The following is a 56,684-nucleotide window of genomic DNA, read 5'->3' on the forward strand; positions in this document are numbered from 1 at the left end:
TAAGCTGGTGTTGATTAAGCTGGCCGACAACGCAAACGATAATGGTGAGTGTTGGCCGAGCCATCAGCATATTGCAGATCAGTGCGAGATTGGTCATAGCACTGTGAGAAAGCATATTGCGGCCTTGGTTGATATGGGTTTTGTGTCGATTAAAAATCGTAAGGGACCTAAGGGAAATTTAACCAATATTTACACGATTTCAATCTGCTACGAGGTAGCACCCCCTGTGCTAGCAGATAGCACCGAAGGGGTGCCACCAGATAGCATAGGTATGCCACCAGATAGCACACCCCCTGTGCCACCAGATAGCACCGGAATCTATCACTCTTTTGAACCTATCAATGAATCTTTAAAAGATAGTTGTCCAGCAACGAGTGCTAAGTCGGTTTTCAATGCGTTTTTTAAAGCCTATCCCGCCCATCGCAAAGGCGGGTCGGATTCGGCTGCGTGGAAAGCGTGGAAGGCCGAAAAGCTGACCGATGCCGATTGCGTGTTGGCGGTGACGTGGTTGAAGGAGGCTGCGGCGTTGGATGCGAGTTGGGGCTTTAGTGCGAACGGCCAGTTTGTGCTCGGCATTACCAAATTTATCCGCGAACGCCATTGGCTAACACCGTTGCCAAGACCGATGGCCGCCGCCGTTGGGCAAGTGGATTGGCGCCATGCGGTGTATGACCCTGAGGATCCTTTGATATGACTGCCAAGCAAAATACGAGCATGAAATCACTGCAGACCTTAATCCGCCAGCCGCTGGTTGGGCAGGGCGCGCGGGTGACGCAACCTGAGCCGACGGCAATGGATATGGCGATTGTGGACAGCGTGTTTAGCAAGTTGCGGGTGTTGTTCCCTGTGAGTGCGCCACGGCCTGAGGACGAAGCGACCCACAAAGGCGAGTGGCTTAAAACTTTGGCTGCGCAGGGAATTGCGAGCCGCGAGCAAGTGCAAGCGGGGCTGAATCGCGCTAGACGCGAGCAGGGCGATAGGCAGTTTTGGCCGACACCGCGCCAGTTTGCGCTTTGGTGCCAACCCACTGCCTGTGATTTGGGGCTGCCTAAGCTGGAAGCCGCGTTTAAGGAGGCTGCGCGCCATTACCATCACCCTGACAAGCATTCGTGGAGCCATGATGTGGTGCGCCTAGCAGTGCGTGAAACGGGCAGTTGGATGTTTGCGACTGGGCTCGAAAAGGATGTGTTGATGACCTTTGAGCGCAATTACAAAGTGTTATGTCGGCGCTTTAGCCGTGGCGAGTTGACCGATGTTGAGTTGCCAAAGGCATTACCTGAAACGGTGACGCGGCCGACTGAGGCGGCAAAGGCGAAATCGATTATTGCCAATTTACGGGCAAACCTAGGGCTTAAGGGGGCAAACGATGGCTGCTAGCGGGGTTGAGGTAGGTAAGTTGAACGATGCTGCGCTGCGCCGTTGGTTACGTGGCGGTTTGACGCGGGATTTTAGAGACCCGCAGTTTCCTGAGCTGCGTTTACGGGCGACGGCGGATAGGACGAAGGCGAGTGTGCATTTGGTGATCAATGAGGGGGATAAGACGGTTTGGAAGAAGCAAGGCGTGTGGCCGAGCATGTGTATTAAGACGTTTTTAGCGGATTTACCTGTGATGCTGGCTAAGCGTAGTGCGGGCGCGGATGTGTTGCGCGGTGAGTTTGCGACTGTGACTGATTTGCTGTTGTGGTATGGGGATTATTTGGATGGTAATACGACGTTAAGCCCGAGCTGGCGCGATAACTGTAGGTCGATTATGCGTAAGCAGTTGTTGCCTAAGTTGGGGGATGTGGCCTTGGCTGAGTTGTCGTTTTTGGTGGTGGATAGTGCGTTGGTGAAGCTGATGCTGAATGAGGGTTATGCGCCGCATTATATTCGTTTGAGTGTGAATGTGCTTAAGCGGGCGTTGAGTTTGGCGGCGGATTTTAGGTTGTTATTGCTTAATCCTCTGATGGGGTATCGAGTGACGATGAGTTTAACCTTATCACCTAAGCCTGATACGCGCTTGATGGAGTCGGACTTAGGCCCGTTGTTTGTGGCGTTGCGTGATGCATTTATGCCGGTGGCGATGTTGTTTATGTTGATGCTGATGTTTGGCACGCGCATTGGTGAAACCCGTTTGGCACGATGGGAGCATTTTGCGGGTGAGTTTTGGTTTATTCCTGCGGCGAATGCGAAGAACCGCCAAGAGCACCGGCTACCGTTAACCCCTACGGCTAAGGCGTTGATTCAGCATTATTTGCAGTGGCAGCTTAAAAATGTGGGTAAGCGGGCGTTTTTGTTTGCGGGTGATGTTGGCGCTATTAGCCAGCGTACTGCGCATTATTGGAGTGAGACGATTCGGTTTAAGGAGTTTACCTCGCATGATTTGCGCAAGCTTTGCCGGACGATTATCCAAGACATGGGTGTGGATACTATGGTGGGTGAGCGGTTGCTTAATCATGCCTTGCCTGTGCTTTTGCGTACCTATGTTCATTCGACTTTGGATAAGGGCATGTTGAGTGCGCTTGATGCGTATCACGCGCATTTAATTTCGCTCGGTTTTAGTGAGGTTGCGCCCGAGATAATCCCTAGATCGTCTGAGAATGTTGGGAGTGCTCAAACCCTTGGTGCGAGTGGGTGGCTGTGATGATCGTTGCATCAGCCTTACAAGAGTATGCAATGGCACAAATTAAGGTGGTTTTATGAGTCATCCAGCTGCAAAAATTCTAAAAACAGGCAGGGCGATCAAGGGGCTTTCTCAGGACGAAGTGGCGGCGTTTTACGGGATAAGCCGCCGAACGTATCAGCGTTGGGAGAATGGCAAGAGTAACGTGCCTTATAACCACCTTCGCTCAATTGTGGATGATGTATTTCATTTATCGATAGACCAGATCACGGAGGTGGCTAATGCGAGTATGTGATGCGCAAGAGCAGGTTATTAACATGAAAGCCCTTCGTGCTGGGCTCAATGCCTGGGGGCGTTATTGGGCGTTCCAAGAACTCGGTAAAGGTTTCACTAATCGCAGTGCTTGCGATAAGTTAGGTGAGGTGCAAGTTTATGGATGTGCGTTGGTTAGGGAGTTGAGCGTTCCTAAGCAGGTGGTCCAGTTCGATAGGATGATTGAGCGGTTATCGCCAAACTGTATTCGGGCGATTCGCACCTGTTACGTGTGCAAAGGCCAGTGGGCATTGATGGGGTTCGATAGCAAGAAGTCGTATGTGTATTGGTTGAGAAGAGCAGAGATTCAATTAGCAAAGTGAGGTGGGTGATGGAGCAATTCTTTTTGTTTGGTGATTTAGAAACGGGTGGGCTGAACGGCCGCTTAGACAATGGGATGCTGGGTATGGAGTATTACCCTATCTTTGAGCTGGCCTTTATCGTGACTGATAGTGAGTTAAACCAAGTGGGTGAAGCGCTGCACATTGTTGTGCATCAAGACGATGAACACATTGCAAGGTCACATGAGTGGGCGATAGATGTGCATACCAAGAGTGGGTTGTTAGCTGCTGTTCGTGCCTCATCAGTATCGTTAGCACAGGCTGAGCAGATGGTACTCGAACACCTGAAAGCACTGGGAATACCTAAGCATGACCGTAAAGCTAAGACTGGTGTGGTGTTTGCGGGTAACTCAATCATGTTTGATCGTTCGTTTATCATGTGCCAAATGCCTGAGCTTCATGAGTACATGCATTACAGGCAGCTAGACATATCAGCACTAGGGCTCGCAGCTAGAGCTTGGGCGCCTGAGGTTGAGCGTAATGCGATTAAGGCTAAGCAGTATCAGCATGAAGCCTTAGCCGATATTCGGGAGTCGATAGCGGAACTCAAGTACTATCGCGACGAGTTGTTTGGTTGTGAAATATCATCTTTGTCAATAGGTTAGGCGCGGCTTGAGCAAGTGAGAATGGTTATCATCAGGGCTAGATGCGACCTGTTATCATCACGGGTCCTTCTGGCTGCCTTCACTGCGGGGGCGGTGACGCGCAATGCTTCACTACATATGAGAATTTTGGGGAGGTTGGTTGTTGTTTTATGAGCCCCCTAAAATCTAAAGAAATTCAAGTAACAAAATGTTAACCTATCATTTTGATTTATCTTAATTTTATTAAGTGTGTGCCTAGTGATGTTTGATGGTCATTTTTGCCGCCGAATATAACAACTTTGTCAGATCGTTTTTTGATCCTTCGATCATCCTGTTTCCCCTTATCTGAATTTTTTACGTGATGACCATTTTCTTGGCGTTGGGAATATGGTTCTCATGGTTCGTGTTGCCTACCGCTGAAAATAGCTAAATCAGTTAAGTGATAAGTAAAATGTAAATTCAGCTAAATGCTTTTATCACTCAAATCACTTAAGTGATAAGTAAAACGATAAATCCTCTGTGATTAAGTTTTCACGTATCACATATTTACAAATTCCGAAACGACACTTTTGTCGCTTTTAGCGACACTTTTGGCGCTTTCAAGCCCCTTAAAATCGAGTACATTTGTATACGCTTGCTAAGGTTATGTTTATTCAGTCGCACGTTATTTCTCTGCCAAGGGCTCCTTTTAGGGGCCCTTTTTATTTGTCGCCATTTCTTGTTCGCAAACATCCAAATAGCTGTTCGTTAGCTAACCCCCGCTGAAAAAAAGCGGTCGCTGCAATGGTGGTCGTGGTGGGTATGTGTTGCCGTGGTGTTCGACATTGCCGCTACGGACGTTGAAAGACACTAAAAACATCAGCTGTTAGAGGCGGCTACCTCACCGTTGATCTAACCGTTGGCCGCGCTAAGGCTAACCTCATTTTAAAGGAGACTGACCTATGTCATTAAAGCAAAAGCTCATGGCACTGGGGCTTTCTTCTGCTGTCGCACTGGCGGGGGCTAATTTGATTGCCCCCGCTGAAGCGCCGAACGGCGAGCCCGTTCTGCACACCTATCTTGATCCGGTGGAAGTTATCACTGCTTGCTTTGGCCACACTGACCCCGAGCTTGAGCTAAACCAGTTTTTTAGCGAGCAGCAATGCATTGAAATGTTCGCCAAGGATTTAGGTAAAGCCGATCGGCAGCTGCGGCGGCTAACGTATCCGGTGCAACTTACCGAAGGTGAACACGCTGCTTATCTCAGTCTGATTTATAACTTTGGCGCGGGTAACTTTCAAACCTCCACCTTGCGCAAGCTGTTACTGCGCGGCGAACGGGTGGCCGCTTGTCACCAACTCACCGAAGCCTGCGGAAAAAAGGGCTGTAATGGGTTTGTCTATGCGCGTGATATCAAGTTACCTGGCTTAGTCGAACGCCGCGCAAAAGAGCAATCAATCTGCTTAAAGGATTTATATGTGGAATAAAATCATTAATGCTACTGGCACGCTGCACCTGTATTTCATTGCTGCGCTCATCATCGTGATAACGCTACTTGGCTTAAGCCTCACCGCCGTTAAAGCTGACCTCGCGTTAAAAAACTCGCAGCTTGAAACGGCCGCCGTTAACCAGCGCATGCTGCAAGATGATCTCACGGTTGTTACCGATGAACTGCAAGCGCAGGTAATTGAACGTGACAGGCTAGATAAGGATTACGCCTTTGCCTTAGCGCTCAATGAAAAAGCCGCTAAAGCCAAGGCCGAGATTGATCGCCAGCTTGCCGATCAGCGAGCCGCCATTAAAAAACTAAGGACCTCAGCCAATGAACAAACCCGAAGTTGGGCTAATACTGCTGTGCCTGATGATGTTAAGCGGCTGCTCAAACACGCCGCCTATTGCGCGCACCGTAGTCACCAAGCAGACCCAATATGTGTTACCGCCGCAATCATTAATGAGCCAGTGCCTGCCAGCCGAATGTAGCTCAGACGCTAATGCCGATCTGCCCGATTGCATCATTCAACTTTTAGCCGTGATCACCAAATGCGATACCGATTTGCATAACATCGAAACATGGCGAACGGAAAAACAGCATGAACAATCCATACATTAATGATGTTGCCACCCAAAAAGGGTTTACGTTGAGTGCCTATATATCGTCACTAATGAGCACATTGGGAGGTGCCTTTACTATGGATAAAGTGGCGATGTTAATTGGCGTATTACTCGCCTTCCTCACTTTTTTGGCCAACATTGCTTATCAAGAATTTCGCCGCCGCCGTGAGCAACGTCAAACAGATAAGGACGAACTACGCGCCCAAGAGTTACACCGAGCGGAGATGCAGCTGAAAGCAGCACTGTTAAAACAGGTAGATGAACACCATGGCACGCATTCAACCATCACCACCCGAGCCTGTTCTACTGAGTAAAACCGACCTATGCAAAAGCCTTGAGATCAGCACCCAAGCGTTTGATAAGTGGGACGTGCCAGTGCACAGCAAGCTCGGTCGCGTGTGTTTATACAAAATGGCCGATGTGGTGGGTAACAGACTTGCCAACGAGCGTAAAAAAACCATCACTAAACCCGATGAAGATGATCCCGATAAGCCAGATATGGACTACGAACGCTGGCGCTTAATCCGAGCCCAAGCAGTTGGGCAGGAGATTAAAAACGAAAAAGACCTCAAAGAAGTGGTCGAAGTTAATTTTGCTACCTTTGTGCTAAATCGCATTGCTGCGCAAATTGCCCCAGTGCTCGATCAAATACACATACGGGTAAAACGCAAATTCCCCGACATTCCAGAACGCACAATCGACGCTATCAAAGCGGAGGTGATTAAAAGCCAAAACACCGCCGCCGATCTTGCGGAGGGCATTGAGGGTTTATTAGATGAGTATATCGGCCGCGCAGATTAAAAATCTGAAAGCTGCCGTTGCTGCTGGGCTGCGTTCGTTCTATCGCCCACCGATGCTCACCTGTTCTGAATATGCCGACGAGCACTTTTACATGTCGTCGGAGTCCTCTTACACCGAGGGTAAGTGGGAAAGTTTACCGTTTCAAATTGGCATTCTTAATGCCATGGGTAATGACCAAATCAGCACGCTTAACTTAATGAAGTCAGCGCGTGTCGGTTACACCAAAATGCTGATGGCTAACGCTGCTTACAAGATTGAACACAAAAAGCGCAACGTGTTGATCTATCAGCCTCGTGATGGTCAAGCCAAAACCTTCATGAAAAAGCACGTTGAAACGGCGATTCGTGATATCCCTGTGTGGCGATCGCTTGCGCCTTGGATGGGGCGCAAGCATAAAGACAGCACGCTAGAAGATAAGATTTTCACCAACGGCAAAACGCTGATGGTGCGCGGTGGTACCGCTGCAGCTAACTATCGCGAAATCTCCACCGATGATGTGATCTACGATGAGCTAGCGGGTTTTGATGAATCCATCGAGCACGAAGGTAACGCCACATCGCTTGGTGATACTCGTATCGAACTGTCGATGTTTCCTAAGTCGATCCGCGGTTCAACGCCTAAAGTGCTCGGTACCTGCCAGATTGAAAAAGCCTGCAGCGAATCACCGCACTATTTTAGGTTCAACTTACCTTGCCCACACTGCGACGAACTGCAGGATTTAAAGTGGGGCGGCCCCGAAGAAGCCTTTGGGATTAAGTGGCATAAAAATGCCAAGGGTGAGCACGATCCAAGCACAGCCTATTATCTGTGTGAGCACTGTGGTTGCTGTATCGAAAACAATCAGCTCGATGATATGGAGCTGCACCCAAGTGCGATTTGGATATGCGAAAACACCGGCATCCGCACTAAAGACTTTTTAGACTTTTATGATGCCGACGGAAACGACATCACCACGCCGCCCAATATCTCGATTCATATCTGGTCGGCCTATAACTCGCTCAACAGCTGGGCAAAACTGGTTACTGAGTTCTTTAAAGCCAAAGGCGATAAAGAAAAGCTGCAGACTTTCGTCAACACTAAGCTAGGCCAACCGTGGGATAACGACAACGGCGAGCGCTTAGAGTGGGAAGATTTAGCAAAGCGCCGCGAAATGTACCCCAGTGGCAAAGTGCCTAACTGGGTGGTGTATTTAACGGCAGGTATAGATACCCAAGACGACCGTTACGAAGGCCGCATTTGGGGCTGGGGCGCGGGTAAAGAGGCGGCATTAATCGACCGCTTTATTTTATACGGCGAACCAGCAAGCCAAGTATTAACAGACAAAGTGGCTGAGCGTATCGCTAAAAGCTATAGCCGTGCCGATGGGGTAATACTTAATATCGGGACAACATGTTGGGACTCAGGCGGTAACTACACCGATGAAGTCTACAGTATGAGTAAAAAACTTGGGCTGATGCGGGTGATACCCATTAAAGGTGCCAACGTTTACGGCAAGCCGATCGCCAACTTCCCCCGTAAGCGAACCGCCAAAGGAGTTTACTTAACGGAGGTCGGTACCGACAACGCCAAAGAGCTGTTGATGTCGATGTTGCGAATTGCCCCTGATGTTGATGTGCGTAAGCCTGGTGCAATTCACTTCCCGTTAAACGAAGCGGTATGTGATGACGTTGAGCTGCAACAGCTCACCAGCGAACGCAAGGTGCCGGTGCGCCAAAACGGGCGGATCATCTATAAATGGGACAACCAAAAGCGCCGCAACGAGGCGTTAGATTGTTTCGTTTACGCCTTGGCCGCGTTGTATATCGCGATAGAAAAATTCGGCATCAATCTCGACAAGCTTTCACAAGTTACCCCGATCGCCATATCAAGCGACCAACCCAAAGAACCAAAACCCAAAGCCGCAAAACAGGCCAATGCAAATGCTGCGTACCTAAACGGTGGCGGTGGTGGCAGCTCTGGCGGCTGGCTGTAGTCAATGCCATAAAGCCAAGGATAACAGCATGACCCAAACCCAATGCCAACAGATGATCGATGCGTACTTTCAGGCCGAGCTTGATGTGTTAGCAGGCAAGCAAACCACGATCAACGGCAAAACAATGACCACCGAGGACCTAGGCGAAATCCGCAAAGGTCGGCTTGAGTGGGAGCGCCGTTTAAATGCCTTTAGCCGCCCACAGGGTGGCGTCAAGTTAGCCAGCTTTAACTAATCAAGCCGCATTAATAAGGCACTTCTAAAAATATAAGTCGGAGCAACACATGAGCATTATCAATGATGCGCTGGCGATATTTGCCCCGCGTTTAGCATTACAGCGTGAAGCGGCCGCAATGAGCTACCGCAACCTGAAAGGGTATGAAGCCGCCAGCCCAAGCCGCACGCATCGCGCTAAAAAGGAAAGTCGCGGCGCTAACCAAGCGGTATTTGCAGCAGGTAAAAGCCTGCGTGAGCAAGCGCGCTGGTTAGACGAAAATCATGATCTCAGTATCGGCATTCTCGACCGGATGGAAGAACGGGTGATCGGTGCCCAAGGGATTGTGGTTGAACCGCAGCCGCGCAGTATTAGCGGTGAAATCCTTGATGACTTAGCTAACGATATTCAACGCCGTTTCGGTGCTTGGTCGCTTAAGTGTGACGTTACGGGCCGCTTTAGTCGCCCTGAATTAGAGCGTTTAGTGTTACGTAGCGCCCTGCGTGATGGTGATGTGTTCGGCCAGCATGTGATGGGTAAAGTGGCTAAGTTCGGCCACCCCAACGAGCAAGGCACTCAATACAGTATTGAAGCGTTAGAGGCCGACTTTATCCCCTACGAGTTAAACGAACCAGCAAAGCGGGTACGGCAAGGGCTTGAGGTTAACGGCTGGGGTCAAGTGGTTAACTATCACGTATTGCTCGATCACCCTGCGGATCAAGTCGGCTTTCGCTACAAAACCAAAGTGATACCCGCATCGAGCATGATGCACTTAGGCTTATTTAAACGCTTGCACCAGCTGCGTGGCGCTTCGTTATTCCACGGCATTTTAACCCGCCTTGGCGATATCAAAGACTATGAAGAATCTGAGCGAGTAGCCGCTCGGATTGCGGCCGCGCTGGCGTTTTACATCAAGCGCGGCGATGCCGCCATGTTTGTTCCTGACTCAAGTGGTGAATCGTCAAGCCGCGAAATCCCCATTGCACCTGGCATGACCTTCGATGATCTCAAGCCCGGTGAAGATGTTGGCATGATTGAATCCAATCGGCCTAATGTGCACTTAGTTGATTTTCGTAACGGCCAATTAAAAGCCGCCGCAGCCGGTACCCGTGGCAGCTATTCCAGCATTGCCCGTGACTACAACGGCAGTTATTCAAGCCAGCGCCAAGAGCTAGTTGAGCAAGACGAATCCAACCGAATTATGCAGCAGTGGTTTTGTGCTGGCTGGTCGCGGCCTGTGTTCCGCAATTTTCTCAAAATGGAAATGCACAACAAGCAGGACCCATTAGTGCTACCGCCTGATCTCGACATGCGCACCTTATTTGATGCCGTGTACTACGGGCCCACCATGCCATGGATAGACCCACGCAAAGAGGCCGAAGGCTGGGAAATGATGATCGCTGCCAACGTCGCAACCGAGGCCGATTGGACTCGCGCCCGTGGCCGTAATCCTGCAGAAGTAAAACGCCAGCGTAAGCGTGAGGTGGATTACAACCGCGAAAACAACATGGTCACGGCCAATGACCCCGACCCCTCGCTAGGAGATCCTAACAGTGAAAAAGACCCTAATAGCATCAGCAATGCTAAGCGCAATGCTGCCAAGCGGAGCGCTGAGCGTGCCCGTCGCAACGCTGAACCAGAGTAATAAACCCGCCAATAGCTGGTATAGCCTCAAAGCCCAAAACGGTAATGCCGAGTTAATGATCTATGACGAGATTGGCGGCTGGGGCATTAGTGCGCAACAGTTCGCCCGTGATCTACAGGCCCTAGGCAAAGTGGGCACCATTACCGCCCGTATTCATTCGCCAGGCGGCGATGTATTCGAAGGCATGGCGATTTACAACATGATCAAAGGCCACCCAGCGCACAAAGTTTGCTACATCGATGGCCTTGCAGCTTCGATGGCCAGTGTGATTGCCATGGCTTTTGATGAAGTCATCATGCCTGAAAACGCCATGATGATGGTGCATAAGCCTTGGGGCGGAACTCTCGGTGATGCCGAAGATATGCGCAAATACGCCGACTTGCTCGATAAGGTTGAAGGCAATTTAGTGGGCGCCTACCAACACAAAACAGGCTTGTCAGAAGATGAACTCCACGCTCTGTTAGCCGCTGAAACTTGGCTAACTGGGCGCGAAGCAGTGGAAAAAGGTTTTGCCAACACCCTCACCGATCCGCTGCAAATGGCGGCATCACTTAATTCAAAACGTCTTAAGGATTTTACTAATATGCCTGAAGCTCTCAAAAACCTGTTTGCACCGCAGGGTAACAGTGCTCCCAACCCACTCGTGCCAGCACCAGCAGCACCTAATGCTCAGTTGCCTGCGCCTGCAGCAACACAACCTGATACCACTGCTATTCAAGCGGCTGCGATTGCGTTTAATACTGAGCGTATGAACGGTATCAATGCGGCATTTGCTTTCTTTCCTGAGTTAGCCGAGTTACGTAATCAGTGTATTGCCGATGCCAACATCAATGCTGATAAAGCCAAAGACATGATCTTGGCAAAGCTGGGTGAGAACACTACGCCGTGCGCCGTGCAGCCTAAAAGTGTCATTATTCATGCCAGCAACGGTAACATCGTGGGTGATTCAATTCGTGCTCAGTTAATGGCGCGTTCCGGCCATACAAAAGCTGAAGCTAGCAACAACTATTCGAGCTACTCCATGCTTGAGTTGGCACGCGCTTCACTGTTGGATCGCGGCATTGGTTGCGCTGGATTTAACAAAATGGAGATGGTCGGCTTAGCCTTTACCCACAGCTCAAGCGACTTTGGCAATATCCTGTTAGATGTAGCTAATAAATCAGTGTTAATGGGCTGGGAAACCGCCGAAGAAACCTTCGAGCGTTGGACCAAGAAAGGCCAGTTAGGCAACTTTAATATCGCCAAACGTATCGGCCTTGGTGACTTTAATAGCCTGCGCCAAGTACGTGAAGGTGCGGAATACAAGTACGTCACCGTCGGCGACCATGCACAACAAATCGCGCTGGCTACCTATGGCGAGTTGTTCAGCATTACTCGTCAGGCCATTATCAACGACGATATGAGTATGTTGACTGATATTCCAATGAAAATGGGCTTTGCCGCCAAAGGCACCATTGGCGATTTGGTATATGCGGTATTAACCAAAAACCCCGCAATGGCTGATGGCAAAACGCTGTTCCATAATGAACACGGCAACTTAGGTTCCGGTGCGCCAAGTGTGGCGGCTCTCGATGCCAATCGCATGTTAATGCGTAAGCAAAAATCGGGTAATCGCCACCTGAATATTCGCCCTGAGTTTGTACTGTGCCCTGTAGCGCTTGAAACCACGTTTAACCAGATCATTAAGTCCAGTTCTGTTAAAGGTGCCGATGTGAATTCAGGTATTGCTAACCCAATCCAAAACTTTGCCGAAGTGATTGCTGAGCCTCGTTTAGATGATAACAGCGCGGTTCAGTGGTTCCTTTCTGCGGGTCAAGGCCGCGACACCATTGAGGTGGCTTACCTTGATGGCATCGACACGCCTTACATTGAGCAGCAACAGGGCTTCACTATCGACGGCGTCGCCACCAAAGTGCGTATCGACGCGGGTGTTGCACCGCTCGATTACCGTGGCTTGGTGAAATCAACAGGCGTGTAAACAGCGCTAAACCGACATAAATGGGCTATCAAACGATAGCCCTTTTTTATTCAGTTTTGTTTTTAAGCAGGAACACTCTCATGAAAAATTATGTACAAGATGGCAAGACCATTAGCTTTACGCCTACCGCCGCAGTTGCCAGTGGTGAAGCGGTATTACTGGCCACATTGTTAGTTGTGGCGATTGGCGCCATTGCCGCAGATACCGAAGGTACAGGTGTAACTGAAGGCGTGTTTGAACTCCCTAAAAAATCCACAGATGTGCTAGCAGTTGGCGCCGCCGTGTATTGGGACGACACCGCTAATGAAATCACATCACTCGCCACGGGCAATACCTTAGCTGGCAAAGTATGGGCTGCTGCGGCAAATCCATCTACCAGCGTCTGGGTGAAGATCAATGCCTAACGTTGGCAAACACTTTGCCGAACGCGTGCGGGGTAAAATGGTGCGGCTGTTTCAGCGTTTGGCTGATCCGTGCCTTTTTACCCCAAGCGATGGCTCCGCGCCATTTACTCGTCTGGTGAGTTTGGATGATAACGGCGCTGAAATTGCGGCCTCGTCTAATGAATATGTCCCCGAGCTAATCAGTCGTGCCGAGTTTTTACAATCCGAAGGGGCGGTAAATTCAGGTGATGAGTTTGCGATAGGTGAGGGCATTAGCGCCCAGCAAGGACGCCTCACCCAACGGGTAAGCATGGATTCGGTCAGCGTGACCTTTATCTATATTCCGCTTGAGGCCTAGCCAATGGCACGCATAAAGATTGAAGGCATGGAGGCAGTAACAAAGGAACTTAACCGCATTCGTACCGCACAAGCGCCAGCAATTAATAGGGCAATTGAGGACGCAGTTAAGTTTGGTGAAAAGGCGACAGTCGATGCGATCTTCAACAAGTATGGTTTCAATTCAAAAAGCTATGTAGAAAACTTGATTAGCTACAGTGTAGACCCTCGAAATTTAAAGGGTTTCGTTACAGCCCGTTACCGCTCGAGTTCCTTAACCCGCTTTGCTTCAGGCAAAAAACGGATAGGTAAAAATGGGAGGTCAAGAGCTGATGGTCACATCATCCGTTCGTTGCGCAATGAACCACACTGGTTTAAAGGCACTTTTACCTTTATAGGTAGAAATGGCAATTTTGTAATGTACGAGCGTCATCGAGGCGAAAAGTGGCGCACCTTTAAACAAGCCAAAGATAAAGGGATTAAGGCTAAATATGGCCCTTCTGTCTTACAAGCTTTCAGAGGCGTGGAAGAAGATATTGAGCCACCAATTATTAAGCATCTACGCGAACGCTACGGCCACCACGCTAGCCGTTAACTAAGAGACAACCCCAATGATCCAAGCAATCTTAGACCGCCTCGGGCTGGTTGACGGCGCCACTGTACGTGAAGGTTTTTATGTGCAGTCCATTGCCAAAGAAAGCAAATTCATCTTTTTGCAGCCGTATACCGATGCCTTTGACGCTAAAAATGGCATCGATAAATATAAGGATGATCTGGTGCTGCAAGTGGTTGCTGGCGTAAAACTCGCTAAAAATCCGCAACCAACCAGTGAGCTAATCAACCTCGTGCGCGCTATCCGAAGTGCATTCTATAAAGATGAACGCTTCCCTGAAAAACCTAGCTGGTTGCCCTCGGTAATCAGCTTTAAAGAGACAGAACCCTGCAAGTACATCATGCCCGAAGCCCATGAAGAACACGGCCTAGCGGTGTTCACCCTATCCCTTGTTAATACCGTTAAATTTGGAGACTCACTATGAGTGAAATAGTAACCGAAAGTTACATCGGCTCAGCGATCGTCTATATCGATGGCCGTGACTGTGGCAACGTGAGCGGCGTAAAGCTCGCTATCGAACAAGAAACCAAATCCTTGCCCAACTACCGTGGTGGCGGAGGTTATGCCGATGAAGTCACTTTGATTAAATCCGTAAAATTAAGTGCGACCTTTTACGATTTTAACAACGAGAACTTAGCGCTAGCTATGCGCGGTAAGATTGATGTATTAACTGCAACACCCGTTGCAGATGAAAAAATTATCGTTGTGCTCGATGGCTTAGCGCAAACCGCAAAAATGATTGATACCAGTATCGCCCCTGTTGTTAAAAATGAAGCGGGTGATGTGACTTATGTACTTGATGAAGATTATGTTGTCAGTGCCGCAGGTATCCGCGCGTTATCGACTGGCGCCATTACAGCAGGCCAAACATTAACCATTGGCTACACCAGCCAAGCGGGTAATGCGTTGCAGGCATTAACGGAATCTGGCAAAACGGTCAGTGTGGTTGTTGATGGTATTAACGACTCAACCGGTAAACCGTGGATGCTGAAGTTTTATAAGTGGAAGCCCACACCCACATCAGGCTTAGACTTGATCGGTACCGATTACGGTAGCTTCGATATTGAAGGTGCTGTACTCGCTGACAGCTCAATCGTTGCCACGGGTAAGTCTAAGTTCTTCGTCCGTAGCGCAGCATAAGTAATGTAACAGCAAGCTCATGCAATTGAGCTTGCTTACCCTACTTGCACTGTTGCTTGCACAGAAAATAGCCCAGTGTTACCATTGAAAACATAGGACACAGTACTACACTTAGGAACAAGAGTGGGGCGCATATTTAAAACCGCAGAATTTACATCATGGGCAAATGATGAAGGCCTTGAAGATGCCGCTTTATTAGCTGCAGTGGACGAAATGGATCGTGGTTTAATTGATGCAAACTTGGGTGGCAGTGTCGTAAAAAAACGGGTACCCAGATTAAATCAAGGTAAGCGTAGTGGTTTTCGTACATTGATTGCGTTTCGCTCTGAAGATAAAGCTTTTTACATGTTTGGTTTTGCTAAAAATGAACGCGATAATATTACTAAAACCGAAAAAGCTGTGCTGTTAGAATTAGCTAAATTATTAATGAGTTACAACAACACTCAGTTAGCTAAAGCAATAAAAGATAAAGAGTTATACGAGGTAATAAGAAATGAGCCGCTTACTTAAGTCATTACATAATACCGCCCAAGGGTTACATGCATCTGGTCTCATGCCGCCAGAAACCATGCGCAAGTTTGACGCGCTTTGCTTACCTGAGCTAGCAGAGTTTTCTGCCGCTGACATAAAAGAGTTGCGTACGAGTAACAAGGTAAGCCAGCCTGTGTTTGCACAATATTTAAATGTATCGTTATCAAGCGTGCAAAAGTGGGAGCAAGGTAAACGTCATCCCGATGGCCCCGCATTAAAGTTGCTAAATATCGTCAAAAAACAGGGCGTAGAGATCTTAATGAGTTAGCAATACTGCTAAGTCAGACAACAGTGCAAACAAAAAATGGCTACCAAACGGTAGCCATTTTTTATGGGCGTTTAACTGTCACTTTACCCTAGTCGTGCTTGCTCGCGGCCAATACGCGCGATACAGGCGATTTGTTGGTTAGCGGCTTCGCTAATTTCGATTAACTGCTCAAGGGATAAAAAGCGTGGTTCGCGGATATAGTTGACCAGCTTATCGCGCCGAGTGACAAACTGATCATCATCGATGGGCTGCGAGCTGACAATCTTACCGCCTTCCCATGTAAATAACATGCGTTGACGTTCAAACGGGCTTTGGGTGCGGGAGAGGCGGGCTTGGGCTTCGTTAAAGGCATTAATGAAGTTGATCTTCAGTTCGGCGGCTTTGGCACCCGTAAATCCCATGACTAAAAACATAAAACCATCTTTGGTCATTTGGTAACACTTTAAATCGCGCTGACTGGTGCCAACCTGTTGATTTTGCACGTTAGCTCGAAAATGAGCTGACGTAAAATCACTGGGAGCCTCAACAAGGATTTCTTCAATTTTACGCAAAACATTTTTATGCATTTTGCCAAAATAATCGGCAACGATCAGCGAGCTAGTAATGGTTTGCTGGCCGTTAATGAATACCAGTTGTGTGGGGGTGTTTTTAGACTGTTGTAGGTTCATGGGTGTCACTCCTAGATATCGTGAGTAATCATCACCAAATGGTACGAATCATTGGGTGATGAGCTGAGCAAGGTTCGTACTACCGCATCTAGGAAGCGGCCAGCCAAATGGCTGCCTCACCCAGCTCACCATAGAAGTGGTGCGCCGAGTCACGCAATAAAAAACCAGCACGATAGGCTGGCGACAATTGCGCCTAGATACAGCGGGGTACGAATCCCGGCATTGGATTTTGCCAATGCCGAAACAGTATCGCCCCGCCTAGGCGCGTTTGTCAATTTTACTTATCAGTTAACTGATTTAAAGCGGTGGGCTGAACAAGGTTCGCACTACCGCCACAAGGAAACGGCCACCATTACGTGCCTTATCCAACCCACCTAATCCCTGAGTTTACAAACTAATTGGTTGTGGTCGAGACATTTCGATCACAGCCGTTTTCGTGCGCGGGTGTTTTATTTTTACGATATGAGGATAATAAATGAGCTTTAAAGACCAAGTGATTAATTTAATCATTCAAGGCAAAGATCTGTTTTCCTCAGAGGCGAAAAAGTCTGAGCAAGCCTTGCAGGAGTTGGGGCGCGAAAGCGAAAAGCTCAACGAGCAGCTTGATGAGCTCAAGCAGCAGCAAGAAGCGATAAAAGCCATTGATTCATTAAGTGCAGCCATTAAAAAAGGCGAGCGTAATTATGTTGATAATGCTCAAGCGCTGGATAAATTAAAGCAAGAGCAAAAGCAAGCCACCGCTGAGGCAAAAAAGCTCGAGCAGGCGCAAAAAGAGGCGGCAACCTCAACCAGTAAACTGGAAACTCAGTATAGCCAAACCGTTGCGGAGCTAAGTCAATACGATGCTCAGCTTGCTACCGCTCGCGCAGAGGTTGAGCGCTTAACCGCAACGCAAGATAAAGGCGCGCAGGCCAGTAAAGAACAAGCACAGGCGTTATCCAAAGCAAAGGATGATCTACAACTGCTTGAAACTGCACAAACCAATACTGCCAATAGTGCTAGTAAGCTAGCCACTGAACTCGATCAAGAGTGTATTGGACTGGATAAGCTCGGTGATGAAGTAGAAAAAGCGAGTCGTAGTAAGGCCGAATATGCGCTCAAGGTTAAAGGCGCGCGCACTGAGTTAAATCAACTCGGCTCTAGCCTTGGCCGCAATAAGGCGGAGTTAGACAAACAGCAAACCGTGCTGAATAAAGCCGGTATTGATATGAACAAGCTGGCTGATGCCAGCAAAGACTTAAAGACCCAGCAAGCCGCCGCTGAAATCGCGCTTAAGGGCGTAAACGATAAGCTTGCTCGCCACAATAAATTGCTCGATGAAAGCAAAAAATCATCAAGTGATTTTGGCGGTAGCATCAAAGCCGCTACGGGTTCGATCATTGCTATGGCTGGCGCGTATGTTGGTGTCGATAGGCTTTGGGAAAGTTTAAAATCTATCCTCACTGCAGGCGATAAAGCCAAAGCCTTTAGCGCCCAAATGACGGCCATGATGGGCAGCATTGCTGCAGGTGAGCAAGCAACGGCGTGGATTAAGGATTTTGCTAACCGCACAGGTACCGAGTTAGAAGGTGCCAAACTTGCCTTTGCTAAGTTAAAGACCTTTGGCATCGACCCCATGAATGGGGCCTTGCAATCGATGGTTGATTACAACGCTAAGCTTGGCGGTAGTCAGGAGGATTTAGAGGGCATTATTCTTGCGGTCGGCCAAGCGTGGGCTAAACAAAAATTTCAAGGTGAAGAAATCCTGCAGTTGGTAGAACGCGGCGTGCCCGTGTGGGATTTACTGCAAAAAGTCACAGGTAAAAATACGCTCGAGTTAAGCAAGTTGAGTGAGGCTGGAAAGCTTGGCCGTGATGTGATGCAGCAACTGTTTGACGAAATGGGCAAGCAAGCCAATGGTCAAGCTGCGCTGAGTCTTGAACGCCTTGGCGGTCAGATTAATTTAATTTCGAATAAATGGACTGAGTTTAAGCAGATCATTGCTGATTCTGGGGCTTATCAAGTTGCTGTTGATCTACTTAAAGACCTCAATACTAAGTTTGATGAATTAAATAAGAACGGAAAAATAAAACAAGCCGCGCAGGATATCAGCGATTTCTTTTCCAGCATTCTAAAGGATGGTGGCGAAAGCCTTAAAGGCATGTTGGAAAACATTACTGCCTTTGCTACTGGGCTTAATGTGGTGGCGGGCAGTATCAGGTTAGTATTCAATGGAATTACTGCTGGTTTTTCGCTTATTGGGGCGGCTTCTGCGGGTTTACTGTCATTATTCCCTCAGTTAATGGCTAAAATACTTAGTGTTTTTGGCGACAATAAGTTATCAAATTTCTTTCAGTCGGTTGCAGATGGGTTTCTTTCAATATCCAAAGGTTTAATTAACCAAGTCGAACAAGACTCAAAAGACGTTGCAGCATCTCTTAAGCAGATGGGGTTTGATATTCGGCAGGACTCAGATAAGACTGCAGAAACTCAAGTTAAAAATTCAAATATAATTCAGTCAGCTATTTTAGAGCAGATGAGTCTGCAAGCTACTGCTCGTGAAGTAGAAAAACAAGCGGCTGAATTGGAAAATGAGCGAGCCAAAAAAGAGATTGAGTTGTGGTTATCTCGCAAAACTGCTGCAGAAGATCATTTTAATGCAGTGCGTAATGCGGGTAAGTCTTCTGCTGAAGATGTAGCAACTGCGCAAAAATTACTGGTTGATACATTAAAAGGTTTGAGTGATGCGCAATCTGCGCAGGAAAAAACAACGACAGGCTTGGCTGATGCAAATACTAAACTTGGCTTTGCGACACAAGTTTTAAAAGAGGAACAAAATCAGTTAGCTCAAGAGGCATTAACAAAAGTACGTGAAGCATTTATCACGGGTAAAGCCTCTGCTGAACAATATAAAAATGCACAAGATGATGCGAGTAAAGCGACTCAAGAGCTTTCAAAAGCGCAGGCTGATGCATTATTAACCGCCGATGAACTTGCTAAAAAGCAAGCTGAAGATTCTGTAAAAGTTAAAGAGTCTATAAAGACAGAGCTGGATTTAAAAAGGGAGTTACAGCAACAAAACGTTAATGATGCTCAAGCAGATGTTGAACGTACTGCGGCTTTAGTGCTCACATGGGAAGAACGAACCAAAGCGGCTAAAAAGCATTATAGCGACTTGCAAAGTGTTGGCACTACGACTGTTGCCGAGCTTGATGCCGCCCAGATTGCGCTTGAAAACTCTACGCTTCGACTTGGGCAAGTACAGGACGAGTTAAAACAAAAGCAAGATGGACTTGCTACTTCTACCGAAAATCTTAAAAACATCACCATTAATGGTTTGATTGAACAGCGCGAAACGGCAGAGCGTGAGCTCGCGGGTGTTCGGGTTGCTTTTTCTCGTGGGCAAGCTTCAGTTGAGGACTATAAGTCTGCACAAGTAAAACTTGAAAAAGCTACCGATGCTGTAAAAGAAGCGCAAAAAGGACAAAAGGTCACCACTAAAGATTTAGAGTTGGCACATACTGCTGCGACAAGAAAAACGGTCGAAGGTTTAAAAGCACAAGAAAAGGCGGCTAAAGAAACCTTTGAAACTATGGTGCAAAAAGCAAAGGATGGTGAAGCTTCTACTGAAGATCTTAATAAAGCCTTCCTTGAATATGCCAAAGTTGCGATTCAAGCTGCGGCGGCAAGTGATGAGCAAGTTGATGCCAGTATTCGTCAACAAGCCGCAGCGTTAGGGTTAGGCAAAGATCTTGATACGCTTATTGAACAGTATAAGCGTTTAAAAGATGCGCAATCTGGCCTAGGTGATAACACTCAACAAACGGCTGATAATGTAAAAAAAGGTTCTACAGAAATCGGCACCACCATATCTAATACTATGGATACTGTTGTTAAGTCAGCAGAGCAAGCAGGAGTGGGCTTGCAGTCTATTGCCCAATATTTTGCCGATATTGGTACCGCCGTGTATGACAACGTTAAAGCTTTAAGTGATGGTGCTGCGCGTTACTTCAACACCATTGTTTATGGTGTGCAGAACGTGAAAAAGGAGTTTGGTGATCTTGGCCAAGTCGAAAACGAAATAGAGCGTTTAACGGGTGTTATCTATGAGCTTGATAACACGTTGGCTAAAACGGTTGATTTTGTCGGGCTTCGCACCTGGGCACTTGAAACCGAGAAAGCCGGCAAGGTTGCCGAACGCGCTTATTACCGCCAAAAGCTTGAACTGCTTAATCTAGTGGATGCACTCGATAATACTGATAAAGCAAATCTCAGTATTATCAACAGCGCAACACGGGCAACTAAAGCGCTTGATCTGGTGAATGATCAAGATATGTCTTTGCTCACTTCCGCACTGGACAGCGCCAAACAGCGCATGGACTCTCTGCGCGATAGTGCCGAGTCCACGCTTAAGTCGTTGCAGGATGAGCTTGATGGCTACCTTGGCCGTCAAGATGAAATAGAAAAACGCCGCTATCAAGAACAAGTTGCCGATCTTAAAGAACAACTCGCCGCTGCAGAACGCACAGGCGATAAGCAGCTTATTGCCGATTTGCACGAGGCAGAGCGAACGCTAAAGCAAGTTTATGAGTTCCGCACCGCTGAAATTAAAACCCAGCAAGCAGCCGATAAGCAAAGTGCCGCAGAGGCGAAGAAGCAAGCCGAAGCCAGTGCTGCAACGGCTAAGGCTGCGGCTCAAACTCAAGCAACCGCTACCGTTAACACGCAAGCCAATACCCAAACCAGCACGCAATCTGTGGCTAACACTTCAGATATGCAAGTGCTGCAACTGCAGGTTGGCAATAGCACCTTTAACGCTCAAATGAAGCGCAGCCTCGTCACTGAATTGATGAACGAGATCAAACGTCTGCAATCTGTTGGCGGTTAGCCAATCCTGTTATTCGCCCCATTTAATCAAAGGTCCCTATGACAACCATCGATAGCATCGATATCGCGGTGGATTTGCTGTGGCTAAACCGCGACAACACGCCCCGCGTGGCGGCCAGCATGAAGCGCGCCTTAAACGGCGCGCCATTGGTGCAGCAAACCATTATCCCTGCCGGTATTGCCATGGAGTTAGGCACCAAATCGGGATGGATGCTGCGCACTGAGTTTGAACAACTAAAAGCCCATGCCGCCACTACGTTAACCGCCTTCACGTTGGCCTATGAAGGCACCAGTTATAACGTGGTTTGGGATAACACTGCTGGCTCGCCCATAACGGGTGAGGATTTATTTGACGAAGTTGGTGGGTTTGAAAAGCTCACTAACGTGGTTCTTAAGTTTCTGACCTTATAGGCCATTTATGACTATTTCCCGTTTAGATTTAAAAGTATTTAAACCCGAGCAATTGGGCTCAAGCGATGATGCGGGTGGACAACGTACCAAGCTGGCGGTTGAGTCTGGCAAGCTAAACGAACTGTTTCGCGCCATTTCAGACATAGATCACGCGCAATCAGCGGTTGATATTGTGAAGTGTTACCCTGCACTCGATACCCATGACACATCAATTTTGCTCGACGGTCATGTGTTTATCAGCCAAAAGCCAACCGATGAGATGGTCAGTTTGTTGATCGCAGAGGCCGCTACATTAGATGACGCCGACCGCATGACAGATATGGTTGAGATTCTGGAATCATCCGTTCGTGCTGGCCAGTTGATCCGCAATCGACTGATTGGGCTACTTGCTGGTCAGGATACATTTCCTAGGCCATATTTGCAGAGCGTATATCAATTCAATGGTGTTGATTTTTATGAAAATATAACCCTTGTGCAAGGTCAAACTATTGTCATATCTGTTGAGTACCCAGGTGCCGAGAATGCGCTATATCCTCGATTCGAACATTTTTGCCAAATTCAAAAAACAGTTACTGGTGGCACTGGTGGACTGGTGCAATTTAAACCTGCAATACCGTTTGATACGCCTAACTACGATATAACAATCAACGGTGAATCAGGCTGCACTAAATTGCGCTATACCAGCAGTAATGATGGCATTAAATATCATGGTGTCACTCAATTAACAGCATTAGCAACTACTGAGGTTTTAGCTGTCGAGTCAACTAAAGTCGAGCTATTACCGAAGGTCAAAACGATTTCAGTGAGTGCAGGTAATGCACTTGATGGTGTATCGGATTCGCAGGGTGGCATAGTGGGCGGCATTAGCAGCCTGCCTTCAATGTATTATAAAACGGTATCGCTGCCATCCGTTTCAGGGCAAAGCACGTATATTTTTGAATTACCTGATTTATTGATATCAAACTGGTTCAACGATAATGGTATTCAAAATGTGAAATATACTGGCGCGTGGCCTCAAAATGCCAGTGTCACTGTTACAGGTATGACTGTCACCGTTATATTCACTGGGTATACCCCACCAGTTGGTTACAGTATCGGTATCAATTACATAAGTGATGATAAATACGATATTTACTACACCCCAGCATCATTCCCTGCGAATAGAGTCATGGTCGATAATCGACTGTATGGTGAAGTTACATTTTTAAATCCAACCTACGGTAAAAGCGCCATTAAAATGGGGCCAGGTAAATCTGGTGTTAACGCATCACTGGTCGAACCCAATGGCAATATCATTGCTCAGATTGACGCTACTACAGGTATGCTTACTAAAAACCCTGATTTCAGGGGAGATTTCACTTACACCTATAACTGTATGGTGGTTGAAACAGTACCAGGTGAAGTGACTCCACCAGGTGATTTAACTGTTGAGTTTATTCTCAAATCGAATGAGCCGATTCTCGATACATTTTATCTTACCGTGTCTACCACTTCAGATACGGTGCTCAGCGCCAGTGCTGATAGCAATGGTGTTGTATCGGGTTCAGGCGTTAGTGGAACAATCAACAATGGGGCCGTATCGCTCACTTTTACTCAGCGCGTGTATTTAAGCACGCTGCGCTATGACATTTCAGAAACCGTCACACTATCACCGCCACCAGAACTGTATGGCCTTAATCCATTGCGGATTAAGAACGGCGGTTTGGTGAATGCATTCACCGCATGGAACACGATTTCGGTGCAACATACTGAAATACAGGTATTGAGCAGCCCAGCGCCAGCCCAAACATACAACGCTCGCGCCAATGCGCGCTTTGTTGATATTACCGATGCTGATGGCAAATCACTTTGGACGCTGGCTAATGCCCATTACACATGGGTTAAAGCGACAGGTGCTGTCACTATCAATAGCGATTTTACGGGCTTCACTGCGCCATTCATTCTCACCGATACTATTGGCGAAATTGCGCTAGTAACAGACGTACAAGAGCGAGCCTTAATCCTAGCTGCCCCTCTAAGCCAAAGCTATCCCATTGGTGCCAATGTATCGAGTGTGCAAAATTTAGGTGACTTACAGGCCCGCATCGGCACGGTACGAGATATGACGGCATGGGCTAACAATTGGGACCTCGATGGTGCACCCGCCACTGGCAACATGAATACAGTTGATTTCCCCATCGAGGTACGCAACGACACTGCTGTGAATGAAGATTGGGTATTGATATTCACAACTACAACAGCATTTCGTTGTGTTGGTCGTCGCCTAGGTCAGATTGCGACAGGTGACCTATTAAACGATTTCGCACCTGTCAACCCGCTAACGCTACTACCATATTTTATAATCCGTTCAGGTGCATTCGGAGGTGGTTGGAACACGGGTGAAGCAATCCGTTTTGAAAGCTATGCCGCGAGTAAACCTGTAATGTTACTACGTACAGTGCGAAGCGGTCACAGTCAAATCACCACCGACCGCGCAGTGCTGGCGTTCCGTGGCAACGAATCTTAATAGAGGTATGAAATGGGATTACCAGTAACTGTTTATCGTTATACAGACGCAGGTGCACCGCAATTAACTAATGGCACACCATCGGAATGGATTAATATTTTAAAAAAAGTATTGGTTGAGGGTTATGGTTCAAAATCCCCACTTGGTTGGACATTAGAATTCGAAAATATAGGTGTTTATAGTGCTGCGTTTCGTAATTCAATTATCGATGGTGGTAGTGGTGGTTATGTAAAGTTTTATTCAATAGACGGTAATAATGTTGCATCTAAAACAATGATGATGAAATGTGCTCTGTCAATGACATCAATTGACACTTTCATTAAACCGTTATGGGCTAGAGCTTTAATATCTTCCTCAAGTACAAAGGGTTGGGAAATAATAGGGACTAGTAGGGGGTTTTATTTAATACTGCATTATACAACCAACTTGCTAAATGGTTTACAGGGGTATGGTTTTGACACTCAGGTTTATTTTATAGGTGACATTGAATCATCGGTTGTAAATGATGCTTGTAATTTTACGATTGCAAGTAGTAGCGGTACAAATGGTGATGTTACTGCAAACGATGGTATCACCAGTAACAATACTACATTGGCAACACAGTTATACAATAGTGACGGTAGTAATTCCAATGCCATGTATAGTTTTGAAAAATCAAATTTTTATAAAAACTCGGCGGCACCAAATGGTGATGCAGAGTTGTTAGGTATAAATCATGTAATGTCACCAACACCTATATATGGTGTAATTGCACAAAATACAAGTGTTGAATCACCGTTTTGTAGGGGGCATATTCCCGGTTTATACACATCATCATTTGCAGGTTATAGGGCTATAAACTGGCCTAAAGAACTTACACAATCAGGTGTGATATGGGTTCTATTGAGGTCGTATAACTCACCCCAACAATGGATTAAAACAGGTACATGGTATGATTAAGCAACTTGTAGATATTATTGTGAAAGCACCTATAAGTATGCAAGCACGGGTTACTGTAGACACTGACATAGATGCTGAAAGGGTGGTATTGATGCACCGAAATACAGGTGATTTATATTACATGTTTAAAGTTGTTAACCCTATTACATCATTTACTGTACCGTATAGCCATGCAGTGAACGATACGTTATTGATTGGTATTTTGGACGACAACCATGTATACAATTGCAAATTTGTTGATGGTATACGTGCTGAAAATATTAATGCGAACGCAATATGACAGCGATAACACTACGGTTTGATACACCTTGGTTAAATGCAGTCAGCCCGATAACAATCAGGTTTATTGACGCACAAATTGTTGTTGATAATTCATTTGGTATAGAGTGTGGATTCAGTTGGTTTACACTCGATGCAGTTGAACAAGCGTTATTGTTGGCTGAGTTTTCAAATAATATTGAATCTAAAATTGAATCACCGTGGGTGAATTACAACGCAGATGAAATTGTAATAGAAATACCATGGTTATCTAACATTGCAAACGATTCAGTATTATCAATCAATTGGTTATTAAATATAGAGACCCAAACAAATATCAGTATTAATTGGTCGCTGCCAATCGATCACCAAATCACATTAAGCGTTAACTGGGTTGTGCCCGATGAGCATCTAATACAATCCTCAATCAACTGGCTGGATATTGCCGCGTACCAGTTGCACACTGCAGTTGCATGGATAGATGGTCAAGAACAAGAAAGCTCGTTGATGATTCAGTACCGTGGCATTGTTGTCGATGATGAAAAGTCGATTAAATGGGGCTTCCACGAACCGCGCTGGGTTTGCTCTACCAAGTACCGCCCACCTGTTGGCAAGGTCACGCTTCGATTCAATGAGCCATTATCTACACAACCAAACCCGATTGTTTTACGGTTCACGGCCTCACCGAACTATTGCTACTGGGACGATGGCGGCGGCCTCATTGATGCTAATCCACCGTTACCTAATATCGATTTTAAAATCCCGATTGAACCACAAATCCGCAGGTACTACTTAATGCAGCCAACGATCACATGCGTGCGAGTATCAGACAGTTTACCGATTGTGATCACCAGCGTGAGCATTAGCCAAAGCCGTGGACAGTGGGCGAGGTCGGTTAGCCTTGAGTTCTCAAGTCGTATCGATGCGCAGCGCGCCCATAATGAGCTGTTGTTGATCACCATCAACGGTTATGAGTTTTATGCCATTGCCGAGCAGCCAAGCGCCAGTAAAGCCTTTGGTATTGAAACCCACAGCAGCACAGGTCGATCACGCGCTGCTGAGTTGTCATCGCCTTATCGTTTGCCTATCAGCTACACCAACACTGTCTTGCGCAGCCTTGGTGGTATTATCGGTGATCTGTTGCAAAACACAGGCTGGACTGCAGAGCTAAGCGGGATACCAGATTTTAGCGTACCAGCAGGCGCGTTCAGCGTGGGTAACAAGTCACCGATTGACGCGATTAACGAAGCAGCAAGCCAATTGGGCTGCATGATCTTAGCGGATGATGCCACCCGTAAATTGACGATCATTCCCCGCTGGCCAACCGTGCCATGGGAAATGGCAACTGCGGTACCGGACCTAACAGTGCACGATGCTGTGATCACCAATTACAGCGAATCAGTCTCCCGCAATCCGTTGTGTGATGTGGTGTGGTTGCGTGGTGAACAACAGGGGATTAGCGCTAAGGTTAAACGCACCGGCAGCGCGGGCAATATCCCCGCAGCTGACATTAGCGCTCAGCTGATCGTAGATAATCAAGCGGCGCGCATCGCTGGCACCAATGCACTAGCTGATACAGGCGACAAGCTCAACGTCACGCTATCCTTGCCCGTTATGGTTGATTTGCCACCCGCAACACCTGGCATGTTGATTGGTATCCGCGAAGGTGCCGAAGTCTTTAAAGGAACGTGTGACAGTTGGAGCATCCGCGCTAGCGTCAGTGATCGCGGTGATATCGATATCGAACAATCTATTACAGTGATCCGCTCAATCGCTTAGCTAGTATGTACTTTGTCTACTATTAGGCACTTTCAGTTTTAAATAAAAGTTAACATTATTCATTGAAATCAAAAAAAGTGTCCCAATATATTGTAACAAGTAATGGCACATTCATGAATAGGGCGATTGAGTATGGAACAGCTGGACCAAAATTCATTTTTAGAATTACAGAATCAATTTTTCAATGTTCAAACAACATTAATTGCTTCTGAGCATTCTTTTCAAGAGCGACTTGCTCTTTCCACACTATATCATAAGGATGTTTTGCCTGATTTCTCAGCATTTTATAGAGCTGGACATTTCTTTACAAATCCAGAGTCCTACTTGCCACTACACATGACTTCAGGTGTTGGGCTGCCATTAAGGCTGGTTGCCTATTACGGGAAGCAACCTATTGGCTACTTGTCAGGAGTCTTTGATGGTGATAAGTTTCTGATACACCACGCTGAAATTAGTGAAAAGGCAGATATAGGCTTAGTTGAAGCATGGCCGATAATTTTTCTAGAGTCTTTAAATAATTTTGCAATATTCCTTGAGGAATATGATAAGAGTATAGGGCCTATAAAATTAATCGCTTTTATGAATCCTGGTGATCGAGATTCTCCTATTTTAAAGGCGGCAGGGTTCACGTATACTGAAGATGTTTATAAAGGTATACCAGCTTTCTACATAGAAAGAGAAATCCTGTAATTTAATAAAATCAACCACTTAATAAAAAAGCTGCTGAAAGAATTGTTTTTTATTGGTTATTTATATAGCATCTGCTTCCAGACTGCTACACTAAGCATGTATAGAGAATTGTCACAACGTTCTCTAAAGTGCTGATTTATATAGATTTAGCGCTTATTTTTAAAGTGTTAAACTTGAAAGCCGACATATTTACAGCTAACACCTTTTAGAGGTGAGCTATCCGTAGAGCGGATACCTGCATGTAATAAGCAGCCACAATGAGGGCATAGATATGATTAATAAAGAAAAACTTACTCAAGCGATTAGTGAAGTTCTTCGTAGACACGCAAATAATACAGCCAAATCTGAAATTTTTAGTACAAAAATTGAAGCTCTTAAAGTTGCATTGAAGGATGACCCTCGTGCACTTAGCTGTTACGGCATAAGAGAAGAATGGCCTACAGCACATCGTTGCGTATCAAATAGTTAACTCTTAATCATATAAAAAACCAGCCAAATGGCTGGTTTTTTTGTTTAAAATTAATGAACTATATTTAAGTTGGTGGGGACGCTAATTTCACTGCTTTGCAGGTTAATTTCAAAAATGTTGAGAAGTGGTTTTAACTAAATCAATAGAAAGCAACATAATACTTTGGATAAATGATGCTTAAACAACTGCAAACGGCCTTGGTGCAACCTCGGCAGATCATGACCATTAATGCCGTAAACGCCGATGGCACTGTCACCGCCAGCAGTGCCAGCGGTCACACAATCCGCGCGATTGGCTCAGGAACGGTTGGCGATCACATCTACGTACAAGACGGCAGGGTGCTAGGAACAGCACCCGATTTGCCATTTGTGGAGATAGAGGTTTAAACATCCTTATCATGCAACCGCTTCGGAAATAGCTCGGTATACACTTGCCACAGAGTATTAATATTCCTATGCCCTGTCACTTGCGCCACTTCATCAATGCTATAACCCTTCTCAAACAACCGGCTTGCACCTTCACGCCTTAGGTCGTGATAGCGTAAATCTTCAATTCCTAATTCGTTACGCACCCGCTGAAACCCTGCGGTAACGCTGCGCTCGTTATAGGGGAAAACCCGCGCATCATTCCTAGGCTGCTTTTGCAGTATCTCCCACGCCCCACCCAACAGCGGTACCAACATGTGGTTGCCTGCTTTTTTGCGCGGGTCCTTACGGTCACGAACGATCACGGCTTTTTGTGCCTCATCTACATCGTCCCATGTTATCCGGCATACCTCACCAATACGCATGCAACTCAGTATCGAGAAATCCAGCAAATCAATATAAGGAATATGCGCAGCTCGTTGATCTGCTCTTGCAGCTAATCCAACTTTTAACCTCTCAATCTCATCCGTGGTTGGTCTGCGCGAACGCTTGCCCGATTTAGCGATCAAGTCTTGGCTATACAGTGCATCGTAAGCCTCAATAACCGAAATTTGTGAAACCTCATGCCCAAAGTTTGATTTAGCGATTCGTAGCAGCCATCGGATCACGCTTACATCAACTGCAATGGTAGATGGCCCTGTGCCTGCGCTGCGTCGCAATTTACAGTGATCGATGATGTGGTGCGGCTTAATATCAGTCAGATTCAATTTAGCAATATCGCAATCCGATAACAGCCGTAAACAAAAGCGCTTCGAACGACCAATGCTGCTGTCGATGTTTTCATCTGTCAGGGCTTTGCTGATGATGCTGCCCAATGTAATAGGAGCCGTATCCTCAGTAGCAAACCCGTTTGACTCAATATCAATCACCCGATCTTTACCCCATGCCTCGGCAGCGGCATATTTGGTAAAGGTACGTTGCTCCGTGTATAATATTTTGCCGTTTTTCTTTACACGAACTAGGCAGCGATGCCGCACAGTACCGTCGGCTTTTTCACGTTTTTGAATGCTATAAGATGCCATGTTTTTTGGTTCCCCGAACCCCTCAGTCCAATCCATTGTGGATCACTATAGGTTCCCCGAGCAATGCAAAACATGCAAAAACGTACAAAAATTAGCAAAAATATTAACTTTTCGGATTGTAATGAATTTAGATAAAACCCAGCAACACCAAGGTTTAGCGCCTAAAACCCTCGATAGAACCTTTTCCATTGCGCCCATGCTGGATTGGACTGATCGTCATTACCGTTATTTTGCGCGTTTGATGTCGGCTAATGCTTTGTTGTATACGGAAATGGTGACGACTGGGGCGATATTGCATGGTCGTGGTGACTACTTGGCGTATAACCAAGAAGAACATCCTTTGGCGTTGCAGTTAGGTGGCTCTAATCCTGTCGATTTGGCGCGTTGCGCTAAACTCGCGGCTGAGCGTGGCTACGATGAAGTGAACCTCAATGTGGGTTGTCCTTCCGATCGAGTGCAGAATGGTCGCTTTGGCGCGTGTTTGATGGCTGAACCTGAATTAGTGGCTGAGTGCGTTGATGCCATGAAGCAAGTGGTTGATATTCCTGTGACTGTTAAGACACGTATCGGGATTGATGAACAAGACAGTTATGCGTTTTTAACCCAGTTTATCGATGTGGTCAGTGCAAAAGGGTGTACGGATTTTACTATTCATGCCCGTAAGGCTTGGCTTCAAGGTTTGAGTCCGAAAGAGAATCGCGAGATCCCGCCGCTCGATTATGAGCGTGTATATCAACTCAAGCGCGATTATCCCACACTTAATATTGGCATTAATGGCGGCGTCACCACACTTGAGCAAGCGCAACTCCATTTAGCGCAGCTTGATGGCGTGATGATGGGGCGTGAGGCCTATCAGAATCCTTATATTCTGGCGCAGGTAGATCAAATTCTATGTGGCAGCCAAAAGGAGGTGATCAGCCGTGAGGATGTGATTGAGGCTATGTTGCCTTATATCGAAGCACATTTGCTGTCGGGTGGGCGACTTAATCATATTACTCGCCATATGATCGGGTTATTCCAAGGCTTACCGGGTGCCCGTGCGTGGCGTCGTTATTTGAGCGAAAATGCCCATAAAAACGGCGCTGGGATAGAAGTGGTAAAGCAGGCTTTTCAGAATATTCAGGCTGAAGTTGTAGAGTAATTCCACTCGACTTAAAAGATGGTGAAATTTACTAATTTGAGTAGTATTTTTCACCACTTGTTATTTTTCAATCCATCCCTATATCTCATCTTATCCACATAAAGTTTTTTTAAATGATTAAAATCATAATCTTAAGAATACTTTTATAAGTTGGCACGCAGTTTGTAATACTCCTTTCGTCAAGTTAATTAATCGAAAGGGATGCCATCATGTTTACGTTAACCATTAAAAAATCAGTACAAATGAGTGTGTTATTAGGTGCGTTAGTCGGTAGCGTTGCAGTACACGCAGAAGCCGCGCCAATATCGGATGTTGTCGGAACCATTGAGCAAACGCTAACTACCCAAACACAAGAAATGTTAGTCAGTGCTAAGCGTGAGTTTGTGATGTCATTGCAAACACAGCTCGCTGAAAGTATTTATGACTTCAACAGTCAACTTGGCTTAAGCGCTGAGAATGAAGGTGAGTCGGCAAGTGCCGATGAATATAGCGCTAAGTAGGGGATCTGCTTATGTGGTTTGTAGCACCTTTAATGACTTTGCTACTGTTACCTGTAATTAGTCTTGCGTTGTTTTCAGGCATTATTTGCTGGTTTCAGTGGCATAGTGATAAATAAATTACAATCAATTGAGTCGAGGTTTGAGATGAAACGAGTAAAAGCACGTATGGAGAGCCCAGAGCGATTAGTGTGTGGTGTTGCCGCTGGTATGGCATGGAAATTTGGTTGGTCTTGCTTTTGGACTCGAGTGGTGTGGGCTGGCGCGACGGTATTTATGCCTGGCGTGAGTTTGTTGATTTACTTTGTTTTAGCACTGTTAGTTGATCAATGGAAAAGACCCGTTTAAGCCCGCAGTGATACTTATATTTGAGGCTTGTCTTGATTGAAAAATTGAAAGAATTTTTAAAAAAAAATAGGGTGTTAACCCTATCAACAAGAGGGCACTTTGACCCTCATGCGACATGTATGTGCATACTGCTTGCAGACTACTTCTTCAAAAAAGCCTGAAATCTGCTCTTGGCTTCATCACTTTTTAGCCTAGCGCTAAATTGTTCTAATTCTTGATGCATTTGGTGTTGTACACGATTTTTATGCGGACGCATTAATTGACGTGTGATTTGTAGGGCTTGTGGCGGTTGATTTGCCAACTTTTTAGCCTGAGACAATGCATAACTGAGTAGATCTTCATGGGCCACAATTTCGTTGATCATATTGAGTCTGTGGGCCGTCTCGGCATTAAAACTTTCGCCGAGTAGCAATAGCTCTGCCGCTTTTTGATAACCCACGAGTTCAGGTAACAGTAGGCTAGCACCCGCTTCTGGCACTAGTGCCAAGTTGACGAAGGGCAGTTGAAACTTCGCCGTATTATCGGCATATACCAGATCGCAATGCAGTAGTACGGTAGTGCCAATGCCGACGGCGGCGCCAGAAACGGCGGCAACCAGCGGTTTTTTGAGTTCCAGCAGGCAAAATAGGAAACGTACAGCGGGGTGATTTGGCCCTAAGTCACTATTTTTCAAAAAGTCTGCAACATCATTGCCTGAGGTGAAGCAATTATCTTGGCCATGGAGCATAAAGGCACGAATGTCGTTGTCTGCTTCACCTTCGATCAGGTATTCTGTCAGTTGTTTATACATATTAAGATCAAGTGCATTGCGTTTATCGGGGCGATTAAAGCTGATAATACGTACGCCCTGATCATCCTGAACCTGTATATGACTCATGGGTTGTTTCCTTTACGACGACATTGGGTAGACATGGAGTTTAAGACATTGAAACCAATATTCAAACAGCTGTTTAATTGTCTAGTTTTATCTTGTGCATCATTTTCAGCGTTGGCGAGCGTGATAGTGACCGAAGGTCATGTACGCGCCATGCCTGAGACAGTACCAAATACTGCCGCTTACTTTACGCTTGAAAACCACACAGATAAAGCGGTTCGTCTTATCGGCGTCAGTACTACAGTGGCAAAGGATGCCCAATTACACACTATTATCGAAGACCAAGGCATGGTGAAGATGCGCCATGTTGAAGGTTTTGATATCCCATCCCATGGCGCATTAACGTTAACGCCGTCAGGGGATCACGTCATGTTGCTAGGTTTAAAAGCGCCATTGGTGTTAGAGCAGCAAGTTGAACTGCAATTAGAGTTTGACGATGGCGAGAAAATGGCGATTACGCTGCCTGTTAGTAAAGAAGCAGAAAACGCCGCAGAGCAAGAGCATCATCACCATCATTAAGGAGTCGCTTGATGCAAATTACATGGAAAAAAGTTACCGGTGTCGGTTTATTTTTAGTATTAATCGGTTATGGCCTGAGTGTGTGGTGGAGTATCGAGCCCGATCCTATCAATCCTCAACAATTGACGGCTACCGATAAAAATGTGGTCGGATACGCAACCACCACTTCGCTGATCCTCACGGTCGAAACATTACTGGATAAGCAAGGCGGTTGGTTATCAAACGATGTGATGCCACCTTCCATCTTTATGGATAACATGCCCGCATTTGAATACGGCGCATTAGAACAAGCCCGCGATTTAGCCTTAATTATGCGTAAAGAGTTTAGTCGCTCGCAGTCACAATCGGCAGCGGATAAAGATTTAGGCGAAGCCCAATCTAAGCTCAATATCGATCACACGAGCTGGTTAGTGCCAAGTGCTGAAAGCGAATACCGCGATGCCATTAAATTGCTGAAGCTGTACCGTGCTCGCATGATGGACCCTAACAATCAAGATGCACAGTTTTATGCCCGCGCCGACAACCTCAATGAATGGTTGAAAGAAGTGCAGAAGCGTCTGGGTAGCATGTCACAACGTTTATCGGCCAGTGTTGGCCAAGAGCGTTTAAATACCGATTTAGCCGGCGATAATGCGGCGCGTCAATCCACGCCTAACTTGGCAAGCCATCAGGTGAAAACCAGCTGGTGGAAAATTGATGATGTTTTCTATGAGAGTCGTGGTGCTTCATGGGCCTTGCTGAACTTTATGCGCGCCGTTGAAGTTGATTTTGCCGACGTCTTAAAGAAGAAAAATGCTGAAGTGAGCCTAAGACAGATCATTCGTGAACTGGAGGCGACTCAGCAAACTGTCTGGAGCCCTGTTGTGCTTAATGGCAGCGGTTTTGGCTTAGTCGCTAATCATTCATTGGTTATGGCTAACTATGTATCCCGTGCGAATGCCGCGGTGATTGATTTAACGAACTTGCTATCTCAAGGTTAATTATGAAAAAAACTCTCCTCGCCAGTGCGGTATTAGGATTATGCATGGCCACATCAGCCCAAGCGGCCACTGTGGTCGGTTTCACAATTGGCGGTGACTACTGGCGCGCCGATACTAGCGGTACTTTTGCCGATAAAGGCCAACCACAGCAAACATTTGATTACAGTTCATCGGCTCAAGGTAGCTACTGGATTGCGGTTGAGCATCCATTGCCATTTGTTCCTAATATTAAAATCCGTGAAAATAGCTTAGATCAGAAAGGCAGCATGTCAGGTGCTGATTTCAACTTCAATGGTCATGATTTTAAAGGTAATGTGACTGCTTATACCGATCTGAGCAACACAGATTTTGTGCTGTATTACGAAATATTAGATAACGACATAGTGTCATTAGATCTCGGTGCTGCTTACAAGTTAATGAATGGCTCACTGCGCGTGCAAGATCCTGGTCACCCTGAAGAGAAAGATGTCGATAGCGGCATTGTAATGGGTTATGCCAGTACGCATGTGGGCATGCCAGGCTTAGGTTTATACGGTTTTGCTGATTTGATGCAGGGCGTAAATGAATCAAGCGTTCACGACTATGCGATTGGTTTAGGTTGGCAGTTCGATGGTTTGGCTGTCGATACCCGTGTACGTGTAGGCTACCGTGAGTTTTTATTCGACGTGAGTAACTTCTCGGGTGTGAGTGCCGATACTAAATTTAAAGGTTACTTCGCAGGTGTTGAAATCAACTTCTAATCTGTTGATTTAGCGTTTGAGTATAAAAAAACCGCCTATCGGCGGTTTTTTTATCTGACAACTTTTATAGCTGAGAACCGAGAGTGAGATTACTCTGCAATTAAGCCATTGTTGATGGCAATCACGTCATCTTCATTCAATGTACCCGCTGCTTGCTTCAAGGCAATGACCGAGTTGATGTAGCTATAACGTGCATCTGATAGCTTACGTTTTGAATCGTACAAGTCACGAGTACGGTTCAATACGTCAACGATAGTACGCGTACCGACTTCGAAACCCGCTTGAGTGGCTTTCAGTGCACTTTCTGATGAAATAACCGATTGCTCATAGGCTTTGATTGAGCTGATAGATGCGCCTACGTTGTTGTAGTTATTACGGACGTTTTTCACTACACCGCGGTAAACTTGCTCAAGTTTTTCACTCGCTTCAACATATTGAAATTGCGCTTGATTAACCTGTGAGCTCACTTTAAAGCCTTCGAAAATCGGAATGCTTAAGTTGACACCGACACTGACGTTATCAAAGTCAGGCTCATTGATATTACCGGTTTTTTGCTCAAGACCTTTGTTGTAACCTGCATTCAAACTTAAAGAAGGCATGTGGCCTGCTTGATAAAGCTTAATGGTTTCTTGAGCGATATCTTTACCGATACGTTGAGTCATCAAATCGACGCTATTGGTTTCAGCAATCTTCAACCATTCGTTTGACGACGTTGGCGCTGGCGTAACGGCCGAGAAACGGTTGGTATCTAACACGTTGATTGTCTTGTGATCGATGCCAGTGATTTCACGTAAGGCTTCATAGCTATTAGCGAGTGTGTTTTCAGCTAAAATTTCAGTGGCTGAGGCTAAGTCATATTGAGCTTGGGCTTCATGCACATCGGTAATTGCGGTTAAACCCACAGCAAAACGTTGTTTAGTTTGTTCAAGTTGACGTTCGATCGCGCGTTTTTCTGCACCTTGGAACTCGTAGTTGTCTTTCGCCGTTAATACGTTGAAATAGGCTGTAGTGATACGAGTAATCAGGTTTTGTAATGCTGAAGCATAGGCAGAATCAGCTTGAGAAGCGGCTTTCTCAGCAAGGCTTAAACCGACCCAAGCACTATGATCATAGATAACTTGATTTAATTTCAGGCTACCTACTAGACCACTTGAATCATCCTTCGGATCATTCCAAGCTTTGTCGTAACCGACGTTTGCACTAATGGTTGGCAACAGCGGTGCACGGTTTTGTTCGATTTGTTCAAACAAACCATTACGCTGGGCTTGGGCTTGCAATACGAGCGGGTCGCTGGTCAGTGCTTGTTGATAAATTTGCAACAAATCATCTGCTTGCACCGCTGAAGCGGAAGCCGCAAGTGTTAATGCTGCGCATAAATTATGGATCTTAAATTTCATTTGCTGTCCTTATTAGACAAAATCCCCCCACGGAGGAATATTTTAACTTCGTTTAGACTAAGTAATGCCTTTACCAAGGCGGTTTGCGCTTCCCGACGCTTCCCGATACAGCTAAAACTTAATGACCTAGAGTCTAAGAACTCTGACACTTTCAAGTCAAATTCGAAGTGTAACAGATTTTATTTTAAAAATGTGCTCAAATTGCCTTGATTATAAGCGCAAATTCAACTTTTAAGGATAGAGTATGAAACCCCCTGTTTTTTCGCAAACGGATATTGAGATCTTAGAAAAAAAATCCCTGTACCAAGGATTTTTCTCAATGGACGAATACACTTTCAAACATAAATTATTCGCTGGCGGCTGGAGCAAACCTGTTACCCGCGAAGTGTTTGAACGGGGTCATGCCGTGGTCGTTCTGCCCTATGATGCCAGACAAGATAAAGTGGTACTCATCGAACAGGTACGTTTTCCTGCATTAGCAACCACTAAATCTCCTTGGCTTCTCGAGTTGGTCGCGGGTATGATTGCGCCCGAAGAAACGCCTCTGGACGTTGCGCACCGCGAATTAATGGAAGAAACAGGCTTAGTTGCTAAGCAAATGCACAGCGTGAATAGTTATCTTGCCAGCCCGGGTGGCAGCACAGAACGTTTCTATTTCTATTGGGCCGATGTTGATTCGAACGACGCCCGTGGATTGCATGGATTAGCTGAAGAGCACGAAGATATTCGATTGCATGTCATGAGCCGCGAGCAAGCTTATAATAGTGTGGTTGCGGGCGAGATCGATAATGCGTCGACCGTCATTGGATTACAATGGTTACAATTAAACTATCAACAACTGGTTTAAGTTGGGATGAATTTGGCTACTTCGAGTCTAAAACAGCGCTATAAACCTAACGTCAGTGATTTTCTAGCACTGTGCGGGCGAAATTATGGTTACATGTTGAAATGGTTACCGTTAGAGATAGCTATCGGTGAGTCATGGCGACTCGAAGGTGAGTTTGGTATATTAGTAGTACGAATTTTAGGAAATACCAAATATACTCAATTAGTTGAGATATCTCGTCCCATCGCAATCAAGGAGTTTGTCAATACTCCCAAGGTGTTAGTGAGAATTTATCACGATGCTAAATTAGCAGAAGTGTTAACTGGTCAACAGATTTACCAATTACGCCCAGTGTATGATTATCCCAATGTCCGTATGTATCAAAGTGATGAAAAGTACCAGGTGAATGCATTCCTGGAAGAGTTATTAAAGATTGGTTACCACCATAGTGTCGTTTGCCAGTCTTAGAATTGGGTATTCAATGTGCTGAAAGAGGCTGTCTCTTACTCCATAGCTGAAGGGGAAAGCGTGCGTATCGTGCAAGTCACAGATCCGCATCTTTTTGCTGATCCTGAAGCTCAGCTATTAGGAGTCAATACTGGCAAGAGTTTTGATGCCGTATTAAATACAATTAGAGCTGTGGACTATCCCGCTCATTTGATGCTTGCCACGGGTGACTTAAGTCAAGACTACTCGGCTGAGTCCTATCAGCAATTCGTGAAAGCAGTCACGCCTGTTGGTTTACCTTGCCATTATCTTCCAGGAAATCATGATGATCCGCGGATCATGTATCTGCACATGCAGGGTGAACAGATTTTTGGGCAGCAGCGTATTCTGGCGGGAAACTGGCAAATCCTCATGTTGGATTCAACCGTGCGGGGAAAGCCCGGCGGCAATATGGCCGAGACTCAGTTCGAATTAATTGACGAAGCCATTGCCGCACATCCCGAATGTCACACTTTATTGGTGATGCACCACAATCCCATCGTTGTGAATTGTACTTGGCTGGATCAGCACTGCATGGACAATGGCGCTGAGTTTATTGCGCGAGTGGCAAAGTATCCGCAGGTCAAAGGATTGCTCTGGGGCCATGTGCACCAATGTATCGACACCCACCACAACGGGCCCCATGGCAGCATGCAGCTGATGGCGACGCCTTCCACTTGTATTCAATTTAAGCCGTTATCGCCTTATTTTGCCTTGGATAGCGTCCAACCGGGTTATCGTTTGCTGGAGTTGAAAGCCGATGGTAGCATCAACACTAAAGTGTATCGCGTACCGGGTAACCATTTTTCCCCCGACAACAACTCTAGCGGTTATTAACGCGAATAACCGCAGCCTGAGGAAATATGCTGCTTTATATTCACGGATTTAATAGCTCACCATTTTCAGATAAAGCTGTGATAACGGCTAAGTACATGGCGCAGCATCACCCGAGTGTGACCTTTCATCAGCCTCAATTGCCCAATACACCCAAGGCTGCCATGGCGCTGTTAACCACTTATGTTGAGGCGGCTCTCGATGCCAAAGAGCCATTAGCTTACATAGGCTCATCGTTAGGCGGATATTTTGCCAGCTATTTAGCCGAAAATTATGGCGGCAAAGCTGTGTTAGTCAATCCAGCGGTAAAACCCTTTGAATTGTTTGATGAGTTTATGGGGCCGCAATTTAATCCCTATACCGAACAGCATTATCTTGTCGTGCCCGAGCATAAGCGGGAAGTTGCTGAATTTAATACGGCTGTTATCCGCAATCCGGATCGTTTTTTGGTATTATTGCAGACGGGTGATGAAGTGCTGGATTATCGCGAAGCGGTCAATAAGTACCATCACTGCCAATTGCGAATTGAAGCGGGAGGCGATCACAGTTTTGTTGGCTACGAATCGCATCTGCAAACTGTAAGCCAATTTTTACACTTACCTTGACAAACAGACATGCCGAGCCGCAACATGGCCGGATATAACAACCTATAGCGTGCCCTATGACGAATCAATACACCTCTGACGCCATTGAAGTTCTCAACGGACTCGATCCTGTTAAACGCCGTCCAGGTATGTATACCGACACCTCCAGACCGAACCATTTGGGCCAAGAGGTCATAGACAACAGTGTCGATGAAGCATTAGCGGGCCACGCGACCAAAATTGAAGTTGTTCTACATACAGATAACTCCCTCGAAGTCACCGATGATGGCCGTGGTATGCCGGTGGATATCCACCCTGAAGAAGGCATTCCTGGGGTCGAGTTAATCCTGACCAAATTACATGCTGGCGGTAAATTTTCGAATAAAAACTACCAGTTCTCTGGCGGTTTGCATGGCGTGGGGATTTCTGTCGTTAACGCGCTGTCGCGCCGTGTTGAAGTGACAGTTCGCCGTGATGGCCAAGTGTATGATATCGCATTTGAAAATGGCTTTAAGGTTGAAGAGTTACGCCCAACGGGAACTTGTGGTCGTCGCAATACTGGGACCCGAGTGCATTTTTGGCCCGACGCCAGCTATTTTGATTCGGCTAACTTCTCAAATTCAAAATTGATTTATCTGCTGCGGGCCAAAGCGGTACTGTGCCCAGGCTTACGGATTAAATTCACCAACAAACAGACAAATGAAGTCCATGAATGGTTCTATGAAAGCGGCCTAACTGATTATTTGAAGGCGGCGATTGGCGACAATTTAAGGTTGCCAGATGAGCCGTTTGTCGGCTGTTTTAAGGGCCAGCTAGAAGCCGCTGATTGGGCGATTACTTGGCTGCCTGAAGGCGGTGAATCTATTGGCGAGAGTTATGTTAACTTAATTCCGACTCCGCTCGGTGGTACCCATGTGAATGGTTTCCGCCAAGGCTTATTGGAGTCAATGCGTGAATTTTGTGAGTTCAGAAACTTAATTCCTCGTGGCATTAAACTTTCACCCGAAGACATTTGGGATCGCGCCGCATTTATATTGTCGGTGAAGATGCAAGAACCGCAGTTTGCTGGCCAAACCAAAGAAAAGCTTTCGAGCCGCCAATGCGCTGCATTTGTGTCTGGCGTAGTGCGTGATGCCTTTTCACTTTGGTTGAACTCCAATACTGAACTCGCTGAATCGTTAGCCGAAATGTGCATTAATAACGCCCAGAGTCGGTTAAAGGCCGCTAAAAAAGTCGCCCGTAAAAAGGTGACTTCAGGGCCTGCACTACCGGGTAAGCTAACGGACTGTAGTGGCCAAGATCCGATGCGCGGAGAGTTATTCCTCGTGGAAGGGGATTCTGCGGGCGGTAGTGCGAAACAGGCCCGCGATCGCGAGTTTCAAGCCATTATGCCGCTGCGTGGCAAAATCTTAAACACTTGGGAAGTCGATGCTTCACAAGTGTTAGCCTCGCAGGAAGTCCATGATATTTCGGTCGCAATTGGTTGCGATCCCGATAGCAGTGATATCTCTGAACTGCGTTATGGCAAGATTTGTATCCTTGCGGATGCTGACTCCGACGGATTGCACATTGCTACCTTGTTATGCGCGCTATTTTTGAAGCATTACCGTATCTTGGTTGAACAGGGGCATGTGTATATTGCCATGCCGCCGTTGTTTCGTATCGATATCGGCAAAGAGGTGTATTACGCCTTAGATGAGGCCGAAAGAGCGGGGATTTTAGATCGCATTGCCGCTGAGAATAAAAAGGGTAAGGTACAAGTCACCCGCTTTAAAGGCTTGGGTGAGATGAATCCTTTACAACTTCGTGAAACAACGATGGATCCGAACACCCGTCGTTTAGTACAGTTGACCATAGATGATATCGAAGAGACTGATGCTTTGATGGATATGTTGCTCGCTAAGAAGCGTTCGCCGGACCGTAAAAACTGGCTTGAAGATAAGGGTGACATGGCTTTACTTTAATGTTGTGCACTATATTGCCGATAACAATAAAACATAGGCATAAAGAAAATTACAATGTTGTGTATTAAAACTAATAATTATAATTGCTTAAAGGTGTTTTCTGCCGGTTTTACGCTCCTAGCGAGTGTAACGTTATTGTTCTGCAATAGCGCCTTTGCGGGGTCCCAATCGATCATGATTACCGTCGCTAAGGGGTTTGGCTTATCGCTATATGCCTCGGATATTGGCGATGCTAAGCAAATGGCAATGGGCGCGAATGGCACTTTATTTGTCGGCTCCCATAAGAGCGGCACTATTCATGCTTTAGTCGATAGCAATCAAGATGGTCGTGTCGATAAGCGCTACGTGATAGCCAAAGGGCTTGAATCACCCGATGCGATTGCATTTCACAATGGCGACTTATATGTCGCCACTGAAAATCAGATAGTGCGCTTTGTTGATATTGAGCAAAGGTTGCGCCGCCCGAGTCGACCCAAAGAAATCTACAGTGACTTGCCTTACTCTGAGAAGAAGAGTTCTCGGTCAATTAATTTTGGTCCAGATGGTCGCTTATACGTGTCTATTGGTGCGCCCTGTAATGTCTGTGAAGCACCAGTGCCTTACAGCAGTATCATAGCCATCAATATCGATACTGGCGCGAGTGAGCAGATTGCGGCCGGTGTGCGTGATGCGAGTGGATTTGATTGGTCACCAATAGACGGAAAATTATGGTTTGCCGATCAAGGCCGAGATTGGATGGGGGATAACCTGCCACCCGATGAGATTAACCGCGTCGATGTGATAGGGAGTCATTATGGCTTCCCTTACTTACATGCCAGTACTGTGGTTGAGCCTGCCTATGAAAAGCCAAAAAATCTAAAAATTTCGCTACCAGTATATGAACTACCTGCCCATGTTGCACCCACAGGGCTTGCGTTTTATCGCGGCAGTCAATTTCCAAATATGTACCATAATCAGTTGTTTGTAGCCGAAAATGGCTCGTGGAATCGTTCGAGTAAAGTCGGTTACCAAGTGGTTATGCTCAAGATTGAAAACCAAAAAGTGGTGAGTCGTGAAACGGTTGTTAGTTTCCTTGACGGTGAGTTTCCCGTCGCTCGCCCCTTTGCGCTGTTATCGGCTGCCGACGGTGCTATGTACATCTCAGATGATTTAAAAGGTAACGTGTATCGTTTGTTCTACAAGGGCGATAGTACTGAAGAACCACAGGAACTAGAAGAAAATGAGTGACGCTATCAAGTTAAGTCTCGATGGAGTAGAGCAAATGCCGTTGCGGCGCTTTACCGAAGAGGCTTATCTGAACTATTCCATGTACGTCATTATGGACCGAGCCCTGCCACACATTGGCGATGGGCTTAAACCTGTACAGCGTCGAATTATCTATGCCATGAGTGAGTTAGGTTTGTCGGCTCAGTCTAAGCATAAAAAGTCGGCCCGTACGGTCGGTGACGTATTAGGTAAATACCATCCCCACGGCGATAGCGCCTGTTATGAGGCTATGGTATTGATGGCGCAGCCATTCTCCTATCGCTATCCGTTAGTCGATGGTCAAGGTAACTGGGGGGCGCCCGATGATCCCAAGTCATTTGCGGCCATGCGTTACACCGAAGCGCGTTTATCTAAATTCTCAGAAGTGTTGCTCAGCGAGCTGGGACAAGGCACGGTCGAGTGGGGCGCTAACTTTGATGGCACGTTAAAAGAGCCAAAAGTACTGCCGGCACGTTTACCGCATATTTTACTCAATGGCATTACCGGTATTGCCGTGGGCATGGCGACGGATATTCCGCCGCATAACGTCAGGGAATTAGTCTCGGCCTGCGTGGCATTGCTTGATGATCCTAAGCTTGAACTCGAGCAATTGATGGCCTTTGTACCTGGGCCTGATTATCCGACCGAAGCCGAGATCATTACCCCGTCTGCCGATATTGCAAAGATTTATGAATCGGGCCGTGGGTCATTAAGAGCGCGCGCGGTTTACACAGTCGATGGTGGTGAAATCATCATTACTGCGCTGCCGCATCAAGCCAGTAGCGGTAAAATTTTAGAGCAAATCGCCGGCCAAATGCAGGCGAAGAAATTGCCTATGGTGGCCGATTTACGCGATGAGTCGGATCATGAAAACCCAGTGCGGCTGGTGGTCGTGCCGCGCTCAAATCGTGTCGATTGCGATCAACTGATGGCGCATTTGTTTGCTACCACGGACTTAGAAAAGAGCTTTAGAGTTAACTTAAACGTGCTGGGTCTCGATGGTCGTCCACGGGTTAAAGGGCTAAAAACCTTATTAACTGAGTGGTTAGAGTTCCGCGTTGACACGGTTAAACGTCGTTTGGAATACCGTTTAGATAAAGTCGTATCGCGGTTACACATACTCGAAGCGTTAATGATCGCTTTCCTCAACATTGATGAAGTGATTGAGATTATTCGTTTTCACGATGAGCCTAAAGCCGAGTTAATGGCCCGTTTCTCACTCAGTGATAAACAAGCCGAATCGATCCTCGAGTTAAAGTTACGTCATTTAGCTAAGTTAGAAGAATTTAAGATCACGGCCGAGCAGAATGAGCTTGAAGCCGAGCGCGAGAAACTCGAGCAGTTATTGGGTTCAGAGCGTCGCTTGAAGACCTTGATCAAGAAAGAATTAATTCAAGATGCCGAAACCTACGGTGATGATCGTCGCTCTCCAATAGTGCTGCGCAACGAGTCTCGCGCCTTAACGGAACAAGAGTTAACGCCGACAGAAGCCGTGACTGTTGTCTTGTCTGAGAAAGGCTGGGTGCGTTGTGCTAAGGGCCATGATATCGATCCGTTATCGCTCTCCTATAAGTCTGGCGACCAATATTTGTGCAGTGCTATAGGGCGTAGTAATCAGGCGGCTGTGTTTATTGATTCGTCTGGGAGGGCATTTGCGACCGACAGTCATACTTTGCCATCGGCCCGTAGCCAAGGTGAGCCTATTACGACTCGCTTCAATATGGCACCTGGCGAAACCATGCAGCATGTCTTGATGGGTGAGGAAGACCAGTGTTACCTGTTGGCAACTGACGCGGGTTACGGTTTTATTTGCTCGTACAATGATATGGTGTCGCGCAATAAGGCGGGTAAGGCCTTGCTGAGTTTGCCGACAAACGCTAAGTCGTTAACGCCTAAGTTGATTGACCGCACTAAGGAAATGTCGCTCTTAGCGATCACGAACGAAGGTCGAATGTTGTTGTTCTCCCTTGAGGCCTTACCGCAATTATCTAAGGGGAAAGGTAACAAGATTATCGGCATCCCTACGGAAAGAGCCAAGAATCGTGAAGAGCTGATGACGCACTTACAATTAGTGCCGAGTGATACGCCAGTCACCTTGTGGGCCGGTAAACGCAAACTCACACTTAAGCCTAGCGATCTTGAGCATTATCGTGGTGAACGTGGTCGTCGTGGCGCTAAGTTGCCTAGAGGCTTACAACGTGTCGATAGCGTTGAATTAGGTGACGGCGGCGAGCCATTACCGAGCATTTAATATTTTGATGGACTCAATGCAATAAAGCATTGAAGACATAAATGAAAGCCACCTGAGTTTACTTGGGTGGCTTTTTTGTTTCTATCGCCTGAGTTTCGACCTTCATTCGATTTGAGACATAAAAAAACCTACTGTATCGCTACAGTAGGTTTTTAATTATCTCTTGGTTAAGAGATTAGAAGTCGTAACGTACGCCTACAGAGAATACGTTGTCATCTTGTAGATCAACTTTGTTACCAGCAACAACATGGTCACCGCGGTACATAGCATATTGGCCGTATACCATAGTTGATTTAGCTAAACGGTAGTCAGCACCTACGTTGAAGTTTTGTACGTTGATATCAGTGCCAGTTGTAGTCCTGTTCACTACATTGCCATTAACGGTTTCAGTATATTTGTTCACGTTTTTGTAGTAGTTACCGAAGCCTGCATCATCAACACCGTATTCAGCTTTCAGGTTTACGCCGTTCAGATCATAAGAAACGTTCACGAAGTAAGTATTGCCATCGATATCGTTATTCACAACATTTTCTGATTGTTGGAATAAACCACCGACTTTGAATTGGCCTAATTTAACTTGAACCACACCACGGTATGCATCAATGCCTGAAATACCTTTGTTATAGGCTACAGCAACGTAGTAGTTTTGATCTTTAAACGCTTTATCGCCTAAAGTCGCGCTTAATGCATATAAGCTTTCAGAAGTTTTTGCAGTAGTGTCGTTATCATCAAACAAATAAGTCGCGTTCAGCGTTACTAAACCAGCGATTTTTGGAGAGTAGTACCACATACCATCAGCGCTACGAGTTTGGCCACTGATTAAACGGTCGATATCGGCGTTAGTGTTACCGAAAATATCCACACCGCCTTCGGCTTGTTTGAATACTGTATCGTTACGGCCTATCAACACAGTACCTGCGTTAGTTTTTAAACCTAAATAAGTATTACGCGCTTTAAATACATCGCCTGTTGTTGATGTATTTTCAACTTGGAATTCCATTTGATAGATAGCTTCAAAGCCATCAGCAATCTTTTCTGAACCCTTTACACCTAACAGAGAAAAGTTGTTTTCTAAGTATGTGCCAGCGTTGTTTTCATCGGCATAATTAGTTGTATTAATGCCGTTAGTGCCGCCTTGTAGGGTCGCAGCAGTGTCAGTATGGGTTAAAGCAAGCTCTAAACGACCATAGAAGCTTGGGCCTTCGGCTAGCGCACCGAATGAAGCCAATGCCAATACTGATGCAACTGATGCAGAGATGAATGTCTTTTTCATGTTTTGTGCTCCCTCGAACCTAAGTTCTTTTCCATTTTTCATGGTTTTTGTGTGGTTTAACGCATTTGTCACCTGAGTCGGTAACAAAGTTGCAGCCGATTTTTACAGTTTTACGACTCGTAGGCTGTGGTGCAGATCATGTTTTTGGCTCTCCTTGTCCATATTCGGGCTATTTCTAGGATATTTCCTTATACCTTGACTGCAAATTTACCTGAAAGCTGCAAAACTGTATTTTTCACTTACTACTTAAGTGGTAGGTAAGGCAGATTGCCTTAGACAGTGGGTCGGCGAGGGTAACTGTAGCATATACTAATACTGTAGCAAGTCTGTCATATCGGCTATGGATATGTGTTTGGGGACGATATCTAAGCAGAAAAAGCGGCCGAAGCCGCTTTTTTATCAAGAAATAACCTTGTGGTCAGTTTATTAATCTATTTAAAAATCAACGCGTAAACCAACAGTAAAGACGTTGTCATTAAGGTCTTGCTTCACATCGGCCAACATAAGATCACCATCGAAGCGCGTGTAGTGACCATAGACCATAGTCTTAGTGCTCAGACGGTAATCTGCACCCACACTGAACTGTTGCAGGTCGACATCGCGAACCTGTTCCAAACCGCTGTTGTCTTGGTCACCGACATAGCGGCTCACGTATTTACCCAAACCTGAGTCATCTTTGCCGTACACCATCTTCAATTTCAAGTCGCCAATTAAGTAGGCTGCGTTGACGAAGTAGGTATCACCTGAGAGATTGGCAAACTTATCATCCACATGTTCGCTGTGTTGATATAAGGCACCTAAGATCACGTCACCGAATTTAGCTTGGGCCACACCACGGTAGGCTTCAACGTTATCAATACCATCACTATAGGCGGCAGCGACATAGTAGTTTTGTGCTTTAAAGGCTTTATCCCCTAAGGTGGCGCTCAGAGCATACATGTGATCCTTGCTGTACACCTCGTCGCCATTGCTATCCACTTGATCATAGTTATCGCTCATCAGATAGGTGGCATTAAGCGTCACCAGATCGGCAATTTTAGGTGAATAGTAAGAAATGCCATCGGCGGAGCGAGTTTGGCCTGCAACCAGCAAGTCGATATCGGCGTTGGTGTTGCCAAAGAGATCGAAGCTACCTTCAGCTGATTTAAATACTGTGTCGTTACGGCCCACTAAGGCAGTACCAGCCGCACTTCTGATACCAAGGAAAGTATTACGGGCATTGAACGTCTTGTTTGAGTTATCAAAGTTTTCGACGCCAAATTCCATTTGATAAATGATGTCAAAATAGGGGCTTACAGCTTCAGAACCTTTTACGCCTAACCATGAGAAGTTGTTTTCAAGGACAGTGCCGTCCTTTTGGTTCTGAGTTGCGTAGCCTGTGTCTGAGTTGGTAATAGCAAGATCAGCATGACCATAGAATTCAGGGCCATCGGCGAGTGCTGTGAATGAATAGAGTGTGAGGCTAGAAATAATAGCCGTAGTCAGCAGAGTCTTTTTCATCTTCATTTTCCTGTGCTTATCGCTGTTATATGCATGGATAACTTAAGTATCTATGCATGCTGTTGAGCTTTTGTGTGGCAAAGTCTGCACAGACTTTCAGCAATAAAGTGTGATCTTGATCAAGTTTTATATAAAGAGCGGTTTATTCAACATATTGTTTTACAAGTAAAATACAGCTTTTCATTATGTTGATTACCGAGTTGTTCGGCCATACATTATGAGTCTTTTCATTTGTTACGCTTGCTTGGCAATCGTATCCTTTTGCATCTGGCGTTATGTGTCTGCGGATCTGATTTCGATTTATGTCCAGATCGTTTAGAATCCACCGCACATTTTTGGTGTTGCTATTAAGCTGCCCCCCTGTTGGCATCCATTCGATGCTAGGGCAAGCGCTCCTGCTGTTATTGGGTAATATAAGGTAAGTATTTATGACTGAGGCCTATCTAAATCGATTTGGCGGAATTGGCCGTTTGTATGGACAAAAGGCTCTGGCTAAATTTGCCACATCCCACGTGGTGGTGATTGGTATTGGTGGCGTAGGTACTTGGGCGGCAGAGGCCTTAGCGCGAAGCGGCATCGGACAGATAAGCTTGATGGATTTAGACGATATCTGTGTCACTAACACTAACCGTCAAATTCACGCTCTCAGTTCCACTATTGGTAGTTCTAAAGTCGCTGTGATGGCGCAGCGGATCCGTGAAATTAATCCTGATTGCCAAGTGAATGAAATTGAAGATTTTATTACATTGGATAATCTAGGTGAGTATTTGCTCGGGGCTAAAGAGGGCGGCAACATTGATTATGTTATTGACTGTATTGATACCGTTAAGCAAAAGGCCGCGTTAATTGCCTGGTGTAAACGTCAAAAAATCAAAATTGTTACTGTCGGCGGTGCGGGTGGGCAGACAGATCCGACTCAAATTCAGTTAACTGATCTCGCTAAAACTTACCAAGATCCTTTGTTAGCCAAAGTGCGCAATATTTTGCGCCGCGAATATAACTTCTCTAAAAACGTGCAACGCCGATTTGCGATAGATGCGGTTTTTTCCAGTGAGCAGCTAGTTTATCCACAAGCCGATGGTTCTGTTTGTGGTACTAAAGCGGCGGCCGATGGCAGTATGAGAATGGATTGTGCGTCAGGTTTTGGCGCTGTCACTATGGTCACTGGGACATTTGGCTTCGTGGCGGCAAGTCGAGTATTAGCGCGCTTAGCGCTGCAAGCTCAAGAAACGCTTTAAAGGATTAACGTTTTTCTACTGATGATTTCACCGCTCGTATGAACGGTGAGTATCACTGCAATATTGTGTCATTCCACTGCGTTATATCTAGATATAAAAATCTTGTTGGCCATTGAGGATCGTAGGCTCACATTGAGTGTACGGAAATTTGATATCAAATTGCGGGCCACCAAGTGTTGAGTCTGCGCGATAACTCATAGTGCCTTTCAATAGCGTCGCGGCATTAAAGGCCGCTGATAATCCTAAGCCCGTGCCGCCTTTATTACGATTCGTAGTGAAAAATGGCTCGAACATGTGTTCAGCGACATCGGCTGGAATTTCTAAGCCATTATTTTGAATGCTAATTAGAATCGACTCTTCGTCCACTGTGGCGCTGATGTGGATGAGATTATCTTCACGTCCTTGGAAAGCATGGGTAAAGGCGTTCGACAGAATATTGCTGACGATCTGATTCAATAAGCTGATATTGGTTTGAATATTGAGTGTGGGCTCTACGCTGATTTCAGTGACGGCGTTGACATGCGGATGCATAATTAATGTCGACTCTAAAATCTCGTGGAGTTGCTGACTTAAGTTACAAGGTTGGTGTTCTTCATGACTGCGATCGATGGCGATCGTTTTGAACTTTTGGATCAAACTACTGGCTTTGGTGATATTGCGGACTATGAGTTCACAGCTTTCTTGATACTCATTAAGGATCTCATTGATTTCATCTAAGGTGGCTTGGTCGCTGTGGATCAGGTCGATCAGCTCTTCAATATGGCTGAGCTGCGCACTCGCCGCCGTCAAACAAATGCCAATCGGCGTGTTTATCTCGTGGGCAACGCCTGACACCAATCCTCCCAAGGCCGCCATTTTTTCTTGCTCAACTAACACTTGTTGCGCCCGTTTTAGTGCGCTAAGGGATTGTTCTAGTTCTATGGTCCTTTCTTTGACTTGTCTGGCGAGTTCTTCTTTATAGCTACGTTCGAGCTTGAGTAGCCGCTCTCTATCTTCTAGGGCCGTTTGCAGTTCAGCCTTAGATTTCTTTAAGGCGCCAAAGGAGCTTCTCAGTTGTACTTGCATGCTGTTGATGGAGTCGGCGACTTGTTTAAACTCATCAATTTTTTCTTGGCGGGCAAATTGCAGCGGCTCGTATTCGTGATCTAGGTCGATATCTTTGCAGTATTGACTGAGTTTATCTAAGTGCTTGGTGATATTGAACCATACTAAAAACAGAATAAATCCAGCAACTAAGAAGGTCTTTATTCCATTAGAGAGCAGAATGATAATGGCTTTATCATACAAGCGCTGATAGATGGCATCGACATCGACTTGTATCTCGAGTGTGCCGACATTAATACTCTCGGTCGGGGATTTATAAACTAAAGGAAAGGTTTTATCTAAGGAGTGTTCTTGCTTTTGCACACCGGCATTCCACGCTTGGCCGCTGTCATCTTTAATCGAAATGTAGTTAATATCGGGCAGCTGAATTAAGCCATTGAGCTGAGTGTTAATGAGCCGCTCGTCAATCACCCAAATACTGGCGGCGAGCACATCTAAGTTCACCTTTTCCATATTGGAAAACACTCTGTCGATACGCACAACGTCATTGCGATAATCACTGATCAACTGATAGGCAGTGGTGATTAAGGTGATAACAGAGCTAAAAAGTACAATAGACAAGGTAAGGTGCCTGCCTATGGGACTTTTGATAAGTTGGCTAAAGAATGTCAGCATCTTAAATTTTCTTTATGCAATAGCGGCTTGAGATGCTTATAAGCATAGACTTACAGATCCAGAAAGTGCATTTTCTTGCGAATAAAATCAACGAAATATCTCTTCATTTATGGCATTGAATTTGCTTATTAGCCGATAAGTTCAATTTTTTGTCACTGGGATAGCACTATGTTTAAACTCAAGCTGGATTCAGTTAAGTTTGTTAGTCCAAAGAAAATGATGTTCAGAGTCATGCTGTGGCTAATGGTGAGTTGTACTGTCTTACTCCTTATTCCCCCGAACGTGTTGGCAGTGTTGGCGCTCGATAAATTTGTGCCGGAACATGCACAGTTTGTTGGATTAGGTCTAATCGTTTCTATCGCTTACTTTTTGAGTCAATTAATTAACTTAGGCTTAGATGAGTCTATCCGTCATTTAAGTGATAAGCGCGTTATTGAGACGATTGAAGCTAAAGTGAACCTGCTTGATCCTGCAGAGCGAGCGTTAGTCAGAGAGTTCTTTCTTCAGGGCGCCACAATTTTGACTCTGCCGCAAAATGAAACCGCTGTGAAAAGTTTATTGAATGCCTGCATCTTAGAAAAACTCGGTAACGAGCGCCATTATGCGATTCAGGGACCGACAGCCGACTATAAGATTGCCATGAAGGCCCGCATGTATCTCAACCGCGATGTGCTGCGTTTGCCTGCGGGTGAGCCGAGCCAGGAAGAGATGCAGTCGTTGATTAAAGCGCGTCCGCAATTTTTAAATGGTCTAGTACAAAACAGAAAACACGCTGCATAGGCGTGTTTTGTCTCGCTAGGATGAGTGCTGGCTTTAGATGAGTTGCAACATTCTGAAAAGCGAGACAACAAAAAATGGGGGTGATAAAAACCCCCTAGATTTTGCATTTATACAAGAACATGAAGAACAACTGGAGCAAAAACTATTGTTTCGGTGCCGACTTCACAATGAACATCCAAGTGATATAAGACACTATCCCTATTGTGCTAAAGATAACGATCATTGAAAGTAAGCCTATGGGGTTACCAAACATTAGATCTAACCAAAATGCCATGACTGAAATCCTCTTTCCTGTGAAGTCCTCTCTAAATTAGCGGTATTCGATAGCTAAAATACTGATCTCGATCAATAAAGAATCGACATAGGAATACAAAGTCATAACCCTTAGTTAACTCTGTGATCTTGGTCAAGTTTGAGGCTATGCTTAACAGTGATGAGTTCAAATAATTTGGCTTTGTTTCTTCTTCTGTTAGTGTCTAGGATTAATCTACTTAACCAGATCGATATTTCGTTATCGCACCATGCTATTTATTGGTTTTGGTTTTTTAGATGAATGCTGCGATATTAGTTTTTTAAAGGAGTAAAAAATGGATTCTAATAAAAGTCGCAAGGATTCCATGGGATATAATTCTATCTTTGCGCCACTGCTGTTGCTGATTTATCCACTCTATTGTTTAGTGATCACAGGGCACTTTGTCGCCATCCTGTGTTTAAGCGCGCTCGCCGGCATTTTAATGTTCAACATCAATAAATTAATTCGCAATTTAAGACAGCTTGAACGTGCCGCCCATCATTTAGGCGAGGGGGATTTAAGCTATCAATTAGAAGAGAAAGATGCAGGCGTATTCATTAAGGTCGTGCATAGTATCAACCGCATGGGCGAGGATGTTAGCCGCACGATTTTATCTTTGTCTGATACCTGCGAAGGCATGAAAAAAGTGGCCTCGGATATCAAGGTCATCAGTGAGCAGGCAAAACAAGGGGTGTTAGAGCAAGAGCATCAAACGGAACTGGCCGCCAGTGCGATGACGCAAATGGTTTCAAGCGTGCAAGCGGTGTCGCAAAATGCAATCAGTGCGGCCAAAGCTGCCGATATAGCTCAAAGTTCTGCCAAGCATGGCGACCAAATCATGAATGGCATAGTGACTAAAATTGGCGCTATGTCAGCACAGATCCATGATACTCGAATCGTGATTGAGCACTTGGCCGCCGACAGTAATAATATCAGTAGCATTATCGAAACCATTTCGCAGGTGGCTGAGCAAACCAACTTACTCGCCTTAAACGCCGCCATTGAAAGTGCGAGAGCCGGTGAGCATGGTCGCGGCTTTGCCGTTGTCGCCGATGAAGTGCGTAATCTTGCGAAACGGACATCTGAAGCCACGGTGGAAATCCAACAACAAATCGCCGCATTACAAAAAGGTGCACAACATGGCGTTGAAGTCATGTTGAAAAACGTGGTCATTGCCGACGAAACCGCTGAGATGGTGAATCAAGCCCACAGCGCGCTCGGACAAATCGTCACGCAGGTAGAGACCATTACCGATATGTCCCATCAAATCGCCACGGCATCGGGGCAACAACACACAGTTGCTGAAGAGATAAATAAAAATATCACTGTGATGGCAGAGCTCGCCCTAAGTAATGCGTCCCACACCAACAACACTAACTTATCGAGTTTGAAAGTGTATAACATGTCGCAGGAAATCGGCTCCTTGCTGCACCGATTCCATGTGAATGCGGCATTCTTTAACTCGAGTCAGGCACAAAATAAACTGTTTGTGAAATGGGGACCTGAGTTAGACATAGGGATGCCAGAGATCAATCGTCAACATCAACGATTAGTGTCGCTGATCAATGAACTGCATCGCACGTTAAACGAAGAGTATGGACTTGAAGCCATCAAACGTATCGTGCAAGGGCTGGTGGATTACACCGCCAATCACTTTGCCTATGAAGAAGAGCTCTTTGCCCGCTTTGGCTATCCACAGACCGACAGTCATAAGGAAAAGCACGGCAAGTTAGTGGGGCAAGTACTTGATTTTCAAAAGCGGGTTGTAAAAGGGGAAGATGTTGCCGACGAATTAATGACTTTCTTGAAGGCTTGGCTGGTTAACCATATCCAAAAAAGTGATAAAGAATATACCGCCTTTTTGTTATCCCATGGTGCAGAATAACCCCAAGAGCATGATTTTTGAGCGGTTAAATGCAATTTGTATTAAAGTCGCGGCAAAAGGCTTGCCATTGTCATGGGCAAAGGTATAATTCCCAGCACTTAGAGACAGCCAGTTGTTTTGATTGCTTCTAAGTGCATATTTGATATGCCAGTGTGGTGAAATCGGTAGACACACGGGATTCAAAAGTCACAGTGTTTACAGCTTAATTTTCACTAAGCTGATGATGTAAAAAGTTAATTCAAAAGAATTAACGTGCAAAATCCTTGCAAAGATTTGCAAAGTTTTTGAGATTGAAGATAATGCCAGTGTGGTGAAATCGGTAGACACACGGGATTCAAAATCCCGCGCCCTTAAAAGCGTGCCAGTTCGAGTCTGGCCACTGGTACCACTTCAAAGCCGACCTTAGCGTCGGTTTTTTTGTATCTAAAATTCAGTCATGTTAGATACTTACCAACTCGCTACTTTGCTAGAGTTCATCAATTTCCTTCCTGCAAAGCACCACACTGGGCATACTTGCCTAGGTCAAATCTTTAATGGTGGTTGTTTTACCATTCTCCATCACTGACTTAATCCCGTTATCTCTTGCAGCCGTGCTCGAATACATTTGGCTAGTGCCAATGATTTGATGGTTGGCTGCTTTGAGGTTGAAATACGGCTTCTCGTTTTTTGCTACTTCTTTGGCATATCGGACTTCGATTGGGGAGTTGGTTTGCACGGATTCAATACCGTTCAACGCGCCACTCTTACCTGTGTAAAGCTCGCTGGTGAGAATGACCTCTCCATTTCCCGCCTTTAATACAAACTTAAATTGCTCATTACTGCTTTTACTTAATTCATACCATCCTGACATGGGTTTACTCCTTATTCTTTAAGACAGTCCATAGCGCAAGCAAGGAAGACATTTCCTGCTTGAGCATCAGTGTAGTCGACTTTAGCGTGTTTAATAGGTGACTTTTACGGCGGTTTTGAGTGTTTTGAGGGTTAATCTGCCGACACACTGACATTAAAAACGTCTAACTCCTGCCAATAGCATAGGAAGTTTTGCTCCCATATCGGGTAAAACTCTACTGCTGCTTCAATGACTAGTAGGCCACTGATGCTTTGAAATACGCCGCTGCTAAAGTCAAAGTCCAGTTCTTTCACTAATTCCCATTGTCCCTGATAGCCGACATAGCAAAAGTCGGTGATGTAGCATAACTGCCATTGCTCGGCGTGTTTCTCTAGCCTTATTTCCACAGGATGAAAGCCACCCCGTTGTGGGCTGTAATCTGGATCACGAAAGTTAATCGTCACGGCATTGTCGGCTTGGTTAGTGATAAACGGGATTAATGCCAATAGCAGTCTGTCAGAGACAGGCAATGCTAACTCTTTGTTGATGGTATTCATTGTGTGTCCTTAATAGGTGTTAGAACAAATCGCTGTGGGTTTCACGAAGGCTGGTAAAGCGGTTAAGGCCAATAATCACATGGTCGAGGACATTGATATCCAGCACTTTGGCGCACTCAATGACTTTACGGGTGAATTGAATATCGCTAGTGCTTGGTGTTGGATCGCCTGAAGGGTGGTTATGAACAAGGATAACGCTGGGCATATTCAGAATAACGGCCGTGCGTAACACTTCGACGGGTCGCATACTGATGCCGTTCACGGAACCTGTCGCCACGACCTCTACGCAATTAATGGTGTGCTGGGTTGTCAGGTTAGCCACGATAAACATTTCTTTGGTTTCATGCTTTAGGTAGTCAAATACCTGCGCGGTATCTTCAGGCCGTGTTATGGCTTGCTCGGCCAAGGCGCACTGGGTTTCTTTGAACTGATATTTGACATTGATTTCTCGGATAATCGCCATGGTCTATCCCTATTGATACTAAAGACTCAGGAGAGAAGGAAGTCCCTTCTGCTCCTGATAGTGTGTGCATTACTTGGTGGTTTTGGCTGAGGTGTCGCTCTTAGCCTCACTCTTTGCGCCTGTGCTGGCCTCTGCACTAGCCTTAGCCTTCTTGGTCGGGAATTTGGCTGCATTGAGGATGAACTCATCTAGCTCGCCTTTCTCCACTGCATCGATAATCAGCTTGATGGTGTCAGGTAGCTTGGCTTTATCACCGACATCAATGGCGGGTTTATCCTTTACCAGTTCGATAGGCTTAATCCCGATACGGACTTCGAAGTAATAGTGACCTTCACTATCGTAGTACCATGGGCGCACTGTGATACGGCGGCGCACCTTCTTACGCTCTCCTGTCTCTGGGTCTTTGACACTTTTCTCACGGTAGGCTTCAAACTCGCTGCCTTGGATAAAGCATTCGGCCATGTCCAATTGCTGCTTCAGCTTGTCAGCCAAGCGGGTTCTTTTGGCGATGATAGGTGGCTTAACGGCAATTTCAGGGCGAGCGATAACCTTGAGCGAACTCAATAATGTTGTCATGGGGTGTTCCTTTTCGTGGTTTAGTGGGTTGTATTGCTGGGTTTAGTTGATAAAGCCAATGCGGCGCGTGGCTTGTTTACGGTTGTTTTCTTGGGTTAACAGAGCAATAGCGGTGGCTCTGTGGTTGTGGTTAGGTTGAAATAACATCCGCCTTGCTACGATAGCGAAGTCGCCGGGCGTTAATTGTTGTAGTGCATGAAGTTGGTCTACCTCTATGGCTGTGAGCTTGTTAATTCCTAGCACCTGTCGATACAAGGTCTGGCGCTGGCTTTCAGTCAGATAGTCACAGGTCAGTTTAAAGTCAAAGCGGCGCATCACTGCGCTGTCGATTGCACTGAGTGCATTGGTCGCTGCAAACACAGGCATGGTGTTGCATTCAAGCTGTGACAGCAGTTCGTTGATGAGCTGCACTTCATACTGCGCTTGAGCGCTCTCACGCTGACTGAGCAAGCTATCGACTTCATCAAAGAGCATCAGCTTCTTTGTTCTGTGCGCTTCTCTAAACAGCGCAGCAATGTTCTGCTCGCTCTCACCGACATACTTGCTTAGTACATCAGAGCACTTGATGTGCATGATATCCATGCCGTGGGTTTCAGCTAAGTGATGTACCCAACCTGTTTTGCCTGTACCTGGGGGACCATTGAGTAACACTCTGACAGGCAGACTGTTGGCTATCGCGGTATCGATATCACTGATAATGGACTGTGCATCTTGCCCGTCGATGGCGTTAAGGTTTAAGCAACTCGGGTCAAAGCTTAGCTGGCCTTGATATTTAGCCGCTGGCGGCTCTTCCCCACAGGCTTCAAGGGTGGCATCGATAACATCCAATACCACGATTTCAGCCTCATCCCCTGTTAAGGCTAAGGTACTTGCCACATGGGCGGCGTTCGCAATATAAGCAGGAGCGGCATTAGATTTGCTCGCTAACACCAAGCGAAATGCATCCGATACTTTAAGTGATTTGAGCATGGTTTTACTCATGGCAAAGCTAAAGGCTTCATCGGGTACAGGGATTTCCATCACTAGCTTAAAGCGGCGTATG

Annotated in this window: 59 protein-coding genes, 1 tRNA gene and 1 pseudogene (1 of these 61 running past the window's edge); 48 read left to right on the forward strand and 13 right to left on the reverse strand. The window is 46.0% G+C overall.

Features of this window, described 5'->3' with window-relative positions; translation table 11 throughout:
• From FW758_RS14605 to FW758_RS14710, 22 genes are all read left to right on the forward strand, one after another.
• Positions 1–694 (forward strand): helix-turn-helix domain-containing protein (locus FW758_RS14605; RefSeq protein WP_446445774.1); only part of this gene is annotated, 694 nt, incomplete at its 5' end.
• Positions 691–1,377 carry a replication protein P gene (locus FW758_RS14610; RefSeq protein WP_446445775.1) on the forward strand — a complete coding sequence of 229 codons (687 nt, stop codon included), beginning with the start codon at positions 691–693 and terminating at the stop codon, positions 1,375–1,377. The genes FW758_RS14605 and FW758_RS14610, both read left to right, overlap by 4 nt.
• Entirely contained in the window at positions 1,367–2,623 is a 1,257-nt protein-coding gene (locus tag FW758_RS14615; RefSeq protein WP_012088272.1) for a tyrosine-type recombinase/integrase, read from the forward strand. Before FW758_RS14610 ends, FW758_RS14615 begins: the two co-directional genes overlap by 11 nt.
• Positions 2,624–2,678: 55 nt before the next feature.
• Positions 2,679–2,897 carry a helix-turn-helix domain-containing protein gene (locus FW758_RS14620; RefSeq protein ID WP_011847783.1) on the forward strand — a complete coding sequence of 73 codons (219 nt, stop codon included), beginning with the start codon at positions 2,679–2,681 and terminating at the stop codon, positions 2,895–2,897.
• Entirely contained in the window at positions 2,884–3,237 is a 354-nt protein-coding gene (locus FW758_RS14625) for a hypothetical protein (protein WP_012196674.1), read from the forward strand. The genes FW758_RS14620 and FW758_RS14625 overlap by 14 nt, the downstream gene beginning before the upstream one ends.
• A gap of 8 nt (positions 3,238–3,245) precedes the next feature.
• Positions 3,246–3,860, forward strand: a complete 615-nt coding sequence (gene orn, locus FW758_RS14630) for an oligoribonuclease (RefSeq protein WP_105251440.1) — start codon at positions 3,246–3,248, stop codon at positions 3,858–3,860.
• 920 nt (positions 3,861–4,780) lie between these two features.
• Positions 4,781–5,305 carry a lysozyme gene (locus FW758_RS14635; RefSeq protein WP_446445776.1) on the forward strand — a complete coding sequence of 175 codons (525 nt, stop codon included), beginning with the start codon at positions 4,781–4,783 and terminating at the stop codon, positions 5,303–5,305.
• On the forward strand, positions 5,295–5,798 hold the full coding sequence (locus tag FW758_RS14640) for a hypothetical protein (RefSeq protein WP_446445777.1): 504 nt from the start codon (positions 5,295–5,297) through the stop codon (positions 5,796–5,798). The genes FW758_RS14635 and FW758_RS14640 overlap by 11 nt, the downstream gene beginning before the upstream one ends.
• A complete protein-coding gene (gene lysC / locus FW758_RS14645; RefSeq protein ID WP_367870022.1) occupies positions 5,683–5,928 on the forward strand; it encodes an Rz1-like lysis system protein LysC in 246 nt (81 codons plus the stop codon). Before FW758_RS14640 ends, lysC begins: the two co-directional genes overlap by 116 nt.
• Positions 5,909–6,244 carry an HP1 family phage holin gene (locus tag FW758_RS14650; RefSeq protein WP_012088278.1) on the forward strand — a complete coding sequence of 112 codons (336 nt, stop codon included), beginning with the start codon at positions 5,909–5,911 and terminating at the stop codon, positions 6,242–6,244. The genes lysC and FW758_RS14650 overlap by 20 nt, the downstream gene beginning before the upstream one ends.
• Entirely contained in the window at positions 6,198–6,731 is a 534-nt protein-coding gene (locus FW758_RS14655) for a terminase small subunit (protein ID WP_012088279.1), read from the forward strand. The genes FW758_RS14650 and FW758_RS14655 overlap by 47 nt, the downstream gene beginning before the upstream one ends.
• Positions 6,706–8,703, forward strand: a complete 1,998-nt coding sequence (locus FW758_RS14660; protein WP_446445778.1) for a phage terminase large subunit family protein — start codon at positions 6,706–6,708, stop codon at positions 8,701–8,703. The genes FW758_RS14655 and FW758_RS14660 overlap by 26 nt, the downstream gene beginning before the upstream one ends.
• Before the next feature lie 28 nt (positions 8,704–8,731).
• Positions 8,732–8,938 carry a hypothetical protein gene (locus tag FW758_RS14665; RefSeq protein ID WP_106649468.1) on the forward strand — a complete coding sequence of 69 codons (207 nt, stop codon included), beginning with the start codon at positions 8,732–8,734 and terminating at the stop codon, positions 8,936–8,938.
• Positions 8,939–8,987: 49 nt separating this feature from the next.
• Complete coding sequence (locus FW758_RS14670; RefSeq protein ID WP_342900764.1) at positions 8,988–10,562, forward strand: phage portal protein; 1,575 nt, start codon at positions 8,988–8,990, stop codon at positions 10,560–10,562.
• Complete coding sequence (locus tag FW758_RS14675) at positions 10,471–12,540, forward strand: ClpP-like prohead protease/major capsid protein fusion protein (RefSeq protein WP_446445779.1); 2,070 nt, start codon at positions 10,471–10,473, stop codon at positions 12,538–12,540. Before FW758_RS14670 ends, FW758_RS14675 begins: the two co-directional genes overlap by 92 nt.
• A gap of 80 nt (positions 12,541–12,620) precedes the next feature.
• Positions 12,621–12,944, forward strand: a complete 324-nt coding sequence (locus FW758_RS14680) for a DUF2190 family protein (RefSeq protein ID WP_012196684.1) — start codon at positions 12,621–12,623, stop codon at positions 12,942–12,944.
• Positions 12,937–13,281: a hypothetical protein gene (locus FW758_RS14685; RefSeq protein ID WP_220592018.1), complete on the forward strand. Its 345-nt coding sequence runs from the start codon at positions 12,937–12,939 to the stop codon at positions 13,279–13,281. The genes FW758_RS14680 and FW758_RS14685 overlap by 8 nt, the downstream gene beginning before the upstream one ends.
• A 3-nt stretch (positions 13,282–13,284) precedes the next feature.
• Positions 13,285–13,854 (forward strand): hypothetical protein, encoded by a 570-nt coding sequence (locus FW758_RS14690; protein ID WP_220592019.1) that lies wholly within the window; start codon positions 13,285–13,287, stop codon positions 13,852–13,854.
• A gap of 16 nt (positions 13,855–13,870) precedes the next feature.
• Positions 13,871–14,296: a hypothetical protein gene (locus tag FW758_RS14695; RefSeq protein ID WP_105251452.1), complete on the forward strand. Its 426-nt coding sequence runs from the start codon at positions 13,871–13,873 to the stop codon at positions 14,294–14,296.
• On the forward strand, positions 14,293–15,012 hold the full coding sequence (locus tag FW758_RS14700) for a phage tail tube protein (RefSeq protein ID WP_012088288.1): 720 nt from the start codon (positions 14,293–14,295) through the stop codon (positions 15,010–15,012). The genes FW758_RS14695 and FW758_RS14700 overlap by 4 nt, the downstream gene beginning before the upstream one ends.
• Before the next feature lie 123 nt (positions 15,013–15,135).
• Positions 15,136–15,522, forward strand: a complete 387-nt coding sequence (locus FW758_RS14705; RefSeq protein ID WP_012088289.1) for a type II toxin-antitoxin system RelE/ParE family toxin — start codon at positions 15,136–15,138, stop codon at positions 15,520–15,522.
• Positions 15,506–15,811 carry a helix-turn-helix domain-containing protein gene (locus tag FW758_RS14710; protein ID WP_012088290.1) on the forward strand — a complete coding sequence of 102 codons (306 nt, stop codon included), beginning with the start codon at positions 15,506–15,508 and terminating at the stop codon, positions 15,809–15,811. Before FW758_RS14705 ends, FW758_RS14710 begins: the two co-directional genes overlap by 17 nt.
• An 83-nt stretch (positions 15,812–15,894) precedes the next feature.
• Here FW758_RS14710 and FW758_RS14715 read toward each other — a convergent pair whose 3' ends face one another.
• Positions 15,895–16,479: a Rha family transcriptional regulator gene (locus FW758_RS14715; protein ID WP_446445780.1), complete on the reverse strand. Its 585-nt coding sequence runs from the start codon at positions 16,477–16,479 to the stop codon at positions 15,895–15,897.
• Between the two features lie 475 nt (positions 16,480–16,954).
• Between FW758_RS14715 and FW758_RS14720 the strand changes: the two genes are divergently transcribed.
• From FW758_RS14720 to FW758_RS14760, 9 genes are all read left to right on the forward strand, one after another.
• On the forward strand, positions 16,955–21,346 hold the full coding sequence (locus tag FW758_RS14720) for a tape measure protein (RefSeq protein ID WP_446445781.1): 4,392 nt from the start codon (positions 16,955–16,957) through the stop codon (positions 21,344–21,346).
• A 38-nt stretch (positions 21,347–21,384) separates the two neighbouring features.
• Positions 21,385–21,756 carry a hypothetical protein gene (locus tag FW758_RS14725; protein ID WP_446445782.1) on the forward strand — a complete coding sequence of 124 codons (372 nt, stop codon included), beginning with the start codon at positions 21,385–21,387 and terminating at the stop codon, positions 21,754–21,756.
• 7 nt (positions 21,757–21,763) lie between these two features.
• Complete coding sequence (locus FW758_RS14730; protein WP_446445783.1) at positions 21,764–24,262, forward strand: hypothetical protein; 2,499 nt, start codon at positions 21,764–21,766, stop codon at positions 24,260–24,262.
• Between the two features lie 12 nt (positions 24,263–24,274).
• Entirely contained in the window at positions 24,275–25,201 is a 927-nt protein-coding gene (locus FW758_RS14735; protein ID WP_446445784.1) for a hypothetical protein, read from the forward strand.
• Positions 25,194–25,481: a hypothetical protein gene (locus FW758_RS14740; RefSeq protein WP_446445785.1), complete on the forward strand. Its 288-nt coding sequence runs from the start codon at positions 25,194–25,196 to the stop codon at positions 25,479–25,481. The genes FW758_RS14735 and FW758_RS14740 overlap by 8 nt, the downstream gene beginning before the upstream one ends.
• Positions 25,478–27,238 (forward strand): hypothetical protein, encoded by a 1,761-nt coding sequence (locus FW758_RS14745; RefSeq protein ID WP_446445786.1) that lies wholly within the window; start codon positions 25,478–25,480, stop codon positions 27,236–27,238. The genes FW758_RS14740 and FW758_RS14745 overlap by 4 nt, the downstream gene beginning before the upstream one ends.
• Before the next feature lie 132 nt (positions 27,239–27,370).
• Entirely contained in the window at positions 27,371–27,928 is a 558-nt protein-coding gene (locus FW758_RS14750; protein ID WP_446445787.1) for a hypothetical protein, read from the forward strand.
• Between the two features lie 271 nt (positions 27,929–28,199).
• Positions 28,200–28,397, forward strand: coding sequence for a hypothetical protein (locus FW758_RS14755; protein ID WP_446445788.1), 198 nt, complete (start codon positions 28,200–28,202; stop codon positions 28,395–28,397).
• Between the two features lie 173 nt (positions 28,398–28,570).
• A complete protein-coding gene (locus FW758_RS14760; protein ID WP_446445805.1) occupies positions 28,571–28,783 on the forward strand; it encodes a hypothetical protein in 213 nt (70 codons plus the stop codon).
• Here the strand turns inward: FW758_RS14760 and FW758_RS14765 are convergent.
• On the reverse strand, positions 28,780–29,844 hold the full coding sequence (locus tag FW758_RS14765) for a tyrosine-type recombinase/integrase (protein ID WP_012088299.1): 1,065 nt from the start codon (positions 29,842–29,844) through the stop codon (positions 28,780–28,782). The genes FW758_RS14760 and FW758_RS14765 overlap by 4 nt on opposite strands.
• A 121-nt stretch (positions 29,845–29,965) precedes the next feature.
• Between FW758_RS14765 and dusA the strand changes: the two genes are divergently transcribed.
• From dusA to FW758_RS14780, 3 genes are all read left to right on the forward strand, one after another.
• Complete coding sequence (gene dusA, locus FW758_RS14770; RefSeq protein ID WP_446445789.1) at positions 29,966–30,985, forward strand: tRNA dihydrouridine(20/20a) synthase DusA; 1,020 nt, start codon at positions 29,966–29,968, stop codon at positions 30,983–30,985.
• A 209-nt stretch (positions 30,986–31,194) separates the two neighbouring features.
• Complete coding sequence (locus FW758_RS14775; RefSeq protein WP_006086053.1) at positions 31,195–31,485, forward strand: hypothetical protein; 291 nt, start codon at positions 31,195–31,197, stop codon at positions 31,483–31,485.
• Between the two features lie 144 nt (positions 31,486–31,629).
• Positions 31,630–31,830: a PspC domain-containing protein gene (locus tag FW758_RS14780; protein ID WP_006083032.1), complete on the forward strand. Its 201-nt coding sequence runs from the start codon at positions 31,630–31,632 to the stop codon at positions 31,828–31,830.
• Positions 31,831–31,969: 139 nt separating this feature from the next.
• On the opposite strand, the gene FW758_RS14785 is transcribed toward FW758_RS14780, so the two are convergent.
• Positions 31,970–32,707 carry an enoyl-CoA hydratase gene (locus tag FW758_RS14785; RefSeq protein WP_006083031.1) on the reverse strand — a complete coding sequence of 246 codons (738 nt, stop codon included), beginning with the start codon at positions 32,705–32,707 and terminating at the stop codon, positions 31,970–31,972.
• Positions 32,708–32,740: 33 nt separating this feature from the next.
• On the opposite strand from FW758_RS14785, the gene FW758_RS14790 reads away from it, so the two are divergent.
• The 3 genes from FW758_RS14790 to FW758_RS14800 are packed head-to-tail and all read left to right on the forward strand — an operon-like array spanning position 32,741 to position 34,943.
• Entirely contained in the window at positions 32,741–33,223 is a 483-nt protein-coding gene (locus tag FW758_RS14790; RefSeq protein WP_006083030.1) for a copper chaperone PCu(A)C, read from the forward strand.
• A gap of 11 nt (positions 33,224–33,234) precedes the next feature.
• The gene (locus tag FW758_RS14795; RefSeq protein ID WP_006083029.1) at positions 33,235–34,203 is read left to right on the forward strand and encodes a DUF2333 family protein; all 969 of its coding nucleotides are present in this window, start codon (positions 33,235–33,237) and stop codon (positions 34,201–34,203) included.
• 2 nt (positions 34,204–34,205) lie between these two features.
• Positions 34,206–34,943: a TIGR04219 family outer membrane beta-barrel protein gene (locus FW758_RS14800; protein ID WP_006083028.1), complete on the forward strand. Its 738-nt coding sequence runs from the start codon at positions 34,206–34,208 to the stop codon at positions 34,941–34,943.
• A gap of 89 nt (positions 34,944–35,032) precedes the next feature.
• Here the strand turns inward: FW758_RS14800 and tolC are convergent, their stop codons facing one another.
• Positions 35,033–36,340 (reverse strand): outer membrane channel protein TolC, encoded by a 1,308-nt coding sequence (gene tolC, locus FW758_RS14805; RefSeq protein ID WP_006086047.1) that lies wholly within the window; start codon positions 36,338–36,340, stop codon positions 35,033–35,035.
• Between the two features lie 244 nt (positions 36,341–36,584).
• Here tolC and nudF point away from each other — a divergent pair, with 244 nt between their 5' ends.
• From nudF to parC, 7 genes are read left to right on the forward strand one after another with little or no spacing between them, the layout of a single operon-like run.
• A complete protein-coding gene (nudF, locus tag FW758_RS14810) occupies positions 36,585–37,187 on the forward strand; it encodes an ADP-ribose diphosphatase (RefSeq protein ID WP_006086045.1) in 603 nt (200 codons plus the stop codon).
• A 6-nt stretch (positions 37,188–37,193) separates the two neighbouring features.
• A complete protein-coding gene (locus FW758_RS14815; protein ID WP_446445790.1) occupies positions 37,194–37,634 on the forward strand; it encodes a DUF1249 domain-containing protein in 441 nt (146 codons plus the stop codon).
• Positions 37,635–37,649: 15 nt separating this feature from the next.
• On the forward strand, positions 37,650–38,489 hold the full coding sequence (cpdA, locus tag FW758_RS14820) for a 3',5'-cyclic-AMP phosphodiesterase (RefSeq protein WP_006083024.1): 840 nt from the start codon (positions 37,650–37,652) through the stop codon (positions 38,487–38,489).
• A 26-nt stretch (positions 38,490–38,515) separates the two neighbouring features.
• On the forward strand, positions 38,516–39,091 hold the full coding sequence (locus FW758_RS14825; RefSeq protein ID WP_432358240.1) for a YqiA/YcfP family alpha/beta fold hydrolase: 576 nt from the start codon (positions 38,516–38,518) through the stop codon (positions 39,089–39,091).
• Positions 39,092–39,147: 56 nt separating this feature from the next.
• Positions 39,148–41,034: a DNA topoisomerase IV subunit B gene (gene parE / locus FW758_RS14830; protein ID WP_006083022.1), complete on the forward strand. Its 1,887-nt coding sequence runs from the start codon at positions 39,148–39,150 to the stop codon at positions 41,032–41,034.
• 54 nt (positions 41,035–41,088) lie between these two features.
• On the forward strand, positions 41,089–42,261 hold the full coding sequence (locus FW758_RS14835) for a PQQ-dependent sugar dehydrogenase (RefSeq protein ID WP_432358243.1): 1,173 nt from the start codon (positions 41,089–41,091) through the stop codon (positions 42,259–42,261).
• The gene (parC, locus tag FW758_RS14840; protein ID WP_006083020.1) at positions 42,254–44,530 is read left to right on the forward strand and encodes a DNA topoisomerase IV subunit A; all 2,277 of its coding nucleotides are present in this window, start codon (positions 42,254–42,256) and stop codon (positions 44,528–44,530) included. Before FW758_RS14835 ends, parC begins: the two co-directional genes overlap by 8 nt.
• Before the next feature lie 175 nt (positions 44,531–44,705).
• On the opposite strand, the gene FW758_RS14845 is transcribed toward parC, so the two are convergent.
• Both FW758_RS14845 and FW758_RS14850 read right to left on the reverse strand, forming a co-directional pair.
• The gene (locus FW758_RS14845; protein WP_446445791.1) at positions 44,706–45,803 is read right to left on the reverse strand and encodes a porin; all 1,098 of its coding nucleotides are present in this window, start codon (positions 45,801–45,803) and stop codon (positions 44,706–44,708) included.
• 435 nt (positions 45,804–46,238) lie between these two features.
• Complete coding sequence (locus FW758_RS14850) at positions 46,239–47,303, reverse strand: porin (RefSeq protein ID WP_446445792.1); 1,065 nt, start codon at positions 47,301–47,303, stop codon at positions 46,239–46,241.
• Positions 47,304–47,731: 428 nt separating this feature from the next.
• Here FW758_RS14850 and tcdA point away from each other — a divergent pair, with 428 nt between their 5' ends.
• Entirely contained in the window at positions 47,732–48,541 is an 810-nt protein-coding gene (gene tcdA / locus FW758_RS14855; RefSeq protein ID WP_259574913.1) for a tRNA cyclic N6-threonylcarbamoyladenosine(37) synthase TcdA, read from the forward strand.
• 87 nt (positions 48,542–48,628) lie between these two features.
• Here tcdA and FW758_RS14860 read toward each other — a convergent pair whose 3' ends face one another.
• The gene (locus tag FW758_RS14860) at positions 48,629–50,260 is read right to left on the reverse strand and encodes an ATP-binding protein (RefSeq protein WP_446445793.1); all 1,632 of its coding nucleotides are present in this window, start codon (positions 50,258–50,260) and stop codon (positions 48,629–48,631) included.
• A gap of 168 nt (positions 50,261–50,428) precedes the next feature.
• Here FW758_RS14860 and FW758_RS14865 point away from each other — a divergent pair, with 168 nt between their 5' ends.
• Positions 50,429–51,040: a superinfection exclusion B family protein gene (locus tag FW758_RS14865; protein ID WP_259511227.1), complete on the forward strand. Its 612-nt coding sequence runs from the start codon at positions 50,429–50,431 to the stop codon at positions 51,038–51,040.
• Positions 51,041–51,182: 142 nt separating this feature from the next.
• Here FW758_RS14865 and FW758_RS14870 read toward each other — a convergent pair whose 3' ends face one another.
• Positions 51,183–51,314, reverse strand: a complete 132-nt coding sequence (locus tag FW758_RS14870; protein ID WP_006083014.1) for a DUF3149 domain-containing protein — start codon at positions 51,312–51,314, stop codon at positions 51,183–51,185.
• 313 nt (positions 51,315–51,627) lie between these two features.
• Here FW758_RS14870 and FW758_RS14875 point away from each other — a divergent pair, with 313 nt between their 5' ends.
• Together FW758_RS14875 and FW758_RS14880 are read left to right on the forward strand one after the other, a co-directional pair.
• Entirely contained in the window at positions 51,628–53,217 is a 1,590-nt protein-coding gene (locus tag FW758_RS14875) for a bacteriohemerythrin (RefSeq protein ID WP_446445794.1), read from the forward strand.
• 301 nt (positions 53,218–53,518) lie between these two features.
• A tRNA-Leu gene (locus tag FW758_RS14880) sits at positions 53,519–53,605 on the forward strand.
• A gap of 129 nt (positions 53,606–53,734) precedes the next feature.
• Here the strand turns inward: FW758_RS14880 and FW758_RS14885 are convergent.
• The 5 genes and pseudogenes from FW758_RS14885 to FW758_RS14905 form a co-directional block, all read right to left on the reverse strand.
• Positions 53,735–54,067, reverse strand: a complete 333-nt coding sequence (locus tag FW758_RS14885) for a YegP family protein (RefSeq protein ID WP_446445795.1) — start codon at positions 54,065–54,067, stop codon at positions 53,735–53,737.
• A gap of 131 nt (positions 54,068–54,198) precedes the next feature.
• Complete coding sequence (locus tag FW758_RS14890; protein WP_446445796.1) at positions 54,199–54,603, reverse strand: DUF2787 family protein; 405 nt, start codon at positions 54,601–54,603, stop codon at positions 54,199–54,201.
• A 19-nt stretch (positions 54,604–54,622) separates the two neighbouring features.
• Complete coding sequence (locus tag FW758_RS14895; protein WP_115335485.1) at positions 54,623–55,066, reverse strand: JAB domain-containing protein; 444 nt, start codon at positions 55,064–55,066, stop codon at positions 54,623–54,625.
• 69 nt (positions 55,067–55,135) lie between these two features.
• Positions 55,136–55,672: pseudogene (locus tag FW758_RS14900) on the reverse strand (DUF6641 family protein); the annotation flags it as partial.
• A gap of 12 nt (positions 55,673–55,684) precedes the next feature.
• A protein-coding gene (locus FW758_RS14905) for an AAA family ATPase (protein WP_446445797.1) crosses the window boundary here: on the reverse strand, positions 55,685–56,684 show its end. The gene runs 1,034 nt beyond the window's last position; only the last 1,000 of its 2,034 coding nucleotides appear in the window; its start codon lies beyond the right edge, outside the window; the stop codon is at positions 55,685–55,687.

Source organism: Shewanella sp. 1180_01, from assembly GCF_052850535.1.

What these genes read in the sequence shown, in the direction of transcription:
- FW758_RS14610 (WP_446445775.1), top strand. Translation starts at nt 691, where the DNA reads ATGACTGCCAAGCAAAATACGAGCATGAAATCACTGCAGACCTTAATC.
- FW758_RS14815 (WP_446445790.1), top strand. Translation starts at nt 37,194, where the DNA reads ATGAATTTGGCTACTTCGAGTCTAAAACAGCGCTATAAACCTAACGTC.
- FW758_RS14895 (WP_115335485.1), bottom strand. Translation starts at nt 55,066, where the DNA reads ATGGCGATTATCCGAGAAATCAATGTCAAATATCAGTTCAAAGAAACC.
- FW758_RS14710 (WP_012088290.1), top strand. Translation starts at nt 15,506, where the DNA reads ATGAGCCGCTTACTTAAGTCATTACATAATACCGCCCAAGGGTTACAT.
- parE (WP_006083022.1), top strand. Translation starts at nt 39,148, where the DNA reads ATGACGAATCAATACACCTCTGACGCCATTGAAGTTCTCAACGGACTC.
- FW758_RS14725 (WP_446445782.1), top strand. Translation starts at nt 21,385, where the DNA reads ATGACAACCATCGATAGCATCGATATCGCGGTGGATTTGCTGTGGCTA.
- FW758_RS14670 (WP_342900764.1), top strand. Translation starts at nt 8,988, where the DNA reads ATGAGCATTATCAATGATGCGCTGGCGATATTTGCCCCGCGTTTAGCA.
- FW758_RS14745 (WP_446445786.1), top strand. Translation starts at nt 25,478, where the DNA reads ATGACAGCGATAACACTACGGTTTGATACACCTTGGTTAAATGCAGTC.
- nudF (WP_006086045.1), top strand. Translation starts at nt 36,585, where the DNA reads ATGAAACCCCCTGTTTTTTCGCAAACGGATATTGAGATCTTAGAAAAA.
- FW758_RS14835 (WP_432358243.1), top strand. Translation starts at nt 41,089, where the DNA reads ATGTTGTGTATTAAAACTAATAATTATAATTGCTTAAAGGTGTTTTCT.
- FW758_RS14715 (WP_446445780.1), bottom strand. Translation starts at nt 16,479, where the DNA reads ATGAACCTACAACAGTCTAAAAACACCCCCACACAACTGGTATTCATT.
- FW758_RS14890 (WP_446445796.1), bottom strand. Translation starts at nt 54,603, where the DNA reads ATGAATACCATCAACAAAGAGTTAGCATTGCCTGTCTCTGACAGACTG.
- lysC (WP_367870022.1), top strand. Translation starts at nt 5,683, where the DNA reads ATGTTAAGCGGCTGCTCAAACACGCCGCCTATTGCGCGCACCGTAGTC.
- FW758_RS14865 (WP_259511227.1), top strand. Translation starts at nt 50,429, where the DNA reads ATGTTTAAACTCAAGCTGGATTCAGTTAAGTTTGTTAGTCCAAAGAAA.
- FW758_RS14750 (WP_446445787.1), top strand. Translation starts at nt 27,371, where the DNA reads ATGGAACAGCTGGACCAAAATTCATTTTTAGAATTACAGAATCAATTT.
- FW758_RS14665 (WP_106649468.1), top strand. Translation starts at nt 8,732, where the DNA reads ATGACCCAAACCCAATGCCAACAGATGATCGATGCGTACTTTCAGGCC.
- dusA (WP_446445789.1), top strand. Translation starts at nt 29,966, where the DNA reads ATGAATTTAGATAAAACCCAGCAACACCAAGGTTTAGCGCCTAAAACC.
- FW758_RS14615 (WP_012088272.1), top strand. Translation starts at nt 1,367, where the DNA reads ATGGCTGCTAGCGGGGTTGAGGTAGGTAAGTTGAACGATGCTGCGCTG.
- FW758_RS14755 (WP_446445788.1), top strand. Translation starts at nt 28,200, where the DNA reads ATGATTAATAAAGAAAAACTTACTCAAGCGATTAGTGAAGTTCTTCGT.
- FW758_RS14800 (WP_006083028.1), top strand. Translation starts at nt 34,206, where the DNA reads ATGAAAAAAACTCTCCTCGCCAGTGCGGTATTAGGATTATGCATGGCC.
- FW758_RS14640 (WP_446445777.1), top strand. Translation starts at nt 5,295, where the DNA reads ATGTGGAATAAAATCATTAATGCTACTGGCACGCTGCACCTGTATTTC.
- tolC (WP_006086047.1), bottom strand. Translation starts at nt 36,340, where the DNA reads ATGAAATTTAAGATCCATAATTTATGCGCAGCATTAACACTTGCGGCT.
- tcdA (WP_259574913.1), top strand. Translation starts at nt 47,732, where the DNA reads ATGACTGAGGCCTATCTAAATCGATTTGGCGGAATTGGCCGTTTGTAT.
- FW758_RS14685 (WP_220592018.1), top strand. Translation starts at nt 12,937, where the DNA reads ATGCCTAACGTTGGCAAACACTTTGCCGAACGCGTGCGGGGTAAAATG.
- FW758_RS14740 (WP_446445785.1), top strand. Translation starts at nt 25,194, where the DNA reads ATGATTAAGCAACTTGTAGATATTATTGTGAAAGCACCTATAAGTATG.
- FW758_RS14655 (WP_012088279.1), top strand. Translation starts at nt 6,198, where the DNA reads ATGGCACGCATTCAACCATCACCACCCGAGCCTGTTCTACTGAGTAAA.
- FW758_RS14680 (WP_012196684.1), top strand. Translation starts at nt 12,621, where the DNA reads ATGAAAAATTATGTACAAGATGGCAAGACCATTAGCTTTACGCCTACC.
- FW758_RS14765 (WP_012088299.1), bottom strand. Translation starts at nt 29,844, where the DNA reads ATGGCATCTTATAGCATTCAAAAACGTGAAAAAGCCGACGGTACTGTG.
- FW758_RS14790 (WP_006083030.1), top strand. Translation starts at nt 32,741, where the DNA reads ATGGAGTTTAAGACATTGAAACCAATATTCAAACAGCTGTTTAATTGT.
- FW758_RS14850 (WP_446445792.1), bottom strand. Translation starts at nt 47,303, where the DNA reads ATGAAAAAGACTCTGCTGACTACGGCTATTATTTCTAGCCTCACACTC.
- FW758_RS14735 (WP_446445784.1), top strand. Translation starts at nt 24,275, where the DNA reads ATGGGATTACCAGTAACTGTTTATCGTTATACAGACGCAGGTGCACCG.
- FW758_RS14660 (WP_446445778.1), top strand. Translation starts at nt 6,706, where the DNA reads ATGAGTATATCGGCCGCGCAGATTAAAAATCTGAAAGCTGCCGTTGCT.
- FW758_RS14775 (WP_006086053.1), top strand. Translation starts at nt 31,195, where the DNA reads ATGTTTACGTTAACCATTAAAAAATCAGTACAAATGAGTGTGTTATTA.
- FW758_RS14795 (WP_006083029.1), top strand. Translation starts at nt 33,235, where the DNA reads ATGCAAATTACATGGAAAAAAGTTACCGGTGTCGGTTTATTTTTAGTA.
- FW758_RS14620 (WP_011847783.1), top strand. Translation starts at nt 2,679, where the DNA reads ATGAGTCATCCAGCTGCAAAAATTCTAAAAACAGGCAGGGCGATCAAG.
- FW758_RS14625 (WP_012196674.1), top strand. Translation starts at nt 2,884, where the DNA reads ATGCGAGTATGTGATGCGCAAGAGCAGGTTATTAACATGAAAGCCCTT.
- FW758_RS14785 (WP_006083031.1), bottom strand. Translation starts at nt 32,707, where the DNA reads ATGAGTCATATACAGGTTCAGGATGATCAGGGCGTACGTATTATCAGC.
- FW758_RS14875 (WP_446445794.1), top strand. Translation starts at nt 51,628, where the DNA reads ATGGATTCTAATAAAAGTCGCAAGGATTCCATGGGATATAATTCTATC.
- orn (WP_105251440.1), top strand. Translation starts at nt 3,246, where the DNA reads ATGGAGCAATTCTTTTTGTTTGGTGATTTAGAAACGGGTGGGCTGAAC.
- FW758_RS14700 (WP_012088288.1), top strand. Translation starts at nt 14,293, where the DNA reads ATGAGTGAAATAGTAACCGAAAGTTACATCGGCTCAGCGATCGTCTAT.
- FW758_RS14845 (WP_446445791.1), bottom strand. Translation starts at nt 45,803, where the DNA reads ATGAAAAAGACATTCATCTCTGCATCAGTTGCATCAGTATTGGCATTG.
- FW758_RS14760 (WP_446445805.1), top strand. Translation starts at nt 28,571, where the DNA reads ATGCTTAAACAACTGCAAACGGCCTTGGTGCAACCTCGGCAGATCATG.
- FW758_RS14870 (WP_006083014.1), bottom strand. Translation starts at nt 51,314, where the DNA reads ATGGCATTTTGGTTAGATCTAATGTTTGGTAACCCCATAGGCTTACTT.
- FW758_RS14695 (WP_105251452.1), top strand. Translation starts at nt 13,871, where the DNA reads ATGATCCAAGCAATCTTAGACCGCCTCGGGCTGGTTGACGGCGCCACT.
- FW758_RS14635 (WP_446445776.1), top strand. Translation starts at nt 4,781, where the DNA reads ATGTCATTAAAGCAAAAGCTCATGGCACTGGGGCTTTCTTCTGCTGTC.
- FW758_RS14720 (WP_446445781.1), top strand. Translation starts at nt 16,955, where the DNA reads ATGAGCTTTAAAGACCAAGTGATTAATTTAATCATTCAAGGCAAAGAT.
- FW758_RS14825 (WP_432358240.1), top strand. Translation starts at nt 38,516, where the DNA reads ATGCTGCTTTATATTCACGGATTTAATAGCTCACCATTTTCAGATAAA.
- FW758_RS14780 (WP_006083032.1), top strand. Translation starts at nt 31,630, where the DNA reads ATGAAACGAGTAAAAGCACGTATGGAGAGCCCAGAGCGATTAGTGTGT.
- FW758_RS14690 (WP_220592019.1), top strand. Translation starts at nt 13,285, where the DNA reads ATGGCACGCATAAAGATTGAAGGCATGGAGGCAGTAACAAAGGAACTT.
- FW758_RS14885 (WP_446445795.1), bottom strand. Translation starts at nt 54,067, where the DNA reads ATGTCAGGATGGTATGAATTAAGTAAAAGCAGTAATGAGCAATTTAAG.
- FW758_RS14730 (WP_446445783.1), top strand. Translation starts at nt 21,764, where the DNA reads ATGACTATTTCCCGTTTAGATTTAAAAGTATTTAAACCCGAGCAATTG.
- FW758_RS14650 (WP_012088278.1), top strand. Translation starts at nt 5,909, where the DNA reads ATGAACAATCCATACATTAATGATGTTGCCACCCAAAAAGGGTTTACG.
- parC (WP_006083020.1), top strand. Translation starts at nt 42,254, where the DNA reads ATGAGTGACGCTATCAAGTTAAGTCTCGATGGAGTAGAGCAAATGCCG.
- FW758_RS14860 (WP_446445793.1), bottom strand. Translation starts at nt 50,260, where the DNA reads ATGCTGACATTCTTTAGCCAACTTATCAAAAGTCCCATAGGCAGGCAC.